This window comes from Aurantimonas litoralis, assembly GCF_026153195.1.
Lineage (GTDB): Bacteria > Pseudomonadota > Alphaproteobacteria > Rhizobiales > Rhizobiaceae > Aurantimonas > Aurantimonas coralicida.
Genome location: NZ_JAPFBM010000008.1, coordinates 169,613 through 225,863 on the forward strand (window position 1 = coordinate 169,613; position 56,251 = coordinate 225,863).

General features: G+C 67.2%; 54 protein-coding genes (2 of these 54 cut by a window edge). 29 read left to right on the top strand and 25 right to left on the bottom strand.

Translation table 11 applies throughout. From position 1 onward, the window contains the following. From N7I30_RS16155 to topA, 7 genes are all read right to left on the bottom strand, one after another. Positions 1–416, bottom strand: the beginning of a protein-coding gene (locus N7I30_RS16155; protein ID WP_498640105.1) for a hypothetical protein. 592 nt of this gene lie to the left of the window's left edge; only the first 416 of its 1,008 coding nucleotides appear in the window; the start codon lies at positions 414–416; its stop codon lies off the left edge, out of view. A gap of 144 nt (positions 417–560) precedes the next feature. Next, complete coding sequence (gene rpmG / locus N7I30_RS16160) at positions 561–728, bottom strand: 50S ribosomal protein L33 (protein WP_024351709.1); 168 nt, start codon at positions 726–728, stop codon at positions 561–563. 192 nt (positions 729–920) lie between these two features. Continuing rightward, positions 921–2,120, bottom strand: a complete 1,200-nt coding sequence (locus tag N7I30_RS16165) for an MFS transporter (RefSeq protein WP_483212653.1) — start codon at positions 2,118–2,120, stop codon at positions 921–923. 20 nt (positions 2,121–2,140) lie between these two features. Then, a complete protein-coding gene (locus N7I30_RS16170) occupies positions 2,141–2,899 on the bottom strand; it encodes an NUDIX hydrolase (RefSeq protein WP_228241032.1) in 759 nt (252 codons plus the stop codon). Then, positions 2,896–3,333, bottom strand: a complete 438-nt coding sequence (locus N7I30_RS16175) for a DUF983 domain-containing protein (protein WP_498640108.1) — start codon at positions 3,331–3,333, stop codon at positions 2,896–2,898. The genes N7I30_RS16170 and N7I30_RS16175 overlap by 4 nt, the downstream gene beginning before the upstream one ends. Beyond that, a complete protein-coding gene (gene rnr, locus N7I30_RS16180; RefSeq protein ID WP_498640110.1) occupies positions 3,330–5,597 on the bottom strand; it encodes a ribonuclease R in 2,268 nt (755 codons plus the stop codon). The genes N7I30_RS16175 and rnr overlap by 4 nt, the downstream gene beginning before the upstream one ends. A 3-nt stretch (positions 5,598–5,600) precedes the next feature. Then, entirely contained in the window at positions 5,601–8,384 is a 2,784-nt protein-coding gene (gene topA / locus N7I30_RS16185; RefSeq protein ID WP_498640112.1) for a type I DNA topoisomerase, read from the bottom strand. A gap of 252 nt (positions 8,385–8,636) precedes the next feature. Between topA and N7I30_RS16190 the strand changes: the two genes are divergently transcribed. Next, positions 8,637–8,813 carry a hypothetical protein gene (locus N7I30_RS16190; RefSeq protein WP_498640114.1) on the top strand — a complete coding sequence of 59 codons (177 nt, stop codon included), beginning with the start codon at positions 8,637–8,639 and terminating at the stop codon, positions 8,811–8,813. Here N7I30_RS16190 and dprA read toward each other — a convergent pair. Genes dprA through N7I30_RS16210 form a run of 4 tightly spaced genes read right to left on the bottom strand, consistent with a single transcriptional unit; the run spans position 8,802 to position 12,801 of the window. After that, on the bottom strand, positions 8,802–9,932 hold the full coding sequence (dprA, locus tag N7I30_RS16195) for a DNA-processing protein DprA (protein ID WP_498640116.1): 1,131 nt from the start codon (positions 9,930–9,932) through the stop codon (positions 8,802–8,804). The genes N7I30_RS16190 and dprA overlap by 12 nt on opposite strands. Further along, on the bottom strand, positions 9,929–10,537 hold the full coding sequence (gene plsY, locus N7I30_RS16200) for a glycerol-3-phosphate 1-O-acyltransferase PlsY (RefSeq protein WP_498640118.1): 609 nt from the start codon (positions 10,535–10,537) through the stop codon (positions 9,929–9,931). The genes dprA and plsY overlap by 4 nt, the downstream gene beginning before the upstream one ends. Next, entirely contained in the window at positions 10,538–11,851 is a 1,314-nt protein-coding gene (locus tag N7I30_RS16205) for a dihydroorotase (protein WP_498640120.1), read from the bottom strand. After that, entirely contained in the window at positions 11,848–12,801 is a 954-nt protein-coding gene (locus N7I30_RS16210) for an aspartate carbamoyltransferase catalytic subunit (RefSeq protein ID WP_009209692.1), read from the bottom strand. Before N7I30_RS16210 ends, N7I30_RS16205 begins: the two co-directional genes overlap by 4 nt. A 72-nt stretch (positions 12,802–12,873) precedes the next feature. On the opposite strand from N7I30_RS16210, the gene N7I30_RS16215 reads away from it, so the two are divergent. From N7I30_RS16215 to N7I30_RS16225, 3 genes are all read left to right on the top strand, one after another. Next, positions 12,874–14,529: an acyl-CoA dehydrogenase family protein gene (locus N7I30_RS16215; RefSeq protein WP_498640123.1), complete on the top strand. Its 1,656-nt coding sequence runs from the start codon at positions 12,874–12,876 to the stop codon at positions 14,527–14,529. Positions 14,530–14,704: 175 nt separating this feature from the next. Then, positions 14,705–15,253: a hypothetical protein gene (locus N7I30_RS16220; protein ID WP_498640125.1), complete on the top strand. Its 549-nt coding sequence runs from the start codon at positions 14,705–14,707 to the stop codon at positions 15,251–15,253. Next, positions 15,253–15,591 carry a DUF6105 family protein gene (locus N7I30_RS16225; protein ID WP_024351720.1) on the top strand — a complete coding sequence of 113 codons (339 nt, stop codon included), beginning with the start codon at positions 15,253–15,255 and terminating at the stop codon, positions 15,589–15,591. The genes N7I30_RS16220 and N7I30_RS16225 overlap by 1 nt, the downstream gene beginning before the upstream one ends. Here N7I30_RS16225 and ruvX read toward each other — a convergent pair. Further along, entirely contained in the window at positions 15,552–16,022 is a 471-nt protein-coding gene (gene ruvX, locus N7I30_RS16230) for a Holliday junction resolvase RuvX (RefSeq protein ID WP_230785199.1), read from the bottom strand. The two genes, N7I30_RS16225 and ruvX, sit on opposite strands and share 40 nt — an antisense overlap. Positions 16,023–16,129: 107 nt before the next feature. On the opposite strand from ruvX, the gene N7I30_RS16235 reads away from it, so the two are divergent. The 9 genes from N7I30_RS16235 to N7I30_RS16275 all read left to right on the top strand — a co-directional run bounded on the left by N7I30_RS16235 (position 16,130) and on the right by N7I30_RS16275 (position 22,606). After that, on the top strand, positions 16,130–16,831 hold the full coding sequence (locus N7I30_RS16235) for a metal-dependent hydrolase (protein ID WP_498640128.1): 702 nt from the start codon (positions 16,130–16,132) through the stop codon (positions 16,829–16,831). A 143-nt stretch (positions 16,832–16,974) separates the two neighbouring features. Then, complete coding sequence (gatC, locus tag N7I30_RS16240) at positions 16,975–17,262, top strand: Asp-tRNA(Asn)/Glu-tRNA(Gln) amidotransferase subunit GatC (RefSeq protein ID WP_009209688.1); 288 nt, start codon at positions 16,975–16,977, stop codon at positions 17,260–17,262. Between the two features lie 7 nt (positions 17,263–17,269). Continuing rightward, positions 17,270–17,740, top strand: coding sequence for a GNAT family N-acetyltransferase (locus tag N7I30_RS16245; RefSeq protein WP_498640130.1), 471 nt, complete (start codon positions 17,270–17,272; stop codon positions 17,738–17,740). After that, the gene (gene gatA / locus N7I30_RS16250; RefSeq protein WP_475363040.1) at positions 17,737–19,218 is read left to right on the top strand and encodes an Asp-tRNA(Asn)/Glu-tRNA(Gln) amidotransferase subunit GatA; all 1,482 of its coding nucleotides are present in this window, start codon (positions 17,737–17,739) and stop codon (positions 19,216–19,218) included. The genes N7I30_RS16245 and gatA overlap by 4 nt, the downstream gene beginning before the upstream one ends. A gap of 4 nt (positions 19,219–19,222) precedes the next feature. Next, the gene (locus tag N7I30_RS16255; RefSeq protein WP_228241019.1) at positions 19,223–19,456 is read left to right on the top strand and encodes a hypothetical protein; all 234 of its coding nucleotides are present in this window, start codon (positions 19,223–19,225) and stop codon (positions 19,454–19,456) included. A gap of 96 nt (positions 19,457–19,552) precedes the next feature. After that, a complete protein-coding gene (gene gatB, locus N7I30_RS16260; RefSeq protein WP_187389629.1) occupies positions 19,553–21,052 on the top strand; it encodes an Asp-tRNA(Asn)/Glu-tRNA(Gln) amidotransferase subunit GatB in 1,500 nt (499 codons plus the stop codon). After that, positions 21,049–21,555: a GNAT family N-acetyltransferase gene (locus N7I30_RS16265; RefSeq protein WP_498640133.1), complete on the top strand. Its 507-nt coding sequence runs from the start codon at positions 21,049–21,051 to the stop codon at positions 21,553–21,555. The genes gatB and N7I30_RS16265 overlap by 4 nt, the downstream gene beginning before the upstream one ends. 104 nt (positions 21,556–21,659) lie before the next feature. Continuing rightward, the gene (locus N7I30_RS16270; protein WP_009209684.1) at positions 21,660–22,040 is read left to right on the top strand and encodes an NADH:ubiquinone oxidoreductase subunit NDUFA12; all 381 of its coding nucleotides are present in this window, start codon (positions 21,660–21,662) and stop codon (positions 22,038–22,040) included. A 158-nt stretch (positions 22,041–22,198) separates the two neighbouring features. After that, the gene (locus tag N7I30_RS16275) at positions 22,199–22,606 is read left to right on the top strand and encodes a DUF2155 domain-containing protein (RefSeq protein WP_009209683.1); all 408 of its coding nucleotides are present in this window, start codon (positions 22,199–22,201) and stop codon (positions 22,604–22,606) included. Here N7I30_RS16275 and aat read toward each other — a convergent pair. From aat to N7I30_RS16305, 6 genes are all read right to left on the bottom strand, one after another. Then, a complete protein-coding gene (gene aat / locus N7I30_RS16280) occupies positions 22,546–23,214 on the bottom strand; it encodes a leucyl/phenylalanyl-tRNA--protein transferase (protein ID WP_498640136.1) in 669 nt (222 codons plus the stop codon). The genes N7I30_RS16275 and aat overlap by 61 nt on opposite strands. A 4-nt stretch (positions 23,215–23,218) precedes the next feature. Then, positions 23,219–24,568: an acetyl-CoA carboxylase biotin carboxylase subunit gene (gene accC, locus N7I30_RS16285; protein WP_024351730.1), complete on the bottom strand. Its 1,350-nt coding sequence runs from the start codon at positions 24,566–24,568 to the stop codon at positions 23,219–23,221. A 10-nt stretch (positions 24,569–24,578) separates the two neighbouring features. After that, positions 24,579–25,058 (bottom strand): acetyl-CoA carboxylase biotin carboxyl carrier protein, encoded by a 480-nt coding sequence (gene accB / locus N7I30_RS16290; RefSeq protein ID WP_228241015.1) that lies wholly within the window; start codon positions 25,056–25,058, stop codon positions 24,579–24,581. A gap of 31 nt (positions 25,059–25,089) precedes the next feature. After that, on the bottom strand, positions 25,090–25,524 hold the full coding sequence (gene aroQ / locus N7I30_RS16295; RefSeq protein ID WP_024351732.1) for a type II 3-dehydroquinate dehydratase: 435 nt from the start codon (positions 25,522–25,524) through the stop codon (positions 25,090–25,092). Between the two features lie 117 nt (positions 25,525–25,641). Next, positions 25,642–26,421 (bottom strand): DsbA family protein, encoded by a 780-nt coding sequence (locus N7I30_RS16300; RefSeq protein WP_498640332.1) that lies wholly within the window; start codon positions 26,419–26,421, stop codon positions 25,642–25,644. Positions 26,422–26,480: 59 nt separating this feature from the next. Then, entirely contained in the window at positions 26,481–27,863 is a 1,383-nt protein-coding gene (locus N7I30_RS16305; RefSeq protein ID WP_498640138.1) for a M48 family metalloprotease, read from the bottom strand. A gap of 104 nt (positions 27,864–27,967) precedes the next feature. On the opposite strand from N7I30_RS16305, the gene N7I30_RS16310 reads away from it, so the two are divergent. Further along, positions 27,968–29,149 carry a pyridoxal phosphate-dependent aminotransferase gene (locus tag N7I30_RS16310; RefSeq protein ID WP_498640140.1) on the top strand — a complete coding sequence of 394 codons (1,182 nt, stop codon included), beginning with the start codon at positions 27,968–27,970 and terminating at the stop codon, positions 29,147–29,149. Positions 29,150–29,269: 120 nt separating this feature from the next. On the opposite strand, the gene N7I30_RS16315 is transcribed toward N7I30_RS16310, so the two are convergent. Beyond that, complete coding sequence (locus N7I30_RS16315; RefSeq protein WP_498640142.1) at positions 29,270–32,125, bottom strand: Rne/Rng family ribonuclease; 2,856 nt, start codon at positions 32,123–32,125, stop codon at positions 29,270–29,272. A 690-nt stretch (positions 32,126–32,815) separates the two neighbouring features. Between N7I30_RS16315 and N7I30_RS16320 the strand changes: the two genes are divergently transcribed. The 3 genes from N7I30_RS16320 (at position 32,816) to prfB (ending at position 37,982) form a co-directional block, all read left to right on the top strand. Beyond that, positions 32,816–34,039, top strand: coding sequence for an N-acetylmuramoyl-L-alanine amidase (locus tag N7I30_RS16320; RefSeq protein ID WP_498640144.1), 1,224 nt, complete (start codon positions 32,816–32,818; stop codon positions 34,037–34,039). Positions 34,040–34,275: 236 nt separating this feature from the next. Further along, positions 34,276–36,726: a penicillin-binding protein 1A gene (locus N7I30_RS16325; RefSeq protein WP_024351738.1), complete on the top strand. Its 2,451-nt coding sequence runs from the start codon at positions 34,276–34,278 to the stop codon at positions 36,724–36,726. A 127-nt stretch (positions 36,727–36,853) separates the two neighbouring features. Continuing rightward, a protein-coding gene (gene prfB / locus N7I30_RS16330) for a peptide chain release factor 2 (protein WP_155898541.1) occupies positions 36,854–37,982 on the top strand; the annotation gives its coding sequence in 2 pieces (ribosomal slippage) (positions 36,854–36,922 and positions 36,924–37,982; 1,128 coding nt in all). Between the two features lie 84 nt (positions 37,983–38,066). Here prfB and N7I30_RS16335 read toward each other — a convergent pair. From N7I30_RS16335 to N7I30_RS16345, 3 genes are all read right to left on the bottom strand, one after another. Further along, positions 38,067–39,395 carry a M23 family metallopeptidase gene (locus tag N7I30_RS16335; protein ID WP_498640147.1) on the bottom strand — a complete coding sequence of 443 codons (1,329 nt, stop codon included), beginning with the start codon at positions 39,393–39,395 and terminating at the stop codon, positions 38,067–38,069. Between the two features lie 158 nt (positions 39,396–39,553). After that, the gene (locus N7I30_RS16340; protein WP_475363051.1) at positions 39,554–40,390 is read right to left on the bottom strand and encodes a ferritin-like domain-containing protein; all 837 of its coding nucleotides are present in this window, start codon (positions 40,388–40,390) and stop codon (positions 39,554–39,556) included. Beyond that, complete coding sequence (locus tag N7I30_RS16345) at positions 40,387–40,863, bottom strand: peroxiredoxin (protein ID WP_475363052.1); 477 nt, start codon at positions 40,861–40,863, stop codon at positions 40,387–40,389. The genes N7I30_RS16340 and N7I30_RS16345 overlap by 4 nt, the downstream gene beginning before the upstream one ends. A 255-nt stretch (positions 40,864–41,118) precedes the next feature. Between N7I30_RS16345 and N7I30_RS16350 the strand changes: the two genes are divergently transcribed. Continuing rightward, positions 41,119–44,340, top strand: a complete 3,222-nt coding sequence (locus N7I30_RS16350; protein WP_498640150.1) for a hypothetical protein — start codon at positions 41,119–41,121, stop codon at positions 44,338–44,340. 29 nt (positions 44,341–44,369) lie between these two features. Here the strand turns inward: N7I30_RS16350 and tyrS are convergent, their stop codons facing one another. Continuing rightward, the gene (tyrS, locus tag N7I30_RS16355) at positions 44,370–45,623 is read right to left on the bottom strand and encodes a tyrosine--tRNA ligase (RefSeq protein ID WP_498640152.1); all 1,254 of its coding nucleotides are present in this window, start codon (positions 45,621–45,623) and stop codon (positions 44,370–44,372) included. 89 nt (positions 45,624–45,712) lie between these two features. On the opposite strand from tyrS, the gene N7I30_RS16360 reads away from it, so the two are divergent. Further along, a complete protein-coding gene (locus N7I30_RS16360) occupies positions 45,713–46,888 on the top strand; it encodes an anhydro-N-acetylmuramic acid kinase (protein WP_498640154.1) in 1,176 nt (391 codons plus the stop codon). Positions 46,889–46,916: 28 nt separating this feature from the next. Here N7I30_RS16360 and N7I30_RS16365 read toward each other — a convergent pair whose 3' ends face one another. After that, the gene (locus N7I30_RS16365; protein ID WP_024351747.1) at positions 46,917–47,591 is read right to left on the bottom strand and encodes an alpha/beta hydrolase; all 675 of its coding nucleotides are present in this window, start codon (positions 47,589–47,591) and stop codon (positions 46,917–46,919) included. Positions 47,592–47,778: 187 nt separating this feature from the next. On the opposite strand from N7I30_RS16365, the gene N7I30_RS16370 reads away from it, so the two are divergent. From N7I30_RS16370 to N7I30_RS16415, 10 genes are all read left to right on the top strand, one after another. After that, positions 47,779–48,966, top strand: coding sequence for a cysteine desulfurase family protein (locus N7I30_RS16370; protein WP_498640155.1), 1,188 nt, complete (start codon positions 47,779–47,781; stop codon positions 48,964–48,966). Between the two features lie 133 nt (positions 48,967–49,099). Then, the gene (sufB, locus tag N7I30_RS16375; RefSeq protein ID WP_498640158.1) at positions 49,100–50,623 is read left to right on the top strand and encodes a Fe-S cluster assembly protein SufB; all 1,524 of its coding nucleotides are present in this window, start codon (positions 49,100–49,102) and stop codon (positions 50,621–50,623) included. Continuing rightward, positions 50,620–50,937: an antibiotic biosynthesis monooxygenase family protein gene (locus tag N7I30_RS16380; protein ID WP_498640160.1), complete on the top strand. Its 318-nt coding sequence runs from the start codon at positions 50,620–50,622 to the stop codon at positions 50,935–50,937. Before sufB ends, N7I30_RS16380 begins: the two co-directional genes overlap by 4 nt. A 14-nt stretch (positions 50,938–50,951) precedes the next feature. Then, complete coding sequence (sufC, locus tag N7I30_RS16385) at positions 50,952–51,707, top strand: Fe-S cluster assembly ATPase SufC (protein WP_024351751.1); 756 nt, start codon at positions 50,952–50,954, stop codon at positions 51,705–51,707. A 2-nt stretch (positions 51,708–51,709) separates the two neighbouring features. Next, positions 51,710–52,945 (top strand): Fe-S cluster assembly protein SufD, encoded by a 1,236-nt coding sequence (gene sufD, locus N7I30_RS16390; protein ID WP_498640162.1) that lies wholly within the window; start codon positions 51,710–51,712, stop codon positions 52,943–52,945. Between the two features lie 96 nt (positions 52,946–53,041). After that, positions 53,042–54,292, top strand: a complete 1,251-nt coding sequence (locus N7I30_RS16395) for a cysteine desulfurase (protein WP_483212536.1) — start codon at positions 53,042–53,044, stop codon at positions 54,290–54,292. Between the two features lie 87 nt (positions 54,293–54,379). Continuing rightward, entirely contained in the window at positions 54,380–54,793 is a 414-nt protein-coding gene (locus tag N7I30_RS16400; RefSeq protein ID WP_024351754.1) for an SUF system Fe-S cluster assembly protein, read from the top strand. Between the two features lie 10 nt (positions 54,794–54,803). Beyond that, the gene (locus tag N7I30_RS16405; protein WP_498640165.1) at positions 54,804–55,223 is read left to right on the top strand and encodes a VOC family protein; all 420 of its coding nucleotides are present in this window, start codon (positions 54,804–54,806) and stop codon (positions 55,221–55,223) included. Positions 55,224–55,342: 119 nt separating this feature from the next. Then, positions 55,343–55,720 carry a Fe-S cluster assembly scaffold SufA gene (gene sufA, locus N7I30_RS16410; RefSeq protein ID WP_498640168.1) on the top strand — a complete coding sequence of 126 codons (378 nt, stop codon included), beginning with the start codon at positions 55,343–55,345 and terminating at the stop codon, positions 55,718–55,720. Between the two features lie 28 nt (positions 55,721–55,748). Further along, a complete protein-coding gene (locus N7I30_RS16415) occupies positions 55,749–56,138 on the top strand; it encodes a TfoX/Sxy family protein (protein ID WP_498640170.1) in 390 nt (129 codons plus the stop codon). A 56-nt stretch (positions 56,139–56,194) separates the two neighbouring features. Here N7I30_RS16415 and mazG read toward each other — a convergent pair whose 3' ends face one another. After that, positions 56,195–56,251 carry the final stretch of a nucleoside triphosphate pyrophosphohydrolase gene (gene mazG / locus N7I30_RS16420; RefSeq protein ID WP_498640172.1) on the bottom strand. 816 nt of this gene lie beyond the right edge of the window, so the window shows 57 of its 873 coding nt (coding positions 817–873); its start codon lies beyond the right edge, outside the window — the gene reads right to left on this strand; it ends in the stop codon at positions 56,195–56,197.

Here is a 56,251-nt window from a genome sequence, read left to right on the forward strand (position 1 = left end):
GTGAAGAGCTGGCCAAACAGGCTGGCGATGTCCGCCGCTTCGTCGAGCAGCCGCCAGTCCTCCGCCTCGGCCAGCACGGCACGATAGGTCGTCCGGTTGAAGCGGCGCAGCGCCGAGGTGAGGGCGTAGCCCGCCTCGATCAGGTCGAAGGGCAGGGCCGGCCGGAACGCATAGCGCGGATCGTTGGTCGCGGTGAGGATGGCGCGCTTGGCGAGATCGGCCGCGGCGATCTCGTTGTTGATGTCGCCATAATAGATGAAGGACAGCTTGAGGTCGCCGGCCTCGAGATCGGCCAGCGTGATCCCGGCGTCGGCCCGTCGCAGCCCCTCGCGAAGGGCCGTTCCGACCATCTCCGCCATCAGGCTGCCGGCTGGTTTCACCGATCGCCCGTGGACCAGAATCAGATGCTTCGCCATGTCCGGGCTCCGCACGCATCTGCCGCCCGGTCACGGTACTCTGGGTTGTGCCCGCACACAACCGCCGCCTGAACGACGAAAAGCGCCGCCCCGTTGCCGGAGCGGCGCTCGATTCGTCCCTGGCAGGCGAAGGCCTGCCGGAGCTTACTTGATCTTGGCTTCGCGGAACTCGACGTGCTTGCGCGCGACCGGGTCGTACTTGGTTTTGACCATCTTCTCCGTCATCGTGCGGCTGTTCTTGCGCGCGACGTAGAAGAAACCGGTGTCGGCGGTCGAGAGGAGCTTGATCTTGATCGTGGTTGCCTTGGCCATGGCCCTATCCGTTCGCTGATGCGTGCCGCGTCTCGAACCGACCGGCCCTGTGCCGGTGCCGTTCGTCCAGATGACGGCGGAAACCCAAATTGTTCGATTCGCGAAAAGCCGCTGCAGCGGTAGCACGCGACGATGCGCCGGCGCAGGGCGTCGGCGAATTCGAGCCGGACCATAGCCATGACGGCAGCCAAGTCAAGACCGGTCGCGGGCCCAGACCATGCGGGCGACGGTGAGAACCAGATAAAGCCCGAAGAACAGCGCCAAGGCCCAGGCAAATCCGTTGTAGCCGAAGAGATCCATCGAGGAACCGATGGTCTGCGGGCCGACCAGCATGCCGGCCGAATAGCAGAACACGAAGGCGGCGTTGGCGGCAGCGAGATCGGCGCCTCCGAGTCGCGAGCCGAGATGGGCAAGGCCGACCGTGTAGAGGCCGGCCACCACACCGCCCCACAGGAACAGGAGGCTCGCCATCAGCCACCAGTCGGTGCCCAGGAGCGGCAGGCACAGCGTGCCGGCCAGGCCGACCGCCGCGAACAGGGTCAGCAGCGAGCGCCGGTCCCGGACCCGGTCGGAGATCAGCCCGATCGGGATCTGCATCAGGACGTTGCCGAGGCCGATGGCGATGAGCAGTTGCGCGGCCGCGGCCTCCGTATAGCCGAGGCGTTCGCCATAGATCGGGAAGAGGGCGAATCCCCCGGCTTCGACCGCACCGAAGATCAGCACGGCGCCGGTGGCCGTCGGAACCGATACGATATGGCGCCAGAACGCGCCGTGACGCCGCTCGCCCAGCGCCGGCTGGCGGTCCCAGGCGAACAGCAGCGGGATCGCCGAGGCGAAGATGACGCCCGAGCCGATCGCGAAGGGCAGGAAGCCCTGCGAGCCCACCACCGAGAAGATGTAGGGGCCGAGCGCGAAGCCGAGCGACAGGACGGTCGCATAGATGCCGAGGATGAAGCCGCGGCGGCCCGGCGGCGCGGCGGCGTTGATCCAGAACTCCGACAGGACGAACAGCGCGGTGATGGCGAAGTGGAAGACCAGTCGCAGCGGGAACCACGTCCAGAAAGCGGTGAAATAGTAGAAGCCGAGGGCCGAGACGCCGGAGAGGACGATCGCGATCAGCATCGACAGCCGCACGCCAAGGACGCGCGCGATCGGCGTCACGAGTGGCGCGGCCAGCAGCGAGGCGACGCCCGCGACAGCCGTATTGGCGCCGATCATCGTGGTGGAGATGCCGCGGCTTTCGAGGATGACGCTGAGCAGCGGCAGGCCGAGACCGAGCGCGATGCCGACGGCGCTGATCGAGGCGATGGCGGCGCCGGCGGCAACCCAGTCGACGCGTTCGATCTCGGCTTCCGCTTCGGCCACGATGTTGTCGGCGGTTTGCCTGTCCATCGGTCACCGCCCCCGTTGCGTCAGAGCGATTCGCGCACGAACTGGCCGCGAATGGCCCGGTAGAACGGCATTGGCCGCGCCGGATCGCGCCAGGTCCCATCGGCGATGCGCGCCTTCAGATCGCCGACGATGCGCAGGGTGATCGGCGCCAGCGACAGCTCCTGGAGCCCGTTCAGATCGACCCAAGCGAGCTCTTCCAACTCGTCCGTCGGCAATTCGTCGAGGGCGAGCTGATGGCCGATCGCGTCGGCGGCGACGCAGAAGAAGCGGGTGTCGTAGCGCCGCGGGGGACCGGGCGGGGTGATCGCCCGCGCGATGGGCACCAGCATTTCCGGGGCCGGACGGATACCGCGTGCGCCGAAGACGCTCCAGTGCTCGCCCTTGCCGGCGAAGCTGCCCGGCGCGCCGATCATGGCGCCGGCCTCCTCGAAGGTTTCGCGGATCGCGGCGAGCGCCGTCGCGGTCGCCCGCCGGCGGTCGTAGCGGGCCGGGGGGCCGGCACAGAGGCGGTCGAAGGCGGGTTCGGAGAGGGCGAAGTCGCGGGCCAGTGCCAGATCGGACGGATCGACCCGGCCGCCGGGAAAGACGTAACGTCCCGGCATGAAGACATGCCTGGTGGAGCGCCGTCCCATCAGCACACGGGCCGTGCCGTCGCTGTCGTCGACGATCAGCAGCGTTCCGGCGTCGCGGATCGCCTTGGCCGCCGGCAGTCCGCTCGGCCGGGCGAGCCGTGCCCGTTCGGCGTTCAGTGTAGCGAGCGGATCACCGGCCTCGCTCACCCGACGCGATCCGCCTCGTCCTCGGTGCCGAAGCCGCCGAGGCGCAGCGACCACTGCAGGCCGATGGTGGCGCCCTTCAGCGGCTGCAGGAGCGCCAGCGAGAGCACCAGCGTGACCGGAACCCACATCGCCAGATGCGTCCACATCGACAAATCGTAGGAGGCTTCAATGCCCATGAAGAGCGCGACCACGATATGCCCGACGATGAAGATCGTCAGATAGGGCGGCAGATCGTCGGCGCGGTGATGGTGGATCTCCTGGCCGCATACGCTGCAGTCGTCGACGCTGCGCAGATAGCTGCGGAACAGCTTGCCTTCGCCGCAATTCGGGCAATGGCAGCGGAAGCCGTTGACGAGCGCCGGCCAGAGCGGGCGATCGCCTTCGGCCCTGTTGGCCCGGGCCTCGGCGTCTGCGTGCATGGTCACACTGTTCATCGTTTCTTCCTGACCTTCCCGGCGACGTTCTTCTCGCGGCGGCCGAAGCGCTGCTTGCGTCCGGTCTTGTGGAACGAGCCCGCCTCGCGCGGCAGCTTGCGCGGCTCACTGAGCATCTCGAACTGCATTGAGCCGGCCAGCGGAATGGCCTCCTTCAGACGAATCTCGACGGTGTCGCCGAGGCGGTAGCCGTTGCCGCTGCGGTCGCCAACCAGCGAACGTCCGACCTCGTCATAATGGAAGAACTCGTTCCCCAGTGTCGATATGGGAACGAAACCATCGGCGCCAAAGGCCGGAAGCGCGACGAAAAGACCCGCTTTTGTCACGCCGGCTATGCGTCCCTCGAAATTGTCGCCGATCCGGTCGGCCAGATGATGGGCGATCAGCCGGTCGACGGTGTCGCGCTCGGCCGCCATGGCCCGGCGTTCGGCCCGCGAGATCTCCTCGGCGGTCGCCTGGAGATTTTCCTCGTCCTCGCGGCTGAGCCCGCCTTCGCCGAGATCGAAGGCCGTGACCAGCGCCCGGTGCACGATGAGATCGGCATAGCGGCGGATCGGCGAGGTGAAATGCGCGTAACGGTCGAGGTTCAGGCCGAAATGGCCGATATTGTCGGGCGAGTAGACCGCCTGCGACTGGGAGCGCAGCACGACCTCGTTGACCAGGCTCTCGTGCTCGCTGGCCTTCACCTGGCTGAGGATGCCGTTGAAGTGTGAGGGGCGCAGCGTGCCGCTCTTGGCCAGCGAGATTTCCAGCGTGCGCAGGAACTCGCGCAGGGATTCCAGCTTGGCCAGGGACGGCGCGTCATGGGCGCGGTAGATCAGCGCCTGCCGCTTGGATTCGAGGCTCTCGGCCGCCGCCACATTGGCGAGGATCATGAACTCCTCGATCAGCCGGTGGGCGTCGAGGCGAGCCGGCACGACGACCTTCTCCACCCGGCCGTCGGCGCCGAGCTTGAGCTTGCGCTCGGGCAGATCGAGGTCGAGCGGCTGACGCCGCTCGCGCGCCGAACGGGCCAGCGCGTAGGCCGCCCAGAGCGGCTTCAGCATCGTTTCGGTCACATGCGGATCGACGTCGCCGGTCGCGCCGTCGATGGCCGCCTGGGCGGCCTCGTAGGCGATCTTGGCGTGGCTGCGCATCATCACGCGATGGAAGCTGTGGCGGCGCTTCTCGCCATTGGCGCCGAGCACCATCCGCACGGCGAGCGCCGGCCGGTCGACATTCTCGCGCAGCGAGCAGAGGTCGTTGGAAATGCGCTCGGGCAGCATCGGCACGACCCGGTCGGGGAAGTAGACCGAATTGCCGCGCAGCCGGGCCTCGGAATCGAGCTTGGTGCCGGGGCGGACGTAATATGAGACGTCGGCAATGGCGACGGTCACCACCATGCCGCCGGGATTGGCCGGGTCGTCGTCGGGCGCCGCATGGACCGCGTCGTCGTGATCCTTGGCGTCGGCGGGGTCGATGGTGACCAGCGGCAGGGACCGCCAGTCCTCGCGATGATCCATGCTGGCCGGGCCGGCGGCCTCGGCCTCGCTCAGCACCGCCTTCGGGAAGACATGCGGAATGGAATGGGCATGCAGCGCGATGGTCGAGATCGCGCGCTCCGATTCCATCGAGCCAACGACATCGGTCACGGTGGCGAAGGGCAGGCCGAGACGCGCCCTTGGCCCCGGCTCGACGGCCACGAGGTCGCCGTTACGGGCGCCGTTCTCGTCGCCGGGCTTGATGGCGTATTCCGGCTGCTTGCGCTCGACCGGTTCGACCCGGCCGCCGCCGCCGGGCTTGGCGCGGAACACGCCCAGGGCCGTCGTCTTGCGCTGTTCCAGAACGCGGATGATCCGGGCGATCCGGGTGCCGCCCTCGTCCTCCTCGATGCTGGCGAGGATGCGTTCGCCGAGGCCCGCCGCCGGGCTCTTGGCGCGATCCTGCCGCACGGCCAGACGCGGCCGCTCGCCATCGACGGCCTCGTCCCAGCTCACCGGTTCGGCGAGGAGACCGCCGTCGTCGTCGCGGCTGCGGATTTCCAGAACCGCCACCGGCGGCAAGACCCCCGGCGTCGAGAAGCGCTTGCGGCTTCCCGCCAGAAGCCCCTCGGCCTGCAGATCGGCCAAAAGGTCCTTGAGCGCGACGCGGCCGTCGCCCTTGACCGCAAAGGCCTTGGCGATGTCGCGCTTGGAGGCGCGGCCGGGATTGTCCGCGATGAAGCGGAGCACCGCCTCGCGCGTGAGCTCGGGCGGTGCGTCGTTCCGGGACCGGCCTTTCGCCAAGGTCTACTCCTGATCCCAGGGCACCGAATCGTCGGCGGCCTGCGGTTCGGTGGTTGTCTTCGCCGCCGGCTTCCTGGCCGCGGCAGTCTTCTTCGCGGGCGCCTTTTTGGCCGCCGGCTTCTTCACCGCTGCCTCGCCATCGGCATCGGCCTTCGCCGCCGTCTTCTTGGACGCCTTCTTGGCGGGCGCTTTCTTCGTGGCAGCCTTCTTGGCCGCCGGCTTCTTGGCAGGGGCCTTCTTGGCGTTCGGCGTCTTGCCGGTCTTCTCGACGCGCTCGTTGATCAGCTGGATCGCCTCTTCCAGCGTGACGCTGGCGGGATCCTTGGCTTTAGGCAGCGTCGCATTGACCTTGCCGACATTCACATAGGGCCCGAAACGGCCATCCCGAACGGTGATCTGGCCGCCATATTCGGGATGCTCGCCGAGGGTCGCCAGCGCCGCGGGAGTGCCGCGTCCGCGGCCGCCCTTTTCCTTCTTCTCCGCGATGACGGTGACGGCCCGGTTGAGGCCGACCTCGAACACGTCCTCGATGGTCTCGAGATTGGCGTACATGCCGTCATGGTTGAGGAACGGGCCGTAGCGTCCGAGCCCGGCCAGGATCGGCTTGCCGCTTTCCGGATGCAGCCCGACCTCGCGGGGGAGCGACAGCAGCCGCAGCGCCTTGTCGAGATCCATCTCGCTGGCCTGCCAGCCCTTGGGCAGGGACGAACGCTTGGCTTCCTTGCCTTCGCCGCGCTGGACGTAGGGGCCGAAGCGCCCCGTGCGCAGGGTCACCGGCTCGCCGGTCTCCGGATCGACACCGAGATCCGACGGACCCTCGTCGGCGGCCGCGCCATCGCCCGACATGTTGGTGCCGAGCTGGCGGGTATAGCCGCAATCGGGATAGTTCGAGCAGCCGACGAAGGCACCGAACTTGCCGAGCTTCAGCGACAGCTGGCCGTTGCCGCAGCGCGGGCAGGCGCGGGGCTCGGTGCCGTCTTCCTTGGGCGGGAAGACCAGCGGTCCCAGTTCGACATTCAGCGCATCGAGAACATTGGTGACCCGCAGTTCCTTGGTGCCGTCGACCTGCGCGGAGAAGTTCTGCCAGAATTCGCGCAGCACGTCCTTCCAGGCGAGCTGGCCGGCCGAGATCAGGTCGAGCTTCTCTTCCAGCGCCGCGGTGAAGTCGTATTCGACGTAGCGCTCGAAGAAATTGTGCAGGAACGCGGTGACGAGACGGCCCTTGGCGTCGGGCAGGAGCTTGCGGGCCTCCTGCACCACGTAGCCGCGGTCCTCCAGCGTCTGCAGCGTCGAGGCATAGGTCGAGGGCCGGCCGATGCCGAGCTCTTCCATCTTCTTGATCAGCGACGCCTCGGAATAGCGCGGCGGCGGCTCGGTGAAGTGCTGCGAGGCCTCGATGGCACGCTTGGCCAGATCCTCGTCGGCGAGGATTTCCGGCAGCCGGGCGCGGTCGTCGTCCTCGTCGCCGGGATCGCTCGCCTTGCTGTCGTCGCGGTGCTCGACATAGGCGCCGATGAAGCCGTCGAACTTGATGACCTGGCCGGTGGCGCGCAGGGTCGCGGTCTCGCTGCCATTGGTGGCGACGATCTCGGCGGTGGTGCGCTCGATCTCGGCGGAGGCCATCTGACTGGCGATGCAGCGCTTCCAGATCAGGTCGTAGAGCCGCGCCTGGTCGCGGTCGAGATAGCGCTCGACATCCTTGGGCGCGCGGCCGAACTCGGTCGGGCGGATGGCCTCGTGGGCCTCCTGCGCGTTCTTGGCCTTGCTCGAATAATAGCGCGGCTTTTCCGGGACATAGCGCTCGCCGAAAGCGGCGCCGATCGACTTGCGCGCGTCGGCGATCGCCTCGGGCGCCATCTGCACGCCGTCGGTCCGCATATAGGTGATCAGGCCGACGGTCTCGCCGCCGACATCGACGCCTTCATAGAGCCGCTGCGCGACCTGCATGGTGCGCGAGGCCGAGAAGCCGAGCTTGGCGGAGGCCGCCTGCTGCAGCGTCGAGGTAGTGAAGGGAGGGCCCGGATTGCGCTTGGTCGGCTTCGCCTGGACGCTGTCGACCCGGTAGGTCGCCCCGTCCAGCATGGCGCGGATCGTCTCGGCCTTGTCGCCGTCGCCGATCGACATCTTCTGCAGCTTGTCGCCGCCGAAGCCGGTGAGGCGGGCGCGGAAATCGTCGCCGCGCGGCGTCGCCAGCATCGCGGCAATCTGCCAGTACTCTTCCTTCTTGAAGCGCTCGATCTCCGCTTCGCGGTCGCAGACGAGGCGCAGCGCCACCGACTGGACGCGGCCCGCGGAGCGGGCGCCGGGCAGCTTGCGCCACAGCACCGGCGACAGGGTGAAGCCGACGAGATAGTCCAGCGCGCGACGGGCGAGATAGGCGTCCACCAGCGGCTCGTCGATGGCGCGCGGATTGGCCATCGCGTCGAGCACGGCCTTCTTGGTGATGGCGTTGAACACCACCCGGCTGACCGGCTTGGTGCCGATCACCTTCTTCTGCCGCAACACTTCCAGGACATGCCAGGAAATCGCTTCGCCTTCGCGATCCGGATCGGTGGCAAGCACGAGGCCGTCGGCCTTCTTGACCGCCTGAGCGATCTCGCTGATTCGCTTCACGGACGGCTTGCCGACCTCCCAGCTCATCGCGAAGTCCTCGTCCGGGCGCACCGAGCCGTCCTTGGCCGGCAGGTCGCGGACGTGACCATAGGAGGCGATCACCTGGTAGTTGCCGCCGAGATACTTGTTGATCGTCTTCGCTTTGGCGGGCGATTCAACGATGACGACATCCATGACAAGGCAGTCCTGAGAGAAGAGAGATGCGACCCGGTAAGGTCGCCTGTGCGGCGGAGAATTCAGCGACGAGCAGCGCGTCGACCGCACCGTCACATGGACAGTCCGGCGCGACCGGTCAACCCCGACTGGATCGTGACCTAGCAAAGGTTGCAACTAATAAGCGAAAATCTCTATAATCCCAACTTGCAACGGAGCGGTGGGCTTCAGGATCAGGGGCCAGTTCAAGCCGCGTTCGGGAGCGTGCCCAACATGACAGCACATCCGGAAGACCGGGAAGCGAGCTTGCGGTATGTCCGCGACATGCTGCGGCAACTTAAGGTTGTGTCCGGCGCGCCGCATAACTCGTTGCTGGGTTATTTCCTGGAGATGGCGCGTCTCGAGACCGAGCACCAGCTCACGACAGGTGCCAAGCGCTCACAGAAGTAGCGACACCAGTCCGCCAGGATGGCGCTCGAGGCGGCCTGCCAGATCGAGTTCGAGGAGCACGAGCTGCACGGCACCCGGCCGCGCTCCTGTGTGAAGAATGATGTCGTCGACATCGATCGGCGTCGGCCCGAGCGTCTCGACGATGCGCTCGCGTTCGCCCTCGGCCGGCTCGTCGGTGTCCTGGCCGGAGGGCGGTTCCTCGATCGCGGGCGGCATCCAGTCCATGCGGTCGTCCAGCGGTCGCAACGCCGCGATCACGTCGTTCGCCTCGGTCGCCAGGATCGCACCATTCTTCAAAAGCTGATTGGCGCCGGCGGCCCGCGGGTCGAGCGGCGATCCGGGCACGGCAAAGACGATCCGCCCGATCTCGGCGGCGATCCGCGCGCTGATCAGCGAGCCTGAACGCAGCGCCGCCTCGGTCACCACAAGACCAAGCGCCAGACCTGCGACGAGGCGGTTGCGCCGGGGAAAATCGCGCGAACGCGGCTCCCATCCGAACGGCCGCTCGGACAAAAGGCACCCGCCTTCGTCGACGATCTGGCGCATCAGCGGCCTGTTCTCGTCGGGATAGGGCCGGTCGAGGCCGCCGGCGAAGACGCCGATCGTGCCGGTGTTCAGCGCCGCCTCATGCGCGGCGGCGTCGATGCCGCGTGCAAGGCCCGAGACAACGACGTAGCCGGCCCGGCCGATCTCGTCGGCAAACTGGCGGGTTAGCTTGATGCCGGAAAGCGAGGCGTTGCGGGCACCCACCATGGCGACGGCAGGCAGATGGAGAACCGTCTCGGTGCCGATCACCGCCAGCACCGGCGGCGCACTCTCGGTGGCTTTGAGGAGGGGCGGGTAGTCGGGCTCGCCGAGACAGATGAAGCGGGCACCCATGCGGCTGGCCCGGTTCATCTCGTCCTCGACCGCGGCAAGGCTCTCGACACGGACGCTGCGGCCGCCCCGCGCTGCGAGCTCCGGCAGCGCCGCAAGCGCCGCCTCGGCGCCGCCATAGCGGTTGATCAACGACCGGAAGGTGGCGGGGCCGACATTCTCGCTGCGGATCAGCCGGAGCCAGGCGAGCCGCGTCTCGTCGGGAAGTCTGACGCCGTGGGGAGGGGCGTCAGGGGGGCTCACCCCTTGGCTCCGATCTTGCCCTCCGTACCGGCCAGCAGCCGGCGGATATTGGCGTGATGGCGGATATAGACGATGGCGGTCAGGATCGCAGTGAGGGCGGCGGCGTCCATGTAGCCGAGCGCGAGATAGACCGCCGGCACGACCAGCGTAGCGGCGAGCGCCGCCAGCGAGGAATAGCGGAAGAGGAAGGCCACCGAGAGCCAGACCACCGCGAAGACCAGGACGCCGATGGGCGCGATGCCGAGCAGGATGCCGAGATAGGTGGCGACGCCCTTGCCGCCCTTGAATCCGACCCAGACCGGGAAGAGGTGGCCGAGAAACGCCGCGAGACCCGCAAGGATCGCCGCTTCGCCGCCCCAGCGCGAGGCGATCAGGACCGGCACGGTGCCCTTGAGGACATCCCCGGCTAGCGTCAGCGCCGCCATCGGCTTGTTGCCGGTCCGCAGAGCGTTGGTCGCGCCGATATTGCCCGAACCGATCTTGCGGATGTCGCCGAGGCCGAAGAGCCGCGCGAAGATCAGCCCGAAGGGAATCGAGCCAACGAGGTAGCCGCCGGCAACGCAGGCCAGCCAGATCGGCCAGAGGCTCGAGTCCCAATCCACCATTCAGCCCCCGCTTCGGTCCGATTCTAAGAAGACTGTGCGGCCGGCGACGAAGGTCCGCAAGACCTGGCCCTGGAAGCGGGCGTTCTCGAAGGCGGTGTTCTTGGAGCGCGAGCGGATGCGGTCCTCGCTGAACAGGAACGGCGCCTCCAGATCGACCAGCGCCATGTCGGCGACGGATCCCGGTGCCAGCGTGCCGCGATCGAGGCCGAGGAGCTTCGCTGGCGCGGCGGTCAGCGCCTCGACGATGCGCGACAACGGCACGGCGCCGGAATGATGCAGCCGCAGCGCCGCCGGCAGCAGCGTCTCCAGGCCGATCGCGCCGCTCTCGGCCTCGGCGAAGGGCCGGCGCTTGCCGTCGGCGTCCTGCGGATCATGGGACGAGACGATGATGTCGATGGTGCCGTCGGCCAGCGCCTCGACCAGGGCGGCGCGATCCTCCTCGCGGCGCAGCGGCGGCGACAGGCGGAAGAAGGTGCGGTATTCGCCGATGTCGTTTTCGTTCAGCGACAGATGGTTGATCGATACGCCGGCCGTCGCCGCGATGCCGCGCCGTTTGGCCCGCCGCATGACATCGGCCGATTCGCCCAGCGAGAGTTTGGCGGCGTGGTAGCGGCAGCCGGTGAGGGCGGCGAGCCGCAGGTCGCGCTCCAGGGGAATGATCTCGGCCTCGGCTGGCGCGCCCGGCAGGCCGAGCCAGGAGGCCAGCAGCCCCTCGTTCATGACGCCGTTGCCGGTCAGCGCCGTATCCTGCGTTTCATGCATGACCAGGGCATCGAAATCGCGCGCATAGGTCATGATCCGGCGCAGCAGCACCGGGTCGGCGATGGTGTGGCGGCCGTCGGTGAAGGCGCGCACGCCGGCCCCGGTGAGAAGGCCGATCTCGCTCATCTCCTTGCCCTTCAGGCCGCGGGTGAGCGCCGCCGCGGGGAAGACGTTGACGACGGCAGTGTCGCGGGCCGTCCGCATCACGAATTCGGCGATCGCCACTTCATCAACCACCGGATTGGTGTCGGGCATGGTGAGGATCGAGGTGACGCCGCCGGCCGCCGCCGCCGCTGAGGCCGACGCGATGGTCTCGCGGTGCTCGCCGCCCGGCTCGCCGATGAACACCCGTGCGTCGACAAGGCCGGGCACCAGCAGCAGCCCGCGGCCGTCGACGATCTCGGCGCCGTCGGGTGCGCCCTGGTTAAGGGCGTCGGTGCACGCGGCGACGATATGGCCGTCGACAACGACGACCGTGCCGACCGCGTCCAGCGACCGGGCCGGGTCGATGATCCGCACATGTTCGATGACGGTGGGAGCTGCGACGCTCATGCCGACGCCTCCGGTCCGCCGATGAGGGCCGACATCACCGCCATGCGCACGGCGACGCCCATCTCCACCTGTTCCTCGATGACGCTCTGCGGCCCGTCGGCGATCTCTGAGGCGATCTCGACGCCGCGGTTCATCGGCCCGGGATGCATGACCAAGGCGTCGGGCCGGGCATGGCGCAGCTTGGCGGCGTCGAGGCCGAAATAGCGGAAATACTCGCGCACCGACGGCACGAAGGAGCCCTCCATGCGCTCGCGCTGCAGGCGCAGCATCATTACCACGTCGGCGTCCTTCAGTCCGTCTTCCATGCGCCGGTAGACCTCGACGCCCATCGATTCGATGCCGCTGGGCAGCAGCGTCGCCGGCGCGACGACGCGGACCCGGGCGCCCAGCGCATTGAGGAGCAGGATGTTGGAGCGCGCGACGCGGCTGTGCAGCACGTCGCCGCAGATCGTCACCGTGAGCCGGGCGATGCGGCCCTTGTGGCGCCGGATGGTGAGCGCGTCGAGCAGCGCCTGGGTCGGATGTTCGTGCGCGCCGTCGCCGGCATTGACCACCGAGCAGGCGACCTTCTGGGCCAGCAGCGCCACGGCGCCGGCCGAATGGTGCCGCACGATCAGGATGTCGGGCTGCATGGCGTTCAGCGTCATCGCCGTGTCGATCAGGGTCTCGCCCTTCTTCACCGACGAATTGGCGACCGCCATGTTCATGACGTCGGCGCCCAACCGCTTGCCGGCCAGTTCGAAGGACGCCTGGGTGCGGGTCGAGGCCTCGAAGAACAGGTTGATCTGGGTGCGGCCCTTCAGCGTCGACTTCTTCTTGTCGCGCCGGCGACTGACCGCCACCTCCGCCTCGGCCAGATCGATCAGCTGTTCGATCTCGTGGGGTTGCAGGCGGGCGATACCCAGAAGGTGTCGCTGGCCGAACGGGGGAAAAGGCAGGGTCGCGCTCATTAAAACGACGCCTATAGGCAATCCGTGGTTTAGCGGCAAGGATCGAGAGCAAGTGAAGCACAGGAGACGCGTGTGGCCGAGACGAATTTCCACACCCACGAAGTGACCAACCAGTCTTCCGACTATGCCGGTTTCAACGCCTTTCGCGGCGATCCCCTGCTGCGTCTCCTGGCCGCCGATTTCCCCGACCCGGTCCTGACGACACTGGAGCGGCACGGACGATTCTGCGGCTCCTTCGAGGCCCACGACCTGGCGCGGCTCGCTAATATTGAGACGCCGCGCCTGCGGCGCTTCGACGAGAAGGGCCGGCGGTTGGAACTGATCGACTATCATCCCGCCTATCACGCCCTGATGCGGCGCTCTATCTCCGACGGGCTGCACGCCTCGATCTGGCAGGGGCCGGAGGAGGAGGCCGGACGCCGCCATGCTGTGCGGGCCGCGCGCTTCTACATGACGGCCGGCGTCGAATGCGGCCATCTGTGCCCGCTCACCATGACCAGCGCCGCGGTCGCGGCGCTCGCGGCGGCACCCAGGCTGCGCGATGCCTGGCTGCCGGTGCTCGCGACGCGGCAATACGATCCCAGCGTCAAGGCGCCGCTGACCAAGGCGGGAATCACCCTCGGCATGGGCATGACCGAGAAGCAGGGCGGCACCGACGTGCGGGCCAACACCACCCGGGCAGTCGACGCCGGCGGCGGGCATTATCGGCTGACAGGGCACAAATGGTTCATGTCGGCGCCGATGTCCGACGGGTTCCTCGTTCTGGCGCAGACGCCGGAGGGGCCGACCTGCTTCCTGATGCCCCGGCGCCGCGACGATGGCTCGCTGAACGGGCTGCATTTCCAGCGCCTCAAGGACAAGCTCGGCAACCGCTCCAACGCCTCCTCCGAGGTCGAGTTCGTCGACGCCGACGCCCGGCGTGTCGGCGATCCCGGCAAGGGCGTGAAGACCATCATTGAGATGGTGACGCTGACCCGCCTCGACTGCGCGCTGGCCTCCGCGGGCCTCATGCGAGGCGCGCTCGCCGAGGCGGTGCATCACGCCCGCGAGCGCCGGGTGTTCGGCGAGACGCTGATCGAGCAGCCGCAGATGGTGCGCGTGCTGGCCGACATGGCACTGGACGTTGCGGCCGCGACGGTGCTGTCGTTCCGGCTCGCCGAAGCCTTCGACCGACGAACGGGAGAGGCGGCATCCGAGGCCGACGCGGCCTGGGCGCGGGTGATGACCCCGGTCACCAAATACTGGGTCTGCAAGATGGCCCCGGGGCTGACATACGAGGCGATGGAGTGTCTTGGCGGCAATGGCTATGTCGAGGACGGCAGGCTCGCCCGCGCCTATCGCGAAGCCCCGGTCAACGCGATCTGGGAGGGCTCCGGCAATGTGATGGCGCTCGACCTCGCCCGCATCCTGCAGCGCGACCCACAGGCCTTCGACACGGTGATTGCGACCATCGAGGCGGACATGGCCGAGACCGCCGGCGGCACACCGGGTGTCCTGCGCGCCGCGATGTCGATGGCGTTGGCGGACGAGGGGGCTTGCCGCTTGCTCGCCGAGCAGCTGGCCCTGGCGGGCGCCAGCGCCTCCATGCGCCGGCTGGGGTTGGGCCAGACCGCCGACGCGTTCACCGAGACGCGGCTCGGCGGTGTCTTCCGCGATACCTACGGCATGCTCGACCTGCGCCATGATTCGCGGGCGATCGTCGAGGATCTCTATCCGCCGATCCGCTGAGCCCGGCACGCCGGCATTGGCAACCGAAACCTGAGCTGCGGCGTTTGCATTGGAGGAGGCAAAGGAAGGGGACGCGTTAAGGTTAACAAACGGTTTCGATTGCGGCGGAGGCCTCTCACCGACAGGTTCGCCGTTAACGGATCGGTAACCGTGACGAGGAGGTTCCATGCGCAGAATGGCGACGACCCTGGCGCTCAGTGCCTGGATTGGGTTCGCGGCTGTCAGCAGTCTGCGGCTCATGGCGCATTCGGGCTGGCTTGATCCGCTGACCGCAGGAACCGCGGCCGCGCCGCTCCTGCAGGATCTCGCGATCGCCGCCGACCTCTATCTGCCGGCCCAGGCGACCCTCGTCTTCGCGGGCCTCTTCGTGGCGCTGGCCACGGGGCTGGGCATGGCGATCGCCGGTCTTTCCTCACCATCGGTTCTGGCCATTCGCCGGGCCGAGCCGCTGGCCGCGGCCGTGCTGGTGGCGCTCTTCGCCTTCTATGCGGCTGCGACCATCGCCGGATCGCCGCTCGCAACACTGTTCGGGGAGGGACCGGGCTTTCTGGTCGCGCTGGCGCTGACCTTCGGGGCGCTGCTGTTCGACCGCCTGATGGAAGTCGACGACGCCGCCGACGATGCGGCCTTCGAATCGGTTCTCAGGTCGATCCACGCCGCCGAGCGCGAGGCGCTGATGCGCCGCCATCGCTCGCCGTTCGGCGACAAGGGCGAGAGCCGCTGATGCGCACCTTCCTGGTGCTCTGGATCGGACCCCTGGTCTTTTTCTGGGGCTGGTACTTTCTCTCGCTGAACGATCTCGGCGGACCGCTCTTCTCCCGCGAAACCCACGACCGGGTCTTCATGGTCTACGGGGCGATCCTCGGCATCGAGCCGGCGACGATCCCGCCGCTGGTGGCGCGTGCGCTCGCGATCGACAGTCTGATCCTCGGCGCGATCCTCGCCTTCCGCCGCCGCAAGAAGATCCGGGCATGGTGGCAGGCCCGCCGCGCCGCGCGGCTCGCCCTGGCGAACGGTTTTGCCTACGAGCGCAGCGACGAAAGCCGGTCCAGCGCCCCCTGAAGAATGAAGGACGCGGCCGCCGAATCGATCCGCTCGGCCCGCTTCTTGCGCGACACGTCGGCTTCGAGCAGGCCGCGTTCGGCAGCCACCGTGGACAGCCGCTCGTCCCACAGGAGCACCGGCCGTTCGTCGAAGCGGCTGTAGTTGCGCAGGAAGGCCCGCGTCGCCTGGGCTCTCGGCCCCTCCGACCCGTCCATGTTCAGCGGCAGGCCGATGACGATGCCGACGATGCTGTCCTCGTTCAGCGCCGCCACCAGCGCGTTCGCATCGGCGGTGAACTTGGTACGACGCAGCACCTTGCGCGGCGTGGCGAAGCGCTGGCCGCGGTCCGACACGGCGAGGCCTATGGTCTTGGTGCCGAGGTCGAGACCGGCGATGGTCGTGCCGCTCGGGACGGCTTCGGCAAATTCTTCCAGCGGCATGATGGCCATCGCGTTCTCCTTGACCGGGGGGCGGGCCGGTGCAGTTAGCACGCGGAGTGCCGGACACCACCCACAGAACAGAGGTCCGGCCGGCGATCGGACCGCAAGGAGCCCCCATGAAGATCACCTATTTCGGCCATTCCGCATTCCGGATCGACACCGGCTCGTCGGTCATCCTGATCGACCCGTTCCTGTCCGGTAATCCGCATTTCAAGGACGATATCGACAGCGCCGTCGCGGGCGTCACCCATATCGTTCTCAGCCATGGTCACTTCGACCATGTCGGCGACACCGTCGATATCGCGAAGAAGCATGGCTGCAAGGTCGTCGGCACGTTCGAACTGGTCAGCTGGCTCGGCAAGAAGGGGATCGAGGCGATCGAGCCGATGAACACGGGCGGCACCGCGAGCTTCGACGACTTCACCGTCACACTGACGCAGGCGCTTCATTCCTCCGGCCATGTCGAGGAAGACGGGTCGGTGACCTATCTCGGCATGCCGAACGGTCTGGTCTTCCATTTCGCCAACGGCCCGACGGTCTATCACATGGGCGACACCGACATCTTCGCCGACATGGCGCTGATCGAGGAACTGCACGCACCGAAGGTCGCGATGGTGCCCGTCGGCGACCGGCTGACCATGGGCGCGGCGGTGGCGGCGCTCGCCTGCCGGCGCTACTTCAACTTCGACAAGATCATCCCGATCCACTGGGGTACGCTGCCGATCCTCGACCAGACCCCGGACAAGTTCACCGAGGCGATGGAAGGCGACGCCGGCAAGATCCTCAATCCGGCGATCGGCGAAGCCTTCGAGGTCTGACCGCACCCGTTTCAGCTTTCGGATCGGGACCGGACGGCCGGGGCGCAGAGCAGCGCCTCGGCCGTCCGGCCATTGCGGCGTTGCCTCGCAAGGGGCGCGCCGCTATAGCTCGCGCAATTCCTCTTGCAACCAGTAGGACCGCAATGTCCGTCGATGCTTCAACAGTCCGCCGGGTCGCCCGGCTGTCCCGGATCGCCGTTACCGACGACGAGGTCGTGGCGATGGAAAGCGAGCTCAATGCGATCCTCGGCTTCGTCGAACATCTCGGCGAGGTCGATGTCGAGGGCGTCGAGCCGATGACGTCGGTGATCCCGATGGTGATGAAGAAACGCGCCGACGAAGTGACAGACGGCGCCAAGGCCGACGACATCGTCGCCAACGCGCCGGCCAGCGAAGATCATTTCTTCGTCGTGCCGAAGGTGGTGGAATAGTCGCGCCATGACGGTGACCGTCGCGGTGGAATCACCGCTTCAGGATGAGTTGCGCGAACTGGTTGCCCGGCTGAACGATCATCTCCGGCCGCTGTCGCCGCCGGAGTTCCAGTTTCAGCTCACCGCCGAGCAGATGGCGGGTGAGGACACCACCGTCTTCGTGGTGCGCGATGATCAGTCCGTCGCGGTGGGGATGGGCGCGCTGAAGGTTCACTGCCCTGCGATCGGCGAGGTCAAGCGCATGTACACGACGCCGGAGGTGCGCGGGTCCGGGCTCGGCTGGCTGGTCCTGCAGTCCATCGAGGCCGAGGCGCGCCGCCGGGAACTCGGCCGGCTGGTACTAGAAACAGGCTCCACGGCCGGCTTCGAGGCGGCCTGGAGACTTTACGAACGATCCGGTTTCACGCGCTGCGGCGCCGTGCTCGACTATCCGGATTCCGATTACTGTCGATTTTACGAAAAGAAGCTGTCCCCATGACCGAGTTGACGTCTCTCACCATCGCCGAAGCGCGGGACAAGCTCGCGGCGAAGGAGTTTTCCGCGACCGAGCTGACGCAGGCCTACAATGCCGCGATCGAGGCCGCCAACCCGCAGATCAACGCCTATGTGGCGGTGACGCCGGACAAGGCGCTGGCCATGGCGAAGGCCTCCGACGAACGCCTGGCCAAGGGCGAGGCGGGCGCGCTCGAAGGCATTCCGATGGGCATCAAGGACCTGTTCGCCACCGAGGGCGTCCACACCCAGGCCGCGTCGCATATTCTCGACGGGTTCGAGCCGCGCTACGAATCGACGGTGACCGCCAATCTGTGGGCCGACGGCGCCGTCATGCTGGGCAAGCTCAACATGGACGAGTTCGCCATGGGCTCGTCCAACGAGACCTCCTATTACGGCCCGGTGAAGAACCCCTGGCGCCGCAAGGGCTCGAATGCCGATCTGGTGCCCGGCGGCTCGTCCGGCGGTTCGGCCGCTGCGGTCTCGGCGCATCTGTGCGCCGGCGCGACGGCCACCGACACCGGCGGCTCGATCCGCCAGCCCGCGGCGCTGACCGGCACGGTCGGCATCAAGCCGACCTATGGCCGCTGCTCGCGCTGGGGCACGGTGGCCTTCGCGTCGTCGCTCGACCAGGCCGGCCCGATTGCCCGCGACGTGCGCGATGCGGCGATCCTTCTGAAATCCATGGCCTCCGTCGACCCCAAGGACACCACCTCGGTCGACCTGCCGGTGCCGGACTACGAGGCCGCGGTCGGCCGTTCGGTGAAGGGCCTGCGCATCGGCATTCCGAAGGAATACCGAGTCGACAACATGCCGGAGGAGATCGAGGCGCTCTGGCAGCAGGGCATCGCCTGGCTGCGCGACGCCGGCGCCGAGATCGTCGACGTCTCGCTGCCGCACACGAAATACGCCCTGCCGGCCTACTACATCGTCGCGCCGGCCGAAGCCTCGTCGAACCTCGCCCGTTATGACGGTGTGCGCTACGGCCTGCGCGTGCCCGGCAAGGACGTTGCCGAGATGTACGAGAACACCCGCGCCGCCGGTTTCGGCCGCGAGGTGAAGCGCCGTATCATGATCGGCACCTACGTGCTGTCGGCCGGCTATTACGACGCCTATTACCTGCGCGCCCAGAAGGTCCGCACGCTGATCAAACGCGACTTCGAGACCGTCTATGCCGACGGCATCGACGCGCTGCTGACGCCGGCGACGCCCTCGGCCGCCTTCGGTATCGCCGATCAGGACATGGCCTCCGATCCGGTGAAGATGTATCTGAACGACATCTTCACGGTGACCGTGAACATGGCCGGCCTGCCGGGCCTCGCCGTTCCCGCGGGTCTCTCCGGCGACGGGCTGCCGCTCGGTCTCCAGCTGATCGGCCGGCCCTTCGAGGAAGAGACCCTGTTTGCGATCGGCAGCGCCATCGAGCAGGCGGCCGGCCGCTTCGAACCGGCAAAATGGTGGTAGGCTGATGGCGGATCTTCGCAAGGCACTCGATCTCTTGGCGGCGGGCGACTGGCACGGCGCCCACGCGATCGTGCAGGACGATCACTCCGCCGATGCAGCCTGGATCCACGCACATCTCCACCGCGTCGAAGGCGACCAGGGCAATGCCGAATACTGGTATCGCCGCGCCGGGCGCGAGCCGAGCGCGCAGAGCCTAGAGGCCGAGCGCGACACGATCGTCGCCGCACTCGGTCGCTGACCGGCTGCAGCCGCTTCGGCGTGCTGCGCCACCGGACCGTTATCACGCATTGAACCAGCCGTTCTGGCAGCCCATCTTCAGTTTCTGGACACGCCCATGACCCTCGTCGACACCCGAACGCCCGATCCGAAGAATTTCATCTCCGGCGCCACCGGCGACTGGGAGATCGTCGTCGGCATGGAGGTCCACGCCCAGGTGACGTCCGAGGCGAAGCTGTTCTCCGGCGCCTCGACCGATTTCGGCGGCGCCCCCAACGATCATGTCAGCCTCGTCGACGCGGCCATGCCGGGCATGCTGCCGGTGATCAACGAGGAATGCGTGCGACAGGCGGTGCGCACCGGCCTCGGCCTCAAGGCCGAGATCAAGCACCGCTCGGTGTTCGACCGGAAGAACTACTTCTATCCGGACCTGCCGCAGGGCTACCAGATCTCCCAGTTCAAGGACCCGATCGTCGGCGAGGGCATCGTCTCGGTCTCCGTCGGCCCGGATTCCAAGGGCGAGTTCGAGGAGATCGAGATCGGCGTCGAGCGGCTGCATCTCGAACAGGATGCCGGCAAGTCGATGCACGACCAGCATCCGACCATGTCCTATGTCGATCTGAACCGCTCCGGCGTCGCGCTGATGGAGATCGTCTCCAAGCCCGACATGCGCTCGGCCGACGAGGCCAAGGCGTATCTGACCAAGCTGCGGACCATCCTGCGTTATCTGGGCACCTGCGACGGCAACATGGACGAGGGCTCCATGCGCGCCGACGTCAATGTCTCGGTGCGGCGTCCCGGCGGCGACTTCGGCACGCGCTGCGAGATCAAGAACGTCAACTCCATCCGCTTCGTCGGCCAGTGCATCGAAGCCGAGGCACGCCGTCAGGTCGCGATCCTCGAGGATGGCGGCACCATCGACCAGGAGACCCGCCTCTACGATCCGGCCAAGGGCGAGACCCGCGCCATGCGGTCCAAGGAAGAGGCGCATGATTACCGCTACTTCCCGGACCCGGACCTTCTGCCGCTGGAATTCGACCAGGCCTATGTCGACGCGCTGCTCGAAGGCCTGCCGGAACTGCCGGACGCCAAGAAGAACCGGCTGATCCGCGATGCCGGCCTGTCGGCCTACGACGCGTCGATCCTCGTCTCCGAAAAGGCCATCGCCGACTATTACGAGGCCGTCGCGAAGGGCCGCGACGCCAAGCAGGCCGCCAACTGGGTCATCAACGACCTCCTGGGCGCGCTGAACAAGGCCGGCAAGGACATCGGCGAGACGCCGGTGACCGCGGACCAACTCGGGGCGATCCTCGACATGATCCGCGCCGAGACGATCTCCGGCAAGATCGCCAAGGACCTGTTTGAGATCGTCTGGAACGAGGGCGGCGATCCGGAGACGATCGTCGACGAGCGCGGCATGAAGCAGGTCACCGACACCGGCGCCATCGAGACGGCGGTGGACGAGGTGATCGCGGCCAATCCCGACAAGGTCGAGCAGGCCCGCGCCAAGCCGACCATGGCCGGCTGGTTCGTCGGCCAGGTGATGAAGGCGACCGGCGGCAAGGCCAATCCCCAGGCGGTCAACGCGCTGGTCAAGCAGAAGCTCGGCGTGGAATGACCTTCTTCGTCCGCACCGCCGGCGCGGCCGATCTGGAGGCGATCAGCCAGTTGCTCGGCGAGACCTGGCACGCGACCTACGACCACATCTACGGGCCTGAGCGGGTGAGCGAGATCACCCGCTCGTGGCATTCGGTCGAGGCGCTCAGGCCGCGGATCAACCGGCTGAACTCGGAGTTCCTGGTCGCTGACGACGGCACGCGGCTGGGCGGCATGGCCTATGCCGCCGCCACAGCCGGCGACGGCAAGATGGTCGTCCTGCACCAGATCTATGTGCGGCCCGGCAGCCAGCGCCAGGGCATCGGCCGCGATCTTCTGGCGGAGATTTCCGACTGCTTCCCGACGGCGCGCACGCTGCGCCTCGAGGTCGAGGAAGCCAACACGCCGGCGATCGACTTCTACCGCGCGCACGGTTTCACCCAGACCGGCTCCACCGCCAATTGCGGCTGTGCCGATTCGGGCATTCCGGCCGCCGTCTACGAGAAGAAGCTGGCCGCCGGCTGAGCCGGGCAGGGCGCCGCCGAAGGGCGGAGCGAACGCGATCCATGGTGGACATTTTGCGGCCGCGGCAGCATAACGTCCCCGCATCGACACGGACTGGAATTCCCATGAAGGAATGGCTGCTGCAGATCTTCACCTGGTGGCAAGGCCAGACGATCGGCACGAGATTCTACACCTGGCGCAAGGGCCAGAAGGTCGGCGAGGACGATGCCGGCAACCAGTATTACCAGAACGCCGACGGCACCAAGCGCTGGGTCATCTACAACGGCCCGGCCGAGGCGTCGATGATCGCCGGCGGCTGGCATGGCTGGATCCATTACCGGGTCGATACGCCGCCGTCGAAGGAAGACTACAAGCCGCGCGCCTGGCAGAAGCCGCACCAGCCGAACTACACCGGCACGGCCAAGGCCTATCGGCCGCAGGGCTCGCTGCTCACTCCGTCCGAGCGCCCGCGCGTCACCGACGATTACGACGCCTGGACGCCGTGATCGCACGGCGGTCCGAAGCGCGATCGGCCGCCTGACCGGATCGGCTTTCGCCCTTTTCGATCGCGGCCCGGACGATCTCCCTGTCATCGCCGCATTCTGCCGGCAGACACAGCGCGTATTGCCCGGCCCGGCGGGCCGGAAATGTTGAGGACGCCCCCATGAACCGTCGGCTATGTGCGTCGATCCTGTTTGCCGTGACAACCGGTCTGGCGCTGGTTCCGGCGTCGGCGCAGCAGCGCATCGCCAACAAGGTCGCGGTCTTCTCCGGGCTCGACAAGATCACCGGCCGGATCACCAGCTTCGACGTCTATATCGACGAGACGGTGCAGTTCGGCGCCCTGCAGGTGACGCCGAAGGTCTGCTACACCAGCGCCGAGGGTGAGGCCGCCAAGACCGACGCCTTCGTGAAGGTCGACGAGATCACCCTGCAGCGCGACATCCGCCAGATCTTCTCCGGCTGGATGTTCGCCGCGTCTCCCGGTCTCAACGCCGTCGAGCACCCGGTCTATGATGTCTGGCTGAAGAGTTGCAAAAGCGAATCGGATGTCCCGGCGCCTGCCGGGTAGAAGGTCGCATCCACCGTGATCGCCTCGGCCAGCAGCGCCTGATAGGCATCGCGGTCGATCTCGATCGCGCCGAAGCGTTCCAGATGGCCGGTCAGGAACTGGGTGTCGAGGAGCTGGTAGCCGCCACGGCACAGTCGCTCCCACAGATAGGCCAGCGCCACCTTGGACGCATCGGTGCGGCGCGAGAACATGCTCTCGCCGAAGAACGCGCCGCCCAGCGACACGCCATACAGGCCCCCGACCAGCTCGTCGCCGTCCCACGCTTCCACCGAATGGGCAAAGCCCTCCTGCGCCAGCGCCAGCGTGAGTGAGCGGATCTGGCCGTTGATCCAGGTCTCCATGCGCCCCGGCGCGGCTTCCGCGCAGCCGTCGACCACCGCCGCGAAGGCGGTGTCGACGCGAATGTCGAAGGGCGCCCGGCGGATGGTCTTGCGCAGGCTGCGCGGCAGGTGGAAGCCGTCCAGCGGCAGGATTCCCCGCTCGGTCGGATCGATCCAGAAGATGCCCGGATCGTCCGCCTTTTCCGCCATCGGAAAGATGCCGCAGGCATAGGCCTTCAGCAGGATGGACGGGGTGATCTCGAAACGCTGGCCACCACGCCGTGTCATGATCCTACCCTGCTGATCTGCGGGCGAGATACTTTTCCAGCCAGTGGATGTCGTAGTCGCCCTTGGCGACGTCCGGATTGTCCACGAGGTCACGGAACAGCGGCAGCGTGGTCTTCACGCCGTCCACCACGATCTCGTCGAGGGCGCGCCGCAGCCGCATCATGCATTCGGTCCGGGTGCGGCCGTGCACGATCAGCTTGCCGATCAGGCTGTCGTAGAAGGGCGGGATCGAATAGCCCTGATAGACGCCCGAATCGACCCGCACGCCGAGCCCGCCCGGCATGTGGTAATGGGTGATCCGCCCCGGCGAGGGTGCGAAGGTCTCCGGGTCCTCGGCGTTGATCCGGCACTCGATCGCATGGCCGGCGAACTGGATGTCGGCCTGCGTCACCGACAGGCCCTGGCCGCTGGCGACGCGGATCTGCTCGTGAACGAGGTCCAGCCCGGTGATGGCTTCCGTCACCGGATGCTCCACCTGCAGGCGGGTGTTCATCTCGATGAAATAGAACTCGCCGTTCTCATACAGGAACTCGATCGTGCCGGCGCCGCGATAGCCGAGCTTGGCGATGGCGTTGGCGCAGATCATGCCGATCCGGTCGCGCTGCTCCTGGTCGAGCGCCGGCGAGCTGGCCTCTTCCCAGACCTTCTGGTGGCGGCGCTGCAGTGAGCAGTCGCGTTCGCCCAGATGAATGCCGTTGCCGGCGCCGTCGCCGAAGACCTGCACCTCAATATGGCGCGGCTTCTCCAGATACTTCTCCAGATAGACGGCATCGTCGCCGAAGGCCGCTCCGGCTTCCGAACGGGCCGTGGAGAGCGCCATCGACAGGTCCTGCGCCGTCTTCGCGACCTTCATGCCGCGGCCACCGCCGCCGGCCGAAGCCTTGACGATGACCGGATAGCCGATCTCCGCGGCGATCCGTGCCGCCTCGTCGTCGTCGGTCACCGCGCCCGCCGAGCCGGGGACGACGGGAATGCCGAGACGCTTGGCGGTGCGCTTGGCCTCGATCTTGTCGCCCATGATCCGGATATGCTCGGCGGTGGGGCCGATAAAGGTGATCTTGTGGGCGTCGAGAATGTCGGCGAAACGCGCATTCTCGGACAGGAAGCCGTAGCCGGGATGCACGGCATCGGCGCCGGACACCTCGCAGGCCGCCACGATCTGCGGAATGTTCAGATAGCTGTCGCGGGCCGGCGGCGGACCGATGCAGACGCTCTCGTCGGCAAGGCGCACATGCATGGCCGTGTTGTCGGCGGTGGAGTGGACGGCCACCGTCGGGATGCCGAGCTCCTTGCAGGCGCGCAGCACCCGCAGGGCGATCTCGCCGCGGTTGGCGATCAGGACCTTCTTGACCATGCCGCGCCCCTTACGCGATCACGACGAGCGGTTCGCCGTATTCCACTGGCTGCGCATTCTCGACCAGGATCTTGGTCACCGTGCCGGCGCGCGGCGCGGGAATCTGGTTCATCGTCTTCATCGCCTCGATGATCAGCAGCGTCTCGCCCTCGGCGACCTTCTGGCCGACCTCGACGAAGGCGCGCGCGCCCGGAGCCGACGACAGGTAGATCGTGCCGACCATCGGCGAGGGGACCGTGCCCTTCTCCGGGCCGGTGGCGGCCGCCGGTGCGGCTGGCTGCTCGGCGTGCTGCGCCGGAGCGGCGGGCGCCGGGCTCGACGGCGCGGCGTAGTGCATCGGCTGGGCGTAGCCGCCATAATCCTTCTGGCGGGAGACGCGGACGCGCATCTCGCCGTGCTCGACCTCGATCTCGGTCAGATCGGTGTCCTTCAGGATGCTCGCCATCTCGCGGACGAACGACGGGTCGACAGAGTGGTCTTCTTTCGACATGCGATTCCTTCGGTCTATTCGACTCGATTGTTCACAGGCGCGCCTTGAGGGCCGCAATGGCGAGTTCGTAACCCACCGGGCCGAAGCCGGCGATCATGCCGACGGCGACCGGCGCGATCAGGCTCTTGTGCCTGATCTCCTCGCGCGCGTGAATGTTGGACAGATGCACCTCCACGACGGGCTTTCCGAAGACCCGGAGCGCGTCGTGAAGGGCGAGGGAAGTATGGGTGTAGGCGGCGGCGTTGATGACGATCGCCACGGCGCGTTCGCGCGCTTCGTGGATCCAGTCGACCAGTTCGCCCTCATGGTTGGACTGCCGGAACACGATCTCGAAGCCGGCGTCCGCCGCCACGTCGCGACAGCGGGCCTCGATGTCGGCCAGCGTCGTCGTGCCATAGATCTCGGGCTCGCGGGTTCCGAGCGTATTGAGATTGGGGCCGTTGAGAAAGTAGATCGTCGAGGTCATCGACCCTCGGTCTTTTCTGGCAATCGCACGCGCGCCGCGCGGCTCACAGCCCCGTATAGAGGCATCGGCAGCGTGGGGAAAGCGCCCCGACGGGCGTTTCGTTCCCTCAGCGGTTCCTCAACAGGCAATGGTTCCGCATTCGCGCACATTGGCGATGCTCGCCTGCAGATTGTCGAGACCGACCGCCCCGGGAACCACCTCTTCGCCGACCACATAGGACGGCGTGCCGTTGATGCCGAGTCGGGTCGCCATCTCGTTCGACTGCCTCAGCGCCTCCGTCACTGCGGACGACTGCATGGCCGTGCGCAGGGCAGCCTCCTCGACGCCGAAGTCCCCGGCCACCGCGATGGCGCTTGCCTCGTTCGCGGTGCCGCGCGAGCCGAGCAGCGCGCGGTGATAGGCTGCGTATTCGTTCGGGGCGATCTCGCGGAAGGCAAGGGAGACCCGCGCCGCTTCCAGCGACTGCGGCCCCAGCACCGGGATCTCCTTCAGGACGAAGCGGATGTTCGGATCGGCCGCGAGCAGCGCATCCATGTCCTGCATCGCCTTTTTGCAGTAGCCGCAATTGTAGTCGAAGAACTCGACCACGGTGACGTCGCCATCGGGATTGCCGAGCACCGTGCCCTCGGGCGTCTCGAACAGCGCCGGCCCGACTTCGGCGATCGCCGCCTTCTGGGCCGCCGACTGGTCGGCCGTCCGCTTGGCCTCCAGCGCGTCGAGCGCTTCCAGCAGCACTTCGGGATGCTCGATCAGATAGGCGCGGACGATCGTCTCGATCGCGTCGGTCTGCTTCGCGTCGAACGACGTCTGCGCCGCCGCGGGCGCGCTGTCCTGCGCGTTGGCGGCGCCGGCTGCGATCAGCGGAAGCGTGCAGGCGAGGGCCGTTGCGGCGGTCAGGCGTCGGATGGAAAGCACGGGTGCGGCGTCCTTCTGTTCGGTTCGGTGCGGATCGCCGGTCAGCGAATCTCGGTTTGGATGATGTCCTGCGCCGCCCGCCAGGGCGGTGTGCCCGGCTGCAGCTTCTGCTGGGCGCGGATGGCGAAGATCTTCGCCTGACGGAAGGCACCGCCATGCCAGTAGCCTTCGGCGGTGGCAAGTTCGGCGCGGCCGACTTCGCCGATCCGCCCGTAGGCCATGGCGAGGAACCGGTAGGCGACGGAATTGTCCGGATCCGAGCTGAGGCCCTCGCGGATCAGGCGAATCGCCTCCTCCATCTTGGCCGGATCGCCGCTGGTCACCAGCGCCTGGCCGATCTCGGCCTTCAGGATGCCCGAGCCGGTCTTGTCCAGCCGGGCGGCCTTCGAATAGGCGGCCGCCGCCTCCTGGGAGCGTCCAGCATCGACGAGGATATCGCCACGCAGTTCGTAGAAGAAGGCGTTGTTCGGCTGGGCCTTGAGGAGCGCATCGACCTTGGCGAGCGCCGAGGCCGGGGACCCGGCGAGATGCGTGGCGATCGCGTCGCCGTAATAGGCCGCCAGACTGCGCGGATCGCGGGCGAACATCCGGCGGACTGCCCCGGCGCCGTCATTGTAGGCGACGATCTTGGCCCGGGCGAGATTGTGGCGCACGGCCAGTTCCGGCTTGTCGGCCCGGTCGTAGAACCGGCTTTCCTGGGCCAGCCGCTGCAGAGCCGCAATGCGGTCGCGCGGCATCGGATGCGAGGAAGTGTAGTTCCCGCCGCTGCTGCGGGCGAAGAGATTGCCGCGATCGAGGATCTCGAAGGTCTCGACCAGCCCCCGGGCCGACTGGCCGGTCGCTTCCAGATAGGTGAGGGCGGACCGGTCGGCGGTGGACTCTTCGCCGCGCTGGTAGCTGAGCAGGTTGCGCTGGGCGATACCGCCGCCCCCCATCATCACTCCTGCCCCGGCGCTGACCGCGCTGCCGCCGCCGGCGGCGGCGCCCGCCGCCGCGATTCCGGCGCCGAGAAGGCTCGCGACCACGGCGATGGCCTGCGAGCGCTCCAGCTGTTCGCGCAGCCGCTGCTGGTGACCGCCGGCCAGGTGGCCGATCTCGTGGGCGAGGATGCCGATCAGCTGGTTCGGAGTCTGCGTCGCGGTGATCGCGCCGGTATTGATGTAGATGCGGCGGCCGGAGACGAACGCGTTGAAGGCGTCGGAATTGACCAGCACGATCTCGATGCCTGAACGCGACAGGCCCGCCGCCTTCAGCAGCGGACGCGCATAGTCGGCGACCAGCGCCTCGATCTCGGCGTCCCGCACGATCGGCAGGCTGGCCTTGTCCTTCCCGGCGGCCTGAACGCTAACCGGTGCCAGTGCCACGGATGCCGCCAGGATCATCGATGTGATGCGGGCGGAGATCGCGCCGAGCGACATGTTCATGCTAGTCCCCTCCGATGCTGGCCGATGACCGATCGTCAATTCCCGATGCGATCCCGGCACTGTCTGGCAATCCTCACCCCAATCCGGCGAAATCGAGGCGAAACATGCGGTCCGACCTGTCCGAAACCCTCACGATGATGGCATCAAAGCGGTCCGACATCGACCCGTTTCGCGCCATGGACGTTCTGGCCGAAGCCAACCGGATGATCGCACGGGGCCACCGGGTGCTGTCGCTGGCCGTTGGCCAGCCGGCCGCGCCGGCGCCGCAGATCGCGCGCGATGCCGCCCGCTGCATGCTCGACCATGGCCGCATCGCCTATACCGATGCGCTCGGGCGCCAGGATCTTCGCGAGCGCATCGCCCGCCACTACGCCGACGCCTACGGCCAGACGGTGGATGCCGCGCAGATCATGATCACCACCGGCTCGTCGGCGGGCTTCAACCTGACCTTTCTCGCCGCCTTCGATCCGGGTGACAAGATCGCGCTGGCTGCGCCCGGCTACCCCGCCTATCGCAACATCCTGCGCGCGCTCGGGCTGGTGCCGGTAGAGATCGAGATCGACCGGACCACCGGCTACATCCTGACCGCCGAGCATCTGCGCGCCGCCCATGAGGAGCACCGGCTCGCCGGGGTCCTGATCGCCAGCCCGGCCAACCCCACCGGCACCGTCACGCCCCGCGACGAGCTGCGCCGGCTGGTCGAATATGCCGATGCCGAAAACATCCGCTTCGTCTCCGACGAGATCTATCACGGCCTTGCCTACGGCCGGGCCGAAGCGACGGCGCTGGAGTTCTCCGACCGGCCGATCATCGTCAACTCCTTCTCCAAATATTACTGCATGACCGGCTGGCGGATCGGCTGGCTGATTCTGCCCAAGGCGCTGCTGCGGGCTGCCGAGCGGATCGGCCAGAGCCTCTACATCTCCGCGCCGGAGCTCTCGCAGGTCGCGGCCGCGGCGGCGTTCGACGCGACCGCCGAACTCGACGTCGTGCGTGACGGCTATGTGAAGAATCGCGACCTCATCGCCAGACGGCTGCCCGAGCTCGGCTTCCGCGATATCGCCCCCATCGATGGCGCGTTCTACGCCTATGCCGCGATCCCCGAGGGCGAATCCGGCGCCACGCGGTTCGCCGCGGACATCCTTCAGCGCTGCCATGTGGCGATCACCCCCGGCACCGACTTCGACACCCGCCGCGGCGAGAACTTCGTGCGGCTGTCCTACGCCTGCGACCACGCAACGCTCGCCGAGGCGCTGGACCGGATCGCCGACCGCCGCACCGGCTGACCGGCAGCGCCGACCCCGGCGCCCGACAACAGACCCGGAACGCAAAACGGGCGGCCCGATGGGCCGCCCGTTTTCATGTCTGCCGTGTCCCGCGCCTGGGCGCGAGGTGGCGCGCTCGCCCTAGAAGAAGCTCCGGCGCGCCCACCAGCCGGTCCGGCGCGGCTTCTCGGGCTTGGCCTCGGCGTCGTTCGAGGTGCTCGATGTGACCACCGGGTCGGACGATTCCGGCGCGGCGGGCGTATCGTCGTTGGCTGCGGCCGCCGCGGTCTCTTCGGCTGCGACAGGCTGTGCCTCGACCGGTGCCGGCGCGCTGGTGGCCACCGGCTCGGCGGCCAGAGCCGGCATTGCAGGCTCAGCCACGACCGCCGTGTCGGCGTTGTCGGCCGCTTCGCTCTGCGCGGCGACCGGCTCGGCGGGCGACGCCACCGGCGCATCCTCGGCGACTGGGGCCGGCGTTGCGGCGACCTGATCCGACATCACCGTCGTTGCGGTGGCGTGAATCGGCTGCGCGTCCGAAGCCTGATCGGCTGCGACATCACCGGACGGCTGGCCGGATTCCCCCTCGCCATTCTGGTCCTCGCGATTGCGGCGACCACCGCGACGGCCGCGGCGGCGGCGCTTGCGGCCCCGGTCGCTGTCGTCGTCGGTCCGGCTGGTGCTGCGATGCGCGCCATCCGTCTCGTCGTCACCTTCGGAATCGCCGTCGCGATCGTCGCCATTGTCCTGATCCGAACGGTCGTCGCGCGACTGGCCGTCGGCCACGGTCTCGTCCTCGTCACCCGACCGCTTGCGCCGACGCCGGCGGCGGCGGCGACCGCCGCCTTCCGAATTGTCCGACCCGTTCTGGTCTTCCTCCGCACGGCCCTTGTCTTCGGCCGCGGGCTTCTCTTCGGCGATCCGGTCGAGTTCGTCGGCCGCGCGGCGTGCCGCTTCTTCGTCCGCCGCGTCGTCGAGCGCATCGCTGACGGCGAGGGCGTCCGGCTGACCGGCATCGATAGTGATTTCCGGCTTCGTTGCTTCGGCACCATGGGCGATAGTGATCGCCTGGTGGCCGGCGCTGTCGTCGGCTTCCAAGATGATGCGCAGGCCGTGATGGTGCTCGAGTTCCTCGATCCGCTGGCGCTTCTCGTTGAGGACGTAGAGCGCCGTCGAGGTCGGAACCTTGACGATGAGATCGTGGTCGGCGTGCTTCTGGAGATGCTCCTCGATCGTGCGCAGCACGTGCAGCGCCGACGAGGAGGACGAGCGGATATGGCCCGTGCCCTCGCAGACCGGGCAGGTCTGCATGGTCGATTCCAGCACGCTGGCGCGAATCCGCTGGCGGCTCATCTCCAGCAGGCCGAAATGCGAGATGCTGCCGACCTGGATACGGGCGCGGTCGCTCTTCAGGCACTCCTTGATCTTCTTCTCGACGGCGCGGTTGTTGCGCTTCTCGTCCATGTCGATGAAGTCGATGACGATCAGGCCGGCGAGGTCGCGCAGACGCAGCTGGCGCGCCACCTCTTCGGCGGCTTCCATGTTGGTCTGGTAGGCCGTGTCCTCGATCGAGTGTTCCTTGGTGGAACGCCCCGAATTGACGTCGATGGCGACCAGCGCCTCGGTCTGGTTGATGATGATGTAGCCGCCCGACTTCAGCGTGACGTGGGGCTGCACCATCTTGTCGAGCTGCGATTCGATGCCCTGCCGCACGAAGATCGGGGTTGGGTCACGATAGGGCTGCACGACCTTCGCCTGGCTCGGCATGAGCATCCGCATGAAGTCCTTGGCTTCGCGGTAGCCCGTCTCGCCGGCGACGAGAATCTGGTCGATGTCCTTGTTGTAGAGGTCGCGGATCGATCGCTTGATCAGGCTGCCTTCCTCATAGACGAGGGCAGGGGCGATCGAGGACAGCGTGACGGTGCGCACCGTCTCCCACAGCCGCATCAGATATTCGTAGTCGCGCTTGACCTCCGGCTTGGTGCGGTTGGCACCGGCCGTGCGCAGGATGATGCCCATGCCGCGCGGCACGTCGAGCTCGCGCACGACGTCCTTCAGCCGCTTGCGGTCGGCCGCATTGGTGATCTTGCGCGAGATGCCGCCGCCACGCGCCGTGTTCGGCATCAGCACCGAATAGCGACCGGCCAGCGACAGATAGGTGGTCAGGGCCGCGCCCTTGTTGCCGCGCTCTTCCTTGACGACCTGCACCAGCAGGATCTGCCGACGCTTGATGACTTCCTGGATCTTGTACTGGCGGCGCTGGCGTGCCTGGCGGACCGGCACTTCCTCCATGGCGTCCTCGGAGCCGATCTGGTCGATCTCGTCGTCGCCGTCCTCGTCGCCATTGCTCTCGTCGTCGCCGGACGCGCGGGTGCGGCCGCGCCGACCACGGCCGCCGCGCCGGCCCCGCGAAGACCGCTCGGACCCGTTCTCCTCGTCGTCACCGTCGCCGCCGGACGTCGTGATGCCATCGGCATCGGCGTCTGCGTCGTGATCGTCGTCGGACTCGGTGGCGCGGATTTCGGTCTCATCGCCATGGGCCTCGCCCTGATCGGCGTCGCTCGACGCCGCGTCGGAGCCGGCCTCGTCACCGGTCTCGTCGATCTCGGCCTTTTCCGAGACGGTGTCGTCGCTGTGTGCGGCAGACTTGCTGCGCGATCCGCGACGCGAACGGGTCGGCTTCGGCTCGTCGGCCTCTTCCTCTTCCATCGCGCGCTGGAGGTCTTCCTCGATCAGCGCCTGACGGTCGGCCTTGGGGATCTGGTAATAGTCGGGATGGATCTCGCTGAAGGCGAGGAAGCCGTGGCGGTTGCCACCATATTCGACAAAGGCGGCCTGGAGCGAGGGTTCGACCCGCGTCACCTTCGCCAGATAGATATTTCCCTTGAGCTGCTTCTTGTGTTCGGATTCGAAATCGAATTCCTCGACCCGGCTACCCCGGACGACGACGACGCGCGTCTCCTCCTGGTGGGACGCGTCGATCAGCATTTTGTTTGCCATGAAAGGACTCCCGGGCGCTCGCACCAGGTCGCGGCAAGGCGTCATGCGCCTGCCTGTCGACGGGAGGGCGCGAGCCCGTATCGGTGGAATCTGGCATTGCAGCGCGGCCGTGACTCGACGGCGCCAGACCCCTTGTGAAGGGATGCGGCGGGTATCGGAGAACGGGAGCTGGTGACAAGATTCGACCTGTAACAACTACATGGCCGCTCGGGCGGCCGACGAAACGGGCGAATTGGCGGCTTGCGAGCCGGGCACATTCGCGACGTTGGAAATCCGCCGGGAAGGAAACTCCTGCGGCGAAATGAAAATTCTGCTCGAGGCTCGGTGACTGGTCGCAGGATCGCAAACCTGCCGCGACGTTTTCGCCGCAGCCGTGCCGACGTCCGCGGGGCACTCGTGCCTCCGAATCGGCAGCTGCATGTGATTCCGCATCACTAAGCCTCGGTTCGATTTTATGACGGGAATGCCTAATAAACAAGTGCGGCGCGGCGATTGTGGTCGCAAGGTAAGAGATCGCACGAGGCGTGGGCGCGAAGCGGCATACCGGCTGTCGCCGGAGCGGCTGCCGGGCGCCGCAACCTTTCGGCCGCGCAACTTTGAGTCCTCGCCCCAGTCTCATCAACATTGTCGCGTCAGCAGGGATGGCCTATCGCGCAGAGAACGCGACACGCTGCGACCGGGAAGGGTGCAATGACAGGACGATGCCGGAACGTGGTGGCCGAGCTTGCCCGGACAGCCCTGGCGGCTGTGGTAGCGCTCCTGCTGTGGGGCGCCCAGTCTCCCGCGCTCGCCGAGGACCGGATCATCACCGCGGTGACCCAGGCGGCCGACGCGGACGCCTTCACCGTCGCGTTCGACGTCATCGGCAAGCCCGAGGCGCGGGTCCTGCATCTGCGCAATCCCGAGCGGATCGCTGTCGATTTCGAGGACACCCTCTCTGCTGCCGCGCTGGATGCTCCGCCCGACAACGCGCTCGTTTCGGCGAGCCGCCATGGCCTCGTCGCGGCCGATCGTTATCGCTTCATCTTCACGCTCAAGGGTGCGGCCAGCGCCGAACTCGACCGCGCCGCGACGGCGAACGGCGAGACGCTTTCCCTGACCATCCGACCGGCGACGTCCGGCAAGGTTGCTGCGGCGTCGCCGTCGAGGCCGGCGCCGGAGGTCCCCGCCGACGCCGGACCCGATGTGCCGGCGGCCGTGCCGCAGGGGCGTGTCCTGAAGGTCGTGCTCGACGCCGGACATGGCGGCGTCGACAAGGGCGCCGTGTCGAAGTCGGGCACGCTGGAGAAGGAGATCAACCTCGCCATGGCGCTGGCTCTCCGCGACGCGTTGCAGGCCCGCGGCGATGTCGAGGTGACGCTGACCCGCGACGACGATACATTCATTCCGCTGGAGGAGCGCGCGGCGATCGGCCGCCGCGAACGCGCCGACCTGTTCATCTCCATCCATGCCGACTCGATCCGCTATGCCGATCTGCGGGGCGCGACCGTCTATACGCTCTCGGAGACCGCCTCGGACGAGCTCTCGCGCGAGATCGCCGCGTCGGAAAATGCCGCCGACCGCTTTGCCGGCGAGGAATGGCAGCGCGACGAGCCGACCGTCTTCGACATCCTTCTCGACCTGACGCGGCGCGAGACCGTTAGCTTCTCCGAGCATTTCGCCTCGTCGCTGGTGCGGGACCTGCGGCGCGAGGACATCCGCCTGATCAACCGGCCGAAACGCTCCGCCGGATTCAAGGTGCTGACTGCGCCGGACGTCCCCTCGGTGCTGGTCGAACTCGGCTTTCTGTCGAATCGCGAGGACGAGAAGCTCCTGACGGACGCCGCCTGGCGCAAGGACACCGCCGCGGCGATCGCCCAGGCGGTGATGGATTTCTTCGGGGAAAAGGTCGCCGAACCGCGCAAGCCCGGCTAATCGGGCACGCGCATCCGGGCGGATGTGGTAAATCGACAACGCTTGCCTGCATTGCGGGGCCGTCATGCACCCATGTCCATGGCCTCGCCGCATTTGCGCAGCAGGAAAACGTTAAAAGGACGTTCGCTGCGCGCCATGCGCGGCGGATGTTGCAAATTCCCGGCCAAGGCTCGTGCGAGCCGATGCGGGGAGCATGAACCGGACCGGCGCGGCGGCGCCGGGCGGACGGAGTTTCGATGATCAGACTGCTCGGCTATTTCTTTGCCATCGGTGCCGTCTTCTTCCTCGTGGTGGCCGGCGGCTTCGCCTGGTACATCGAGAAGATGGGCAGTGACCTGCCGGACTATCAGGTCCTGGCGGCCTACGAGCCGCCCGTCACGACGCGGGTGCACGCCGCCGACGGTTCGCTGATGGCCGAATACGCGCGCCAGCGGCGCCTGTTCCTGCCGATCCAGGCGGTTCCGGATCTGGTCAAGAACGCCTTTCTCTCCGCCGAGGACAAGAATTTCTACCAGCATCCGGGCGTCGACATCGAAGGCGTGGCGCGTGCCGTCATGGTGCTGGCCAAGGGCGGCCGCATGCAGGGCGCCTCGACCATCACCCAGCAGGTCGCCAAGAACTTCCTGCTCACCAACGAGCGCACCTTCGACCGCAAGATCAAGGAAGCGATCCTGTCGCTGCGCATCGAGCAGGCCTATTCCAAGGACAAGATTCTCGAGCTCTATCTGAACGAGATCTATCTCGGCCTCGGCTCCTACGGCGTAGCCGCCGCCGCGCTCGCCTATTTCGACAAGTCGGTGAACGAGCTGACCATCGAGGAGGCCGCCTATCTGGGCGCGCTGCCGAAGGCGCCGGAGAACTACAATCCGTTCCGTGACCCGGACCGGGCGATCGAGCGCCGCAACTGGGTCATCGACCAGATGGCCGCCAACGGCTTCATCACCGCCGAGGCTGCCAGCGAGGCGCAGGAAAAGCCGCTCGACGTCAATCCGCGGCCGACCGGCACCTATCTGGCGTCGTCGGAATATTTCACCGAGGACGTGCGCCGCGAGATCATCCAGCGCTACGGCGTCGATGCGCTCTACGAGGGCGGTCTGTCGGTCCGCACGACCCTCGATCCGACGCTGCAGGCGGAGGCGCGCAAGGCGCTCCAGCACGGGCTGATCAAATATGACGAGGAGCGCGGCTGGCGCGGGCCGGTGACCCGGGTCGAGATCGGCAGCGACTGGGGCCAGTCGCTGGCCAAGATCGAGCCGCTCGCCGATGTCCCCGAATGGCGGCTGGCCGTCGTCCTGACCGCGGAAGCGGGCCGCGTTGAGATCGGCCTGCAGCCGCCGCGCGACATGTCGGGCGCCCGTGGCGCCGAGCGCGAGCTGGCGAGCATCGCCAGGGACGACATGAAATGGGCGCTGCGTCTGAACACCGAGGACCGGAAGGGCAATGTCAGCTCCGCCGCCGAGGTGCTGTCGCGCGGCGACGTCGTCTATGTGGAGAAGAAGGAAGAGGGCGCCGGCTACCGGCTGCGCCAGCCGCCGAAGGTGCAGGGCGCGCTGGTGGCGATGGAGCCCAAGACCGGGCGTGTCGTCGCCATGGTCGGCGGCTTCTCCTTCGCCCAGTCCGAGTTCAATCGCGCCAGCCAGGCCTATCGCCAGCCCGGTTCGTCCTTCAAGCCCTTCGTCTATGCCGCGGCGCTGGACAACGGCTACACGCCGTCCTCGGTCATCATGGATGCGCCGATCTCGCTGCCCGACGGCAATGGCGGCGTCTGGGAGCCGTCCAATTACGGCGGCGGCTCGGCCGGTCCCTCGACCCTGCGCCTCGGCATCGAGAAGAGCCGCAATCTCATGACGATCCGGCTCGCCAAGGACATGGGCATGGACCTTGTCGCGGAATATGCCGAGCGTTTCGGCATCTACGACAATCTCGGCAAATATCTGCCGATGGCCCTCGGCGCCGGCGAGACCACGGTCCTGCGCATGGTGTCGGCCTATTCGGTCATCGCCAATGGCGGCCGCTCGCTGGAGCCGTCGCTGATCGACCGGGTCCAGGATCGCTACGGCAAGACGATCTACAAGCACGACCAGCGCATCTGCCAGACCTGCGACGCGCCGGCCTATGACGGCCAGAGCGAGCCGGAACTGGTCGACGAGCGCGATCAGGTGCTCGACCCGATGACCGCCTACCAGATCACGTCGATGATGGAGGGCGTCGTCCAGCGCGGCACCGCCACCCGTGTGGCCGCGCTCGGCGTTCCGATCGCCGGCAAGACCGGCACCACCAACGAGGAGAAGGACGTCTGGTTCGTCGGCTTCACCCCGGACCTCGTGACCGGCGTGTTCCTCGGCTACGACAACCCGACCCCGATGGGCCGCGGCGCCACCGGTGGCGGCATGGCGGCACCGGTCTTCATCGACTTCATGGAGGATGCGCTGGAAGGCGTGCCGCCGGTCGAGTTCAAGGTGCCCGAGGGCATGGACCTGATCGCCGTGAACCGGAAGACCGGCATGCGCTCCGGCGGTTCGGGCGGCGACGTCATCATGGAGGCGTTCAAGCCCGGCACCGGGCCGTCCGACACCTTCAACATCATCGGCGCCGACGAGATGGCCGGCGGCTTCGGCTCCGGGCAGGTCTCGCAGGAGGCCGAGCAGGCCATCGTCCAGGGCGGTGGTGGCGGCGGGCTGTTCTAGCCAAGCCGGCCACGGACCGTTATAGAGCCACCCCGACCGGCAATCCGGCTCCGACGTCGCCCCGCGCGACGGCGAGGCCTGCGTCGCCGGTGCGAGACCATACCCTCAGGATTTAGGAGATTGCGGCTTGCGCGCCGAGATCGAGAACCTTGTCGACGAAATCAAGCAGGCCATAAGCCTGCTGAGGAGGCATCTTTGACTGGGAGAAATCTCTCAAACGCCTCGACCTGCTGAACAACAAGGCGGAAGATCCGACCATCTGGGATGATCCGGCCGAAGCGCAGAAGCTCATGCGCGAACGCCAGTTCCTGGACACCGCCATCGGCGCGGTGAACCGCCTGAACCAGTCGCTGCAGGACAATATCGAACTCATCGCCATGGGCGAGGAGGAGAAGGACGCCGAGATCGTCAAGGAAGCCGAGGCTGCGATCCGCGAGATCAAGGCCGAGGCCGACAAGCGGCAGATCGAGACGCTCCTCTCCGGCGAGGCCGATTCCAACGACACCTATGTCGAGGTTCATTCGGGCGCCGGCGGCACCGAGAGCCAGGACTGGGCGGCGATGCTGCAGCGCATGTACATGCGCTGGGCCGAGCGCGCCAAGTTCAAGGTCGAGGTCCTGGAAGAGCATTCCGGCGAAGAGGCGGGCATCAAGTCCGCCACGCTGCTCATCAAGGGCCACAACGCCTACGGCTGGATGAAGACCGAATCCGGCGTGCACCGGCTGGTGCGGATTTCGCCCTATGACAGCCAGGCGCGGCGGCACACGTCCTTCGCCTCGGTCTGGGTCTATCCGGTGGTCGATGATTCGATCGACATCGACGTCAACGAATCCGATGTCCGCATCGACACCTACCGAGCGTCCGGCGCCGGTGGTCAGCACGTGAACACGACCGACTCGGCCGTGCGCATCACGCATCTGGAAACCGGTATCGTGGTCCAGTGTCAGGCCGAGCGCTCGCAGCACAAGAACCGGGCGACCGCCTGGAACATGCTGCGCGCCCGGCTCTACGAGGCCGAGCTCGAACGTCGCGAGAATGCGGCGAATGCCGAGGCGGCCTCGAAGACTGATATCGGCTGGGGCCACCAGATCCGGTCCTACGTCCTGCAGCCGTACCAGATGGTCAAGGATCTGCGGACCGGCATCGAGAGCACCTCGCCGCAGGAAGTCCTGGACGGCGGGCTCGACCCGTTCATGGAGGGGGCGCTGGCGCACCGGGTTCATGGCGGCGACGCGGCGGTCGACGACATCGACTGACGCCGTCGTCGCATGAGCATTCAGCGGGCTGCCGGAGACGGTGGCCCGTTTTGCGTTGCGCCCAATGCACACCGTTGCGCCGTGTCAGGACGGCAGGCGGATCCTGTCGCGAATGCGCAGGAAGCGCATCGGATCGACGGCCTTGCCGTCGCGGCGCACTTCGTAGTGAAGATGCGGCCCGGTGCTGCGGCCGGTGCTGCCGACCGCGCCGATGCGCGTGCCGCGCCCCACCTCGTCGCCGACCGACACGTCGATCCGGGACATGTGGCCGTAGCGGGTGGTGATGCCGTTGCCGTGGTCGATCTCGACCAGATTGCCGTAGCCGCCGGCCCGACCGGCGCGCACGACCTTGCCCGGTGCGACCGCCGAGACCGCCGAGCCGCTCGGGCGGGCATAGTCGATCCCCGCATGCAGGGCGCGCTTGCCGAGGAACGGGTCGGAACGAATGCCGAAGGTGCTCGAGCGGGTGCTCGCCGGCATTGGCTCGGTCAAAGGCAGGCGCTCGGCGACGTCATGCAGCTTCTTCAGCGCCTCGAGCGCGGCATCGAGCTCGGCGTAGGATTCCTCGAAATCGAAATCGGCGGGCGCCGGCTCGTAGGGACCGCCGACGGCCGAACCGACGGTGTCCGGCGGCAGGTCGATACCGATCGCGGTCAGGGCCGATGCGATGCGCACGGTGCGGGTGCGCGCCTTGGCGGCGAGGCTCTGCAGATCGCCGATCTGGCGAAGCTCGGCCATGTCGATGGAGCGTCCGATCTGCCGGATCGCGGCTTCCGAGATGTCGAAGCGGCGCGGCCCGACCTTCGCGGTCGCTGCGGCCGTCATCGGCGCAGCGCGCCAGTCGTCGGCGGGAATCGCGCTGGTGCGGATCGTGTCGAGCATCGGCTCGTCCTCGTCCAGCGAATCGCCATGGGCTTCGAGCGCCGGCTCTGTCTCCAAGGTCGCCTCATCGGCGGGCGAGCTGCGCGGGTTCTGCGTCGGCAGCGGGATAGCCGTCGTGATGATCCCGGTGGCCTTGGCGCGTTCGAGGAGCGGCTGCAGCTTGTCGTAGCGGGCGGTCAGTTCCTCCTGCTGGTCGAGCAGCACTTCCACCTTGGTCTCGACCATCTTCTCGGACAGGAACTGCCGGCTCGTGGCGGTGTCGAGCTGCGCCCGCAGTGCCGCGATTCGCTGTTCGTAGTCGCGGGTCACCTTCCACTGCCGCTCGGCATAGCGCACGGTGAGGTCGTCCTGCAGGAGGTAGTAGGAGGGGATCGCGACGCAGGTGACCGCGACGAGGGCGGCGAGGGCCGAGCCGAGCATCAGGGCCTTGCGGCCGATGGTGAAGTAGCGAACCTGTTCGCCGCGCGCGATGATCACCGTATGCGGTTCGCGTCGATCGCCGAATGTTCGCCTGTGCTTCACCGCAGTCATTACCCATCCCCGGATATCGGGACGCGATGTCCCGTCGACCGCCTGATTACACTCGGGTAAGGTTAACATTCCTTTGATCGGCAGCGGATCGACCGCCTTCCTGCGGCTGGCGACGGGTGTCCGGGGCTGCTTTCGCCGGGGTGACCGGCCCGCCGACCTCAGCTCGAAAGCGGCGAGAGCGACCGGTAGAAGGTGGGCGTCAGGCCGGCCTCGGCGCGGGCGCGATCGTTGAAGGGCGCCTTCACGTCGCCGCGAAAACTCGCCCGCACCAGTTCCTGGAACCGCTGCGCCGGATTGCGGCCTTCGCGGGCGCACAGGAAGCGAAACCATTTGGCGCCGATCGCCACGTGCTTCTTCTCGTCCCGGTAGATGATCTCCAGGATCGCGGCGGTGTCGGCGTCGCCGACCTCCAGCAGCTTTTCCAGCAGGGACGGGGTGACGTCGAGCCCGCGGGCTTCGAGGATCAGCGGCACCACCGCCAGCCGTGCGCCGAGATCGTGGGCGGTCGCCTCGACCGCCTGCCAGAGCCCGTCATGGGCGGGCAGGGCGCCATAATGGCTGCCGAGCGATTCCAGTCGCCGCGACAGCAGCCGGAAATGCTTGGCCTCTTCCAGCGCCACCGTCATCCAGCCATCGAAGAAGGAGCGCGGCACGCGTTCGCTGGCAAAGCGCGCCACGATGTCGAGCGCCAGGTCGATGGCGTTGAGTTCGATATGGGCGAGCGCATGGATCAGTGCGATCCGGCCGGTTTCGGTATGCACCGAGCGGCGCTTGACCGTCCGCGGCGAGACGAGCACCGGCTCGGCCGGGCGGCCCGGCCGGTCGGGCAGCGCCGGATCGTGCGGCGCGTGCAGCCCGAGGCGGCGACCGAACCACAGCCGGCAGGCGAGGTTGGTGCGCTCGACCTTTTCGTCGAGATCGGCGGCCCCGAGCGCCTCGATCGCGGCTTGGCGCAGCGTTGCCGGGGCGCCGGCCTCGCGCGGTTCGCTGCTCATGTCGCTGCAGACAGCTGGCGCGCGGCCTCCAGAACCTCCTCGGCGTGCCCCGGCACCTTCACCTTGGGCCAGAGCCGCGCCACCGTGCCGTCGGCCGCCACCAGCGCCGTCGTCCGCTCGACGCCCATATATTTGCGGCCGTACATGCTCTTCTCGACCCAGATGCCGAAGGCCGACAGCAGCGTTTTTTCTTCGTCCGACAGAAGCCGGACCGTGAGCTCGTGCTTGTCGCGGAACTTGCCGTGCTTCTTCACCGGATCCGGAGAGACACCGAAGACCGGAACGCCGATCGCGTCGAAATCGCTCTTCAGCCGCGTGAACTCGATAGCTTCAAGCGTGCAACCGGAGGTATCGTCCTTGGGATAGAAATAGAGGACGTACGGCTTGCCGAGGAGATCGTCGGACGCGACCACGGCGCCGTGATCGTCGGGCAGGCTGAATGTCGGACAGGGTTCACCGGCTGAAATCGGCATGGCGTGCCATCCTTTCGGGGAAATTGTGCGTCAGGAGAGGGTGACTGGACGAATCAGCCGGCGGCTGACGATCTGGTGGCGAAGATGCCGGATGAGATGCGCGGGCGAAAGCATGCTCCGCGCGACGTATTGTTCAACGCGCGGCGTCCGGTTCGAAACGGCGTCGGCAGGGGAGCGCCGAGACGCCATGTCTGCGCAGAGTCCATTTCGTCCTGCGTACGAGGCTGGTCGCAGTCCGGAGGCGTTTCGCCGAAGATGAAGATTGTCGTCCGTATCCTGGCCGGCACGGCCAGCATCGCGATCTGCGCGGCCCTGCTGATCGGCGGGCTTGCCGCCGCCATCCTGTGGACCGATTCCGGCCAGGACCTGCTGCGGCGCAAGACCGAGGAACTCGCCTCGAACGCCCTTGGTCCCGGCTATGTCGTCGCGCTGGGCCAGCAGACGATCGGCATCGGCCCGAGCGGCCGGATCGGGCTCGGCTTCTCCGATGTCGCTCTGCGCGATCGCGAGACCGGCGAAACGGTCGGCACGGTGGCGCTGGTGCGCGCCGGCATCGGCGTCTCCAGTCTGCTGTCCGGCAATCTCGCGCTCGAAACCCTCGCGGTGGAGCGGGTGCGACTGGACCCGCGCAGCCTGGATGGGGAGGGCGATGGCGAGCCCTTCGTACCGGACGAGATCTTCCAGACGGCCGATCGCATCTTCACGGCCCTCGATGATGCCGGCCTGCGCCTGCTGGAGGTGGCCGACGTCGCCAGCCTGAACGCCGATCCCGACACGCGGCTCAACCGCCTGACGGTCAGTCGCGTCGGCCAGGGTGAGACCGCCATCGACCTGACGGCGCACCTTGCAGGCCGCGACGTCGCGGTGACCGGGCGCGCCATCCTGGCCCCGGACGGCAACAGGCTGGCCGGGCTGTCACTCCAGACCGCTCCGCTGCCGCTGGCCTTTGGCGAACCGCCGCAGGACGCGGCGGACCGATCCGTCGCCTTCGAGGGCTCGGCGTCGCTGGCCGCCGAACTCGTCACCACCGAGGCCGGCCGGAACCTGCGCGTGCGGCTGGACGCCGGCGAAGGCCGCCTGATCGGCCGCATGCCCGTCGCGCTGCGCAGTGGCGTCCTGGAGCTGACGCTCGACGAGGGGCGCAGCTACGCGCGCGTCTCCGCCGGCCGTATCCAAACCGCGTCGGTCGAGGCGGAGTTTCGCGGCGGGCTGAACCTCGTCGCCGACGCCGCCGGCCATCACAGCTTCAGCCTTGCCAGTTCGCGTCTGATCTCGACCGCGGGGGGCGATGGCGCGCCACGATCCGCCGAGCTAACGCTGGGCGGCTGGTTCGATCCGGCCGATGCGGCGGCCGATATCGAGCGTCTGGTCCTGGACACCGGCGACGGCGGGCTGGCCGGGGCCGCCGCACTGGGCGGGATGGAAGCCGAGGACCGCATCCGCGCCGACCTGACCTTCGACAATGTCGACGCGGCCACGGTGAAGGCCTTCTGGCCGATCATCATCTCGCCCGAGGCGCGATCCTGGGTGATCGACCATGCCGGCGATGCGGGCAGGGTGGAGGGCGGCAATTTCACGCTCGACGTGTCCGTCGACCGGCTGCCGAAGATCCTCGACCCCGAAATCAGCCCAAGCGCCGAGGAGATGCATCTCGCCCTTGCCATCGACGGTGCCGCCTTTGCCACGATCGGCGATCTTCCCGATCTCTCCGCCGTCACGGGCGATCTCGATTTTCGGGCCGGCAGGACGGTGATCTCGGTTGCCTCGGCCACGGTCGCGGCGGTTCCGGAGGTGACCATCCTGCCGTCCTCGCTGCAGTTCGAACGCGAGGAGACCGGCGTGATCGCGTCGCTCTCGCTGAATATCGGCGGCCCGGCCCAGGCGCTTCTGGAGATCGCCGACCGGGACCCCGTCAATGCACTCGACAAGATCGGCTGGAAGAGCGACGAGGTCTCGGGTGCGGCAACGGCCGGGGTGAATGCCCGCTTCCTCCTCGGCCGACCGGGGGAGAAATCCGTCCTGCAGAACTGGACGGTGATCGCCGACCTCGACGATGTCGGGCTGAAACGCCGGCTGGAGGGGCGGCAGCTCGGCGCGATCACCGGCATGGCGAGCCTGTCGCCGGGCACGGTCTTCGGCGAAGTGGACGCGACGATCGACGGCGTCCCGGCCCGGATCGCCTTTGCCGAACCGCTGGAGCCGAACCCTGTCGGCGAGCGGTCCCTGACCATCACGACCGAACTGGAAAAGAGCCAGTTGCAGGCCATTCTGCCGACCCTGGACGACGTCGTCGACGGCGCCCTGTCGGCGACCCTGGTGCGGTCCGGCGACACCTACCGCGCCGCGATCGATCTGTCGGCCGCGCGCCTGCGGCTGCCGGCGACGGGCTGGAGCAAGGGGCCCGGCGTGCCGGCCTCCTTGTCCTTCGACATGACGACCGGCGACAACACGCTCAGCCTGACCAACGCCAAGCTCGAAGGTGAAGGCTTCCGCGCCGAGGGCCGGGCCGAAGCCGATAGTGGCGGCCTGAAGTCGGTGACAATCGACAAGGCAGCGTTCAGCCGGTCGGACGACTTTTCCGGCAGCGTCCGGCGCGAAGACGGCGGCTTCAAGGTGGCGCTGACCGGACGCAGCCTCGATGCGCGGGCGGGCCTTGCGCGGCTGCGCGCCGGCGGCATGGCATCGGCGACCGATACCGGAACCCGCCAGGCGCCGCTCGACCTGTCGATCGCGGTGGATCGCCTGATCGGCTTCGGCGGCGAAGAATTGCGCAATGCCACCATCGCCTTTCGCCAGCAGGCGTCCGGTGCGCCGGTGGCCGACATCGCCGCCGTGGCGGCGGACGGCTCGCCGCTGCGTCTGGCGATCCAGAAGCGCGGCGAAGGCCGCAGCGTCGAACTCAGCACCGACGATGCCGGCGCGCTGCTGCGCTTCACCGGGCTCTATTCCAACATGTATGGCGGCAAGGCACGGCTCGCCATGGCGGGCAATCAGCCCGCCCAATATGGCGGCAAGCTGGCGCTGCAGGATTTCACCCTGGTGAACGAATCGCGGCTGGCCCGGCTCGTCGGCACGACCCGCGACCGGGAGGCCAGTCTCGCCGGCGCCGTGGGTCAGGAATTGCAGACCTCGGATGCCTATTTCGACGCGGCCTCGGCTCAACTCGCCTGGAACGGGTCGCGGCTGGTGGCGCGCGACGGCATCATTCGCGGGCCGATCTTCGGATCGAGCTTCGAGGGCGTGATCGTCGACGACGCCCAGCGCATCGCCATCGACGGGTCCTTCATGCCCGCCTATGGGGTGAACCGCCTGTTCGGCGCGATCCCCTTCTTCGGCGGCATCCTCGGCAATGGCCAGGAGGGCGGGCTGATCGGGATCACCTACCGTCTGGCCGGGCCGCTCGACGACCCGACCCTGTCGGTCAACCCGATCTCCGCCATTGCGCCGGGCATCTTCCGGCGCATCTTCGAGTACTGACGCTCCGCACGCCGGGAGCGTCCGGTCGCTCAGTCGGCGGGCCGGACCAGCACGTGCTTCTTGCGCCCGACCGACAGCTTGATGACGCCCTGGACGAGGGCGTCCGTGCCGACCGTCAGCCGCTCGTCGGTCACCTGCGCGTCGTTGACCCGCACGGCGCCGCCCTTGATGTGACGGCGCGCTTCGCCATTCGAGCCGGCAAGGCCTGCCGAGACGAGAAGCGACAGAAGGCCGAGCCCTTCGGCCAGCGACGCCGCCGGAACCTCGATGGTCGGCAGGCTGTCGGCCAGCGCACCTTCCTCGAAGGTCTTGCGCGCCGTCTCGGCGGAGGCTTCGGCCGCGGCGCGGCCGTGCAGCATGGCCGTGACCTCGTTGGCCAGCACCTTCTTGGCGTCGTTGATCTCCGAACCGCCCAGCGCTTCGAGCCGCGCGATCTCGTCCATCGGCAGGGTGGTGTAGAGCTTCAGGAAGCGGCCGACATCGGCGTCCTCGGTGTTGCGCCAGTACTGCCAGAAGTCATAGGCGCTGAGCATGTCGTCATTGAGCCAGATCGCGCCCGAGGCGGTCTTGCCCATCTTGGCACCCGACGAGGTGGTCAGCAGCGGCGAGGTGAGGGCGTAGAGATCCGCACCCTCCATGCGCCGGCCGAGATCGATGCCGTTGACGATGTTGCCCCACTGGTCCGAGCCGCCCATCTGCAGCTTGCAGCCGGTCCGCTTGTAGAGCTCGACGAAGTCGTAGGCCTGCAGGATCATGTAGTTGAATTCGAGGAAGGACAGCGACTGCTCGCGGTCCAGCCGCAGCTTGACCGAATCGAAGGACAGCATGCGGTTGACCGAGAAGTGCCGGCCGACATCGCGCAGGAAGGCGACGTAGTTCAGCTCCAGCAGCCACTCGGCATTGTCGACCATGACCGCATCGGTCGGCCCGTCGCCGAAGCGGATGTAGGGCTGGAACGACCGCTTGATACCGGCCAGATTGGCGGCGATCGTGTCCTCGGTCTGGAGCTTGCGCGCCTCGTCCTTGAAGGACGGATCGCCGATCATGCCGGTGCCGCCCCCCATCAGCGCGATCGGCCGGTGACCGGTCTGCTGCATCCAGTGCAGCATCATGATCTGCATCAGCGAGCCGACATGCAGGCTGGCGGCGGTCGGGTCGAAGCCGATATAGCCGGTGACCGTCTCGGTGCGGAACAGCTCGTCGAGGCCGTTGTCGTCGGATGTCTGGTGGATGAAGCCGCGCTCGGCGAGTGTCGCCAGGAACTCGGACTTGAAGCGGGTCATGGAATGGTGATCCTGTTCTTTCGCCGGAGCGGCAGGCGCTCCGCAAGATGTGGGGTGCGGTTTATCAGCCCTGCGCCAGAATTCCAGTTGTGGAGCCGAAATTGCGCCAACCGAAGCTGCGCCGTGCCATCGGCCTGATGAGCGGCACGTCGCTCGACGGCATCGACGTGGCGCTGGTCGACACGGATGGCGATACCGTCGTCGAACGCGGACCGGCCCGGGTCTACGCCTATGACGCGGTCTTCCGGGACCAGCTCGCGGCGGCGCTGGAGACCGCCAAGACGATCCGGCAGCGCGACGCACGTCCCGGCGATCTGGCGGCGCTGGAAGTCGCGCTCACCCACCGCCACGGCGAAGCGGTCACGCGGTTCCTGAACGAGTGCGGCATCGACAGGGCCTCGGTCGATGTCGTCGGCTTTCATGGCCAGACGGTGCTGCACCGCCCGGCTGAGGCGTTGACGGTCCAGATCGGCCGGGGCGATCTCCTCGCCCGGCAACTGGGCCTGCCGGTGGTCCATGACATGCGCGCGGCCGACATGGTGGCCGGCGGGCAGGGCGCGCCGCTGGTCCCCGCCTATCACGCGGCGCTGGCCGGCAGCCTGCCGGCGGATCGCCGGACCTATCCGGTCGTCTTCGTGAATATCGGTGGTATCTCGAACGTGACCTGGCTCGATGGCGAAACCGATCCGGTCGCCTTCGACTCGGGGCCGGGCAATGCGCTTCTCGACCAGTGGCTGCAGCGCGAGGCCGGCATCCCCTACGATCAGAACGGCGCCATTGCCAGCGAGGGCGGTCTGATCGAAGGCATGGCCGAACGCTATCTGGCGTCGGACTTCTTTGCCCGACCCGCGCCGAAATCGCTGGACCGTTTCGACTTCCCCGTCCCGGCGCCGGGCAGCGGCACGCTCGAGGATGTCGCCCGCACGCTGTGCTTCGTCAGCGCTGCGGCCATCCTGAAGTCGGCCGAGCATTTTCCGGCCAGACCGAAGCTCTGGATCATCTGCGGCGGCGGGCGCCATCATCCGGCGATCATGGCCGATCTGAAAGCCGGCGCCGGACCCGATGCGGCGGTCGTCTCGGCGGAGGAAGCCGGCTTCGACGGCGATGCCATGGAGGCGGAGGCCTGGGGCTATCTCGCCATCCGGTCGCTGGATCGCCGTCCGCTGACCTGGCCGACAACCACCGGCTGCCGCGAGGCGGTGACCGGTGGTGTCCTGTCGCTGCCGGATGATGCCCGACAGGGGGAAGCCGGCACCGATCGCTGAGAAGCGTCTCGGTGCCGGGTTCTGAGGCCTAGCGCAGGCGCTTCGGCCGCGGGTCGCTGAGCTCGCCGGCCAGACGCCGGTCGAGATATTCGGAGCATTCGCCGAGCAGCTCGTCGGTGTGCTCGCTGTAGAAGTGGTTGGCCCCTTCCATCGTCTTCTGGGTGATGACGATGCCCTTCTGGGTCTTCAGCTTGTCGACGAGGGTCTGGACGTCCTTCGGCGGCGCCACCCGGTCCTTGTCGCCATGGATGATCAGGCCCGAGGACGGGCAGGGGGCGAGGAAGGAGAAGTCGTAGGAGTTGGGCTGCGGCGAGATCGAGAAGAAGCCTTCGATCTCGGGCCGGCGCATCAGGAGCTGCATGCCGATCCAGGCGCCGAAGGAATAGCCGGCGACCCAGCACTGCTTGGAATCGGGATGCAGGCTCTGCACCCAGTCGAGCGCCGAGGCGGCGTCCGACAATTCGCCCGAACCGTGGTCGAACTCGCCCTGGCTGCGGCCGATGCCGCGGAAATTGAAGCGCAGGGTGGTGAAGCCGCGCTCCACGAACATGTAGAAGAGCTTGTAGACGATCTGGTTGTTCATCGTGCCGCCAAAGCGCGGATGCGGATGCAGGACGATGGCGATCGGGGCGTTCTTCTCCTTGGCGGCCTGATAACGGCCCTCCAGGCGGCCGGCAGGGCCATTGAAGATCACTTCGGGCATAATAATGTTCCTTGGCGAGCGGGATGGCTCGGCTGGCCTGACTTGACGAAGCCGAAGTGGCCTCGTAGGGTCCAGTTTAGAATGATTCAAAACTACGGGCGTCTATCAGGCGTCTTGTAGTCCGGGCGTCGTCGAAAATTCAAGATTTTTGCGCATCGCGCCCCGGACCGAACCGTTGCGAGAGGCAATGAGCAGAGACGAGCGTCTCTATCTGGATCACAATGCGAGCGCGCCGCTTCTGGCCGAAGCGCGCGCCGCGCTGATCGACTCGCTCGATGCCGCCAACGCTTCGTCCGTTCACAGCGAAGGACGCGCCGCCAGGAAGCTGGTGGAGAGCGCCCGTGACGAACTGGCGCGGCTCGTCGGCTGCAACGCCGAACAGATCGCCTTCACAAGTGGCGCCAGTGAGGCGGCCACCACCTGCCTGTCGCCGCGCTGGCTCGTGAATGGGCAGGAGACGCGGTTTTCGCGTCTCGCCGTCATCGACACCGATCACCCTTGCGTGCGTGACGGCGGTGCCTTCGCCTCCGCCGACGTAACGCGCCTTCCGGTCGATGCTGACGGCATCGTCGATTGCGCCGCGCTCGCCGCATGGGCCGAGACCCTCGAAGACGGCATCACCGGCCTTCTGGCGCTCACGCTGGCCAATTCCGAGACCGGCGTCCTGCAGCCCTTGGACGCGATCCGGGCGGCGATTGCTGGTCGTCCGGTCCGGCTCGTCCTCGACGCCGTCCAGGTGATCGGCCGAATCGGTTTTGATTTTGCGGCGAGCGGCGCCGAGGCGGCCTTCGTCTCCGGGCACAAATTCGGTGCGGCCAAGGGCGTCGGCGCCATGATGTTTCGCGATCTCGCGACGCGGCCTTTTGCGCTCGTGCGCGGCGGCGGACAGGAAAAGGGGCGCCGGGCCGGAACGGAAGCAGTGCCGGCGATCGCCAGCCTCGGCGCGGCGGCCCGTGTCGCGCGGCAACGGCTCGAGCATGGGCCCGACGATCTGATGGCGCTGCGCCGGCATCTGGAAACCGCGCTTCTGGCGCAGGTGCCGCAGGCGACCCTTCTCGGCAGCCATGCGCCGCGCCTGCCCAACACGGTGGCGATCGCGGCACCGGGTCTGCGCGCCGAAACCGCCCAGATCGGTCTCGATCTCGCCGGGCTCGCCGTGTCGGCCGGGTCGGCCTGTTCGTCGGGCAAGGTCGCTCGCAGCCATGTGGTCGATGCGATGGTCCGGGGAGGCCTTCAGATTTCTGCCGATGACGGTGCCATCCGCATCAGCTTCGGCTATGACACCGCGACGCACGATCTCGATCGTTTCGTTCGCGAATATGCCGCCCTGGCGGGGCGCGCCGCACCGGCGGCGAGGGCGCACCGCGCGGCGTGACGATAAGAGTTCGCAGGACATCGGCTACGCCCTAAAAATCGGGGCGCTTCGTTGCTATCTACACCGCGCGGCCGGGCGCTTCGGCGGCGCGCCGACCACCGGACCTTGAATCCGGCGAGTATGGAGAATTGGAATGCCAGCAGTTCAGGAAACCATCGATCAGGTTCGCAAGATCGATGTCGATCAGTACAAATACGGCTTCGAGACGCTCATCGAGATGGATGTGGCGCCCAAGGGCCTCAACGAAGACATCATCCGGCTGATTTCCGCCAAGAAGGACGAGCCCCAGTGGATGCTGGACTGGCGTCTGGAGGCGTTCGAGCGCTGGAAGACGATGGAGAGCCCGTCCTGGGCGCGTCTCGACTATCCCGAGATCGACTTCCAGGACATTCACTATTACGCCGCGCCGAAATCCATGTCCGGCCCGGCCTCGCTGGACGAGGTCGATCCCGAGATCCTGCGCACCTACGAGAAGCTCGGCATTCCGCTTCGCGAGCAGGAGATGCTGGCCGGCGTGGTCAAGCCTGCGGCCGAGCCGACCTATGACGAGGACGGCAACGAGATCGCGCCGCGCGAGAGCCGCGTCGCCGTCGATGCCGTGTTCGATTCGGTCTCCGTCGCCACCACCTTCAAGAAGGAACTCGAGAAGGCCGGCGTCATCTTCATGCCGATCTCCGAGGCGATCCGCGAGCATCCCGAGCTGGTGAAGAAATATCTCGGCTCGGTCGTGCCGGTGTCGGACAATTTCTTCGCCACGATGAACTCCGCGGTCTTCACCGACGGCTCCTTCGTCTACGTGCCGAAGGGCGTTCGCTGCCCGATGGAGCTGTCGACCTATTTCCGGATCAACGAGAAGAACACCGGCCAGTTCGAGCGCACGCTGATCATTGCCGACGAGGGGTCCTACGTCTCCTATCTGGAAGGCTGCACGGCGCCCCAGCGCGACGAGAACCAGCTGCATGCGGCGGTGGTCGAGCTGATCGCCCTGGACGATGCCGAGATCAAGTATTCCACCGTCCAGAACTGGTATCCGGGTGACAAGGACGGCAAAGGCGGCATCTACAATTTCGTCACCAAGCGGGGCGACTGCCGCGGCAAGAACTCGCGCATCTCCTGGACCCAGGTCGAGACCGGTTCGGCGATCACCTGGAAGTACCCGTCCTGCATCCTGCGCGGCGACAATTCCCGCGGCGAGTTCTACTCGATCGCCGTGTCCAACGGTCGCCAGCAGATCGACAGCGGCACCAAGATGCTGCATCTCGGCAAGAACACCTCGAGCCGCATCATCTCCAAGGGCATCTCGGCGGGCAATTCGAACAACACCTATCGCGGCCAGGTCTCGGCCAACCGCAAGGCGACGAATGCCCGCAACTTCACCCAGTGCGACTCGCTGCTGATCGGCAACGACTGCGGCGCCCACACCGTGCCCTATATCGAGGTGAAGAACGCCACCGCGCAGTTCGAGCACGAGGCGACCACCTCGAAGATCTCGGACGACCAGCTGTTCTATTGCATGCAGCGCGGCATTCCCGAGGAAGAGGCCGTGGCGCTGATCGTCAACGGCTTCGTCAAGGACGTGATCCAGCAGCTCCCGATGGAGTTCGCCGTCGAGGCCCAGAAGCTGATCGGCATCAGCCTCGAAGGCTCGGTGGGATGATCAAACGAATCTGGCATGGATACACGACGCCGGAAAACGCCGACACGTACGAGGCGATCCTTCGCTCGGAGGTGATCAAGAGCATCGAAGGCAAGGCCATTCCCGGGTTCCGCCGCATTGAGGTGTTGCGTCGCCCGCTTGCCGACGAGGTCGAGTTCATCACCATCATGGACTTCGATTCCATCGACAACGTGAAGGCTTTTGTCGGCGATGACCACGAGCGCAGCTACGTCCCCGACGAGGCGCGGCGAGTCCTGAAGCGGTTCGACGAACGCTCGCAACACTATGAATTGCGCGACACGCGCAGCTACTGATCGCAGGAACTGACATGCTTGAAATCAAGAACCTTCATGCCCGCGTGGCGGACGACGAAACCGAGATCCTGCGCGGCGTCAATCTGACCGTCCAGGACGGTGAGGTCGCGGCGATCATGGGGCCGAACGGCTCCGGCAAGTCGACCCTGTCCTACATCCTCGCCGGTCGCGACGACTACGAGGTCACCGAGGGCGACATCCTCTACAACGGCGAGTCGATCCTCGAGATGGACCCCGCCGAGCGCGCCGCATCGGGCGTCTTCCTGGCCTTCCAGTATCCGCTGGAGATCCCGGGCGTCGCCACGATGACCTTCCTGAAGACCGCGCTCAACTCCCAGCGCAAGGCGCGCGGCGAGGGCGAGCTGACCACGCCCGACTTCATGCGCCGGGTGAAGGCAGCGGCCGCCGATCTGAAGATCGATGCCGCCATGCTGAAGCGGCCGCTGAATGTCGGCTTCTCGGGCGGCGAGAAGAAGCGCGCCGAGATCCTCCAGATGGCGCTGCTCGAGCCCAAGCTCTGCGTCATGGACGAGACCGATTCCGGCCTCGACATCGATGCGCTGAAGATCGTCGCCGACGGCGTCAACGCGCTGCGTTCGCCGGAGCGCTCGTTCCTGGTCATCACCCATTACCAGCGCCTTCTCGACTACATCGTGCCGGACACGGTGCACGTCCTCTACAAGGGCCGCATCATCAAGACCGGCGACAAGAACCTGGCCCTGCAGCTCGAGAACGAGGGCTACGGCCAGCTGATCGACGAGGCAGCCTGATCATGACGGTGCATCAGCTCAAGACAAGAAGCCCGGCCGAGGCGGCGCTGATCGACAGCGCCGAGCGGGCCGGCAGCGTTGCGACGGCGGCCTCCGCCATCGACGCCCTGCGCCGTGAAGGCCTGCCCAACCGGCGCACCGAAGCCTGGCACTACACCGATCTGCGCGCCCTGATGGGGCGCCTGCCGGCGGCCGAGGCATCGGCGAGCGAGGATTCGGCGCTGCTGGCGCCGCTCCTGCACAACAGCCATGTGGTCGAGATGAGCGACCCGGCCGCGACCACCGCGCCCGAGGGCGTGCAGATCGCGGCGGTGAGCGAGGCGGCGGACTGGAACAAGTCGCCGAACCATCTCGACCGGCCGATCGATACGGTTCGCCTGGTCAATGCCGCCTTCGGCGCACCGGCCGTCGTGGTCAACGTCGCCGCCGGTACGGCGCTGGCGTCCGCGATCGAGCTGCGCGCCGGCACCGGCGAGCGCGGTCACGGCTTTGCCCGCTGCACGGTCGGCGAGGGGGCCCGCGCGACCTTCGTCGAGCGCATCGAGGGCAATGCCACCGGCGCGCCCTCGACCGGCGTGTCGCACCTGACCATCGCCGACGGGGCCGAAGTGCTCTGGATCATCGATCAGGCGAAGGGCATGTCCGCCGCCCATCTCGGCCAGCTGAACGTGACCGTCGGCGCCAATGCCGTCTTCAAGCTGTTCGTCCTGAACAGCGGCGGCGCGCTGGTGCGCAACGAGGTTCACGTCGAATCCGTTGGCGAGAATAGCGAGATCCGCATTCGCGGCGTGAACCTTCTGACCGAGGGCCAGCATGTCGACGTGACGACGACCCTGCGCCACCAGGTGCCCAACACCACCGCGACGGAGACCTTCCGGAACGTGGTCACCGGTGGTCACGGCGTCTTCCAGGGCATGATCAAGGTCGCCAAGGACGCGCAGAAGACCGACGCGAAGATGGCCTGCAACACGCTGCTCCTGTCGGACCAGGGTGACTTCTCGGCCAAGCCCGAGCTGGAGATCTTCGCCGACGACGTGCAGTGCGGCCACGGCGCGACGGCGGGCGAGATCAACGCCGATCACCTGTTCTACCTGATGTCGCGCGGCATTCCGGAGAAGCCGGCACGGGCGCTGCTCGTGAAGGCCTTCGTCGCCGAGGTCGTGGAAGAACTGGAAGACGAAGCAGCCGGAGACGCGCTGATGGAGCGCATCGACGCCTGGCTCGCACACGAGCGATAATGCGGTCCTGACGGGCGCGCCGGAGATTTCGGTCGCGCCCGTCTCGCCCCTCGGCCATGCCGAGGCGACCCGCGCGCAAACCGGAGTTCCCGTGCCATGAAGGCCGACGTGATGGCTGCGGCCAGTCCCGCCTACGACATCGACGCCATCCGGCGCGACTTCCCGATCCTGTCGAAGGAAGTCTACGGCAAGCCGCTGGTCTATCTCGACAACGGCGCCTCGGCCCAGAAGCCGCGGGCCATGCTCGATGCGATCCAGAAGGCCTATAGCGAGGACTACGCCAACGTCCATCGCGGTCTGCACTTCCTGTCCAACAAGGCCACCGAGGAATTCGAGGCGGCCCGCGGCAAGGTGTCGGACTTCCTCAATGCGCCGAGCGCCGAGGAGATCGTCTTCACACGGTCGGCCACCGAGGCGATCAACCTCGTCGCCTATGGCTACGGCATGAACGAGATTGGCGAGGGCGACGAGATCGTCCTGACGATCATGGAGCACCACTCCAACATCGTGCCCTGGCACTTCATCCGCGAGAAGAAGGGCGCCAAGCTGGTCTTCGTCCCGGTCGAGGAAGACGGCTCCGTCGACGTCGCCGCCTTCGAGCGGGCTATCACGCCGCGCACCAAGATGATCGCCACCACCCACATGTCGAACGTGCTGGGCACCGTCGTCGACGTGAAGGCGGTCTGCGCGATGGCCCATGCCAAGGGCATTCCGGTGCTCGTCGACGGGAGCCAGGCCGCCGTGCATCTGCCGGTCGACGTGCAGGATCTCGACTGCGATTTCTACGTCTTCACCGGACACAAGGTCTACGGCCCGACCGGCATCGGCATTCTCTACGGCAAGCGCGAGATGCTGGAGCGCACCCGGCCCTTCAATGGCGGCGGCGAGATGATCGTCGAGGTGACCGAGGACGCGGTGACCTACAACGCGCCGCCGCACCGCTTCGAGGCGGGCACGCCGCCGATTGTCCAGGCCATCGGCCTCGGTGCGTCCCTGGATTACATGCGAGAGATCGGCCGTGAGGCGATCGCCGCCCACGAGGAAACCCTGCGCGACTACGCCCATGAGCGTTTGCGCGCAGTGAACTCGTTGCGCATCTATGGCGAAGCGCCGGGGAAGGGGGCCATCGTCTCCTTCGACCTGGAGGGCATCCACGCCCACGACATTTCCATGGTCATCGACCGCGAGGGCGTCGCCGTGCGCGCCGGCACCCACTGCGCCCAGCCGCTCTTGAAGCGATACGGCGCGACTTCCACATGCCGGGCATCGTTTGGTATGTATAATACCACCGACGAGATCGATCGCCTGGCCGAGGCGCTCGAAAAGGCACGGCGCTTCTTCGCCTGATCAGGCGCTCGCCAGAGAAGATATTGAAGGCATGGCCCCGCAGCATCGCGATCACGCGAAACCGGGGCAGGCCGCAAGGATGATCGCATGACCGACCAAGCCGAACAAAAGCCCGCAGCGGACGACACCGCCGCCGCCAACGTCGCCATGGCGTCCGGCGACAACGGCACACAATCGGCGATCCCGGCCGAGGAGCTCACGCGCCTCACCGACGACATCGTCGGCGCGCTGAAGACCGTCTACGACCCGGAAATCCCGGCCGACATCTACGAGCTCGGCCTGATCTACAAGATCGACATCGACGACGAGCGCAATGTCGATGTCGAGATGACCCTGACCGCGCCGGGCTGTCCGGTGGCTGGCGAAATGCCGATCTGGGTCGAGAACGCCGTCAGCTCCGTCGACGGCGTCGGCCAGGTCCGCGTCGACCTCGTCTTCGATCCTCCGTGGACGCCCGAGCGGATGAGCGAAGAGGCGCAGGTCGCCGTCGGCTGGTTCTGACGCTGACGCCATGACACCGCCGCTGTCGGGATTGCTGGAGACCTGCCTCTATGTCGACGACGTGGCGCGGTCGAAGGCGTTCTACGCGGGCCTGCTCGGCATCGAGCCGCTGTTCGAGGAAGACCGCATCTGCGTCTTCCGCCTGCCCGACGGCACGGTCCTGATCCTGTTCGCCCGCGGCTCCACGCTGGAACCGGTGGCGACGCCGGACGGGACGATCCCGCCCCATGACGGCCAGGGTCCGATCCACTTCGCGCTCGGCATTCCGCCGGGCTCGGTGGATGAATGGCGCCACCATCTCGAAGCCTGCGGCGTCGCGGTGGAGAGCGAGGTGCAATGGTCGCGGGGACGGGGCCACAGCCTGTATTTCCGCGACCCCGACGGCCATGCGGCCGAATTCGCCACACGCGAACTCTGGTCGCGGTCCTGAGCGGTGTTGCATCGCGCGCAGCCCGCATGCCGACGCAGCGTTCGCCTTGTGGCGCCTCGCGAAACGCCCCATCTTTCTGATAGTGTTCGCGTAACAGAATTTCTCGAAAGGAGGCCGCCATGGGCCGCTTCACCGTGATGAGCATGACCGACGCCGCTGCCGAGCGGGTCAAGGCGATCACGTCGAGCAAGGGCGAGGGTGCGCTCGGCCTGCGGGTCGGCATCAAGAAGGGCGGCTGCGCAGGCATGGAATACACCATCGACCTCGCAACCGAAGCCAATCCCAACGAGGACATGATCGAGAAGGACGGCGCCAGGGTGCTGGTCGCGCCGGAAGCGGTCCTGTTCCTGCTCGGCACCGAAATGGACTACGAGGAGACCGTCCTGCGGTCCGGCTTCACCTTCCGCAATCCCAACCAGACCTCGGCCTGCGGCTGCGGCGAATCCGTCGAGCTGAGACAGGCCGATCTGGCCGCGCTCGCCGGCCAGCCGGGATGACCGCCCGCCATCGCACCTGAGCGGTCCGATGGACAAGGAATTTCTCCGCGAGCTCTTCGCCTCGGTTCCGGGGTTTCGCATTCGCCGGATGTTCGGCGGGCAGGGGATTTATGACGGGGATCGCATCCTCGCCCTGGTCGTCGACGGCGAACTCTATCTCAAGAGCGATGCCGAGACGGATGCCATCTATGAGGCCGAAGGTCTGCAAAACTGGCATTACGCCCGCACCGGCCGAAGCCCCGTGCGGATGCCCTATTACCGGATGCCGGATGCCGCCTTCGACGACCCGGACGAAGCGCAGCGCTGGATCGCCCTAGCTGACGGAGCCTCCCGGCGCGCGGCCCGGACGAAGGGCGCCGCAAAGCCCAGAGGCGAACCGAAACGGCCGAGATCGGGCACCGGAACTCCGAAGGCCTGAATGCGGCAGCCGTGAACGACGGTACCGGATCAGCCCCACACAATCGGCCGATCAGGTCAGGAGGCCGCCGGCTGCTTGCGTGTCTTGGCCGCGATCCAGAGCGCTTCCATTTC

What these genes read in the sequence shown, in the direction of transcription:
- plsY (WP_498640118.1), bottom strand. Translation starts at nt 10,537, where the DNA reads ATGGTGGATTGGGACTCGAGCCTCTGGCCGATCTGGCTGGCCTGCGTT.
- N7I30_RS16365 (WP_024351747.1), bottom strand. Translation starts at nt 47,591, where the DNA reads ATGCCCGAAGTGATCTTCAATGGCCCTGCCGGCCGCCTGGAGGGCCGT.
- N7I30_RS16205 (WP_498640120.1), bottom strand. Translation starts at nt 11,851, where the DNA reads ATGAGCGTCGCAGCTCCCACCGTCATCGAACATGTGCGGATCATCGAC.
- N7I30_RS16270 (WP_009209684.1), top strand. Translation starts at nt 21,660, where the DNA reads ATGAAGGAATGGCTGCTGCAGATCTTCACCTGGTGGCAAGGCCAGACG.
- ruvX (WP_230785199.1), bottom strand. Translation starts at nt 16,022, where the DNA reads ATGGCCATCATGCCGCTGGAAGAATTTGCCGAAGCCGTCCCGAGCGGC.
- N7I30_RS16370 (WP_498640155.1), top strand. Translation starts at nt 47,779, where the DNA reads ATGAGCAGAGACGAGCGTCTCTATCTGGATCACAATGCGAGCGCGCCG.
- N7I30_RS16310 (WP_498640140.1), top strand. Translation starts at nt 27,968, where the DNA reads ATGCGGTCCGACCTGTCCGAAACCCTCACGATGATGGCATCAAAGCGG.
- sufD (WP_498640162.1), top strand. Translation starts at nt 51,710, where the DNA reads ATGACGGTGCATCAGCTCAAGACAAGAAGCCCGGCCGAGGCGGCGCTG.
- N7I30_RS16415 (WP_498640170.1), top strand. Translation starts at nt 55,749, where the DNA reads ATGGACAAGGAATTTCTCCGCGAGCTCTTCGCCTCGGTTCCGGGGTTT.
- N7I30_RS16255 (WP_228241019.1), top strand. Translation starts at nt 19,223, where the DNA reads ATGGCGGATCTTCGCAAGGCACTCGATCTCTTGGCGGCGGGCGACTGG.
- N7I30_RS16265 (WP_498640133.1), top strand. Translation starts at nt 21,049, where the DNA reads ATGACCTTCTTCGTCCGCACCGCCGGCGCGGCCGATCTGGAGGCGATC.
- N7I30_RS16175 (WP_498640108.1), bottom strand. Translation starts at nt 3,333, where the DNA reads ATGAACAGTGTGACCATGCACGCAGACGCCGAGGCCCGGGCCAACAGG.
- N7I30_RS16225 (WP_024351720.1), top strand. Translation starts at nt 15,253, where the DNA reads ATGCGCACCTTCCTGGTGCTCTGGATCGGACCCCTGGTCTTTTTCTGG.
- N7I30_RS16220 (WP_498640125.1), top strand. Translation starts at nt 14,705, where the DNA reads ATGGCGACGACCCTGGCGCTCAGTGCCTGGATTGGGTTCGCGGCTGTC.
- N7I30_RS16235 (WP_498640128.1), top strand. Translation starts at nt 16,130, where the DNA reads ATGAAGATCACCTATTTCGGCCATTCCGCATTCCGGATCGACACCGGC.
- rpmG (WP_024351709.1), bottom strand. Translation starts at nt 728, where the DNA reads ATGGCCAAGGCAACCACGATCAAGATCAAGCTCCTCTCGACCGCCGAC.
- aat (WP_498640136.1), bottom strand. Translation starts at nt 23,214, where the DNA reads ATGACACGGCGTGGTGGCCAGCGTTTCGAGATCACCCCGTCCATCCTG.
- sufA (WP_498640168.1), top strand. Translation starts at nt 55,343, where the DNA reads ATGGGCCGCTTCACCGTGATGAGCATGACCGACGCCGCTGCCGAGCGG.
- sufC (WP_024351751.1), top strand. Translation starts at nt 50,952, where the DNA reads ATGCTTGAAATCAAGAACCTTCATGCCCGCGTGGCGGACGACGAAACC.
- N7I30_RS16405 (WP_498640165.1), top strand. Translation starts at nt 54,804, where the DNA reads ATGACACCGCCGCTGTCGGGATTGCTGGAGACCTGCCTCTATGTCGAC.
- gatA (WP_475363040.1), top strand. Translation starts at nt 17,737, where the DNA reads ATGACCGAGTTGACGTCTCTCACCATCGCCGAAGCGCGGGACAAGCTC.
- N7I30_RS16350 (WP_498640150.1), top strand. Translation starts at nt 41,119, where the DNA reads ATGAAGATTGTCGTCCGTATCCTGGCCGGCACGGCCAGCATCGCGATC.
- N7I30_RS16325 (WP_024351738.1), top strand. Translation starts at nt 34,276, where the DNA reads ATGATCAGACTGCTCGGCTATTTCTTTGCCATCGGTGCCGTCTTCTTC.
- N7I30_RS16305 (WP_498640138.1), bottom strand. Translation starts at nt 27,863, where the DNA reads ATGAACATGTCGCTCGGCGCGATCTCCGCCCGCATCACATCGATGATC.
- N7I30_RS16275 (WP_009209683.1), top strand. Translation starts at nt 22,199, where the DNA reads ATGAACCGTCGGCTATGTGCGTCGATCCTGTTTGCCGTGACAACCGGT.
- N7I30_RS16340 (WP_475363051.1), bottom strand. Translation starts at nt 40,390, where the DNA reads ATGAGCAGCGAACCGCGCGAGGCCGGCGCCCCGGCAACGCTGCGCCAA.
- topA (WP_498640112.1), bottom strand. Translation starts at nt 8,384, where the DNA reads ATGGATGTCGTCATCGTTGAATCGCCCGCCAAAGCGAAGACGATCAAC.
- accB (WP_228241015.1), bottom strand. Translation starts at nt 25,058, where the DNA reads ATGTCGAAAGAAGACCACTCTGTCGACCCGTCGTTCGTCCGCGAGATG.
- N7I30_RS16320 (WP_498640144.1), top strand. Translation starts at nt 32,816, where the DNA reads ATGACAGGACGATGCCGGAACGTGGTGGCCGAGCTTGCCCGGACAGCC.
- sufB (WP_498640158.1), top strand. Translation starts at nt 49,100, where the DNA reads ATGCCAGCAGTTCAGGAAACCATCGATCAGGTTCGCAAGATCGATGTC.
- N7I30_RS16210 (WP_009209692.1), bottom strand. Translation starts at nt 12,801, where the DNA reads ATGAGCGCGACCCTGCCTTTTCCCCCGTTCGGCCAGCGACACCTTCTG.
- N7I30_RS16165 (WP_483212653.1), bottom strand. Translation starts at nt 2,120, where the DNA reads ATGGACAGGCAAACCGCCGACAACATCGTGGCCGAAGCGGAAGCCGAG.
- gatB (WP_187389629.1), top strand. Translation starts at nt 19,553, where the DNA reads ATGACCCTCGTCGACACCCGAACGCCCGATCCGAAGAATTTCATCTCC.
- N7I30_RS16400 (WP_024351754.1), top strand. Translation starts at nt 54,380, where the DNA reads ATGACCGACCAAGCCGAACAAAAGCCCGCAGCGGACGACACCGCCGCC.
- accC (WP_024351730.1), bottom strand. Translation starts at nt 24,568, where the DNA reads ATGGTCAAGAAGGTCCTGATCGCCAACCGCGGCGAGATCGCCCTGCGG.
- N7I30_RS16380 (WP_498640160.1), top strand. Translation starts at nt 50,620, where the DNA reads ATGATCAAACGAATCTGGCATGGATACACGACGCCGGAAAACGCCGAC.
- N7I30_RS16315 (WP_498640142.1), bottom strand. Translation starts at nt 32,125, where the DNA reads ATGGCAAACAAAATGCTGATCGACGCGTCCCACCAGGAGGAGACGCGC.
- N7I30_RS16245 (WP_498640130.1), top strand. Translation starts at nt 17,270, where the DNA reads ATGACGGTGACCGTCGCGGTGGAATCACCGCTTCAGGATGAGTTGCGC.
- tyrS (WP_498640152.1), bottom strand. Translation starts at nt 45,623, where the DNA reads ATGACCCGCTTCAAGTCCGAGTTCCTGGCGACACTCGCCGAGCGCGGC.
- N7I30_RS16395 (WP_483212536.1), top strand. Translation starts at nt 53,042, where the DNA reads ATGAAGGCCGACGTGATGGCTGCGGCCAGTCCCGCCTACGACATCGAC.
- N7I30_RS16345 (WP_475363052.1), bottom strand. Translation starts at nt 40,863, where the DNA reads ATGCCGATTTCAGCCGGTGAACCCTGTCCGACATTCAGCCTGCCCGAC.
- aroQ (WP_024351732.1), bottom strand. Translation starts at nt 25,524, where the DNA reads ATGACCTCGACGATCTACTTTCTCAACGGCCCCAATCTCAATACGCTC.
- N7I30_RS16190 (WP_498640114.1), top strand. Translation starts at nt 8,637, where the DNA reads ATGACAGCACATCCGGAAGACCGGGAAGCGAGCTTGCGGTATGTCCGC.
- gatC (WP_009209688.1), top strand. Translation starts at nt 16,975, where the DNA reads ATGTCCGTCGATGCTTCAACAGTCCGCCGGGTCGCCCGGCTGTCCCGG.
- N7I30_RS16335 (WP_498640147.1), bottom strand. Translation starts at nt 39,395, where the DNA reads ATGACTGCGGTGAAGCACAGGCGAACATTCGGCGATCGACGCGAACCG.